This is a genomic window from Pseudoalteromonas sp. OF5H-5, assembly GCF_021530695.1.
In the GTDB taxonomy this organism is placed as follows: domain Bacteria; phylum Pseudomonadota; class Gammaproteobacteria; order Enterobacterales; family Alteromonadaceae; genus Pseudoalteromonas.
In genome coordinates, this window is sequence record NZ_JAKGBF010000001.1 from 288,358 (window position 1) to 346,028 (window position 57,671).

The 57,671-nt window shown below is 43.2% G+C and carries 43 protein-coding genes (1 of these 43 running past the window's edge); 20 read left to right on the forward strand and 23 right to left on the reverse strand.

The features are described from left to right. Positions 1-405 carry the final stretch of an AraC family transcriptional regulator gene (locus L1271_RS01345; RefSeq protein WP_235366600.1) on the forward strand. Its footprint begins 564 nt before the window's first position, so only the last 405 of its 969 coding nucleotides appear in the window; its start codon lies beyond the left edge, outside the window; its stop codon occupies positions 403-405. A 1,074-nt stretch (positions 406-1,479) separates the two neighbouring features. Here the strand turns inward: L1271_RS01345 and L1271_RS01350 are convergent. Further along, positions 1,480-2,307 (reverse strand): hypothetical protein, encoded by an 828-nt coding sequence (locus tag L1271_RS01350; protein ID WP_010606540.1) that lies wholly within the window; start codon positions 2,305-2,307, stop codon positions 1,480-1,482. Positions 2,308-2,640: 333 nt separating this feature from the next. Between L1271_RS01350 and L1271_RS01355 the strand changes: the two genes are divergently transcribed. Both L1271_RS01355 and L1271_RS01360 read left to right on the forward strand, forming a co-directional pair. Next, positions 2,641-4,089 (forward strand): RimK family protein, encoded by a 1,449-nt coding sequence (locus tag L1271_RS01355; RefSeq protein ID WP_010606541.1) that lies wholly within the window; start codon positions 2,641-2,643, stop codon positions 4,087-4,089. Then, a complete protein-coding gene (locus L1271_RS01360; protein WP_045988367.1) occupies positions 4,089-5,198 on the forward strand; it encodes a GNAT family N-acetyltransferase/peptidase C39 family protein in 1,110 nt (369 codons plus the stop codon). Before L1271_RS01355 ends, L1271_RS01360 begins: the two co-directional genes overlap by 1 nt. A 66-nt stretch (positions 5,199-5,264) precedes the next feature. Here the strand turns inward: L1271_RS01360 and L1271_RS01365 are convergent, their stop codons facing one another. Further along, positions 5,265-7,103: a di-heme-cytochrome C peroxidase gene (locus tag L1271_RS01365; protein WP_102057270.1), complete on the reverse strand. Its 1,839-nt coding sequence runs from the start codon at positions 7,101-7,103 to the stop codon at positions 5,265-5,267. Positions 7,104-7,287: 184 nt separating this feature from the next. Between L1271_RS01365 and L1271_RS01370 the strand changes: the two genes are divergently transcribed. The 4 genes from L1271_RS01370 to L1271_RS01385 all read left to right on the forward strand — a co-directional run bounded on the left by L1271_RS01370 (position 7,288) and on the right by L1271_RS01385 (position 13,421). Continuing rightward, a complete protein-coding gene (locus L1271_RS01370; RefSeq protein WP_235366601.1) occupies positions 7,288-8,790 on the forward strand; it encodes an ethylbenzene dehydrogenase-related protein in 1,503 nt (500 codons plus the stop codon). Next, positions 8,787-9,458 carry an Lcl C-terminal domain-containing protein gene (locus L1271_RS01375; RefSeq protein WP_235366602.1) on the forward strand — a complete coding sequence of 224 codons (672 nt, stop codon included), beginning with the start codon at positions 8,787-8,789 and terminating at the stop codon, positions 9,456-9,458. Before L1271_RS01370 ends, L1271_RS01375 begins: the two co-directional genes overlap by 4 nt. Before the next feature lie 11 nt (positions 9,459-9,469). Beyond that, positions 9,470-11,434, forward strand: coding sequence for a pre-peptidase C-terminal domain-containing protein (locus tag L1271_RS01380; RefSeq protein WP_235366603.1), 1,965 nt, complete (start codon positions 9,470-9,472; stop codon positions 11,432-11,434). 256 nt (positions 11,435-11,690) lie between these two features. Beyond that, the gene (locus L1271_RS01385) at positions 11,691-13,421 is read left to right on the forward strand and encodes a hypothetical protein (protein ID WP_102057266.1); all 1,731 of its coding nucleotides are present in this window, start codon (positions 11,691-11,693) and stop codon (positions 13,419-13,421) included. Between the two features lie 75 nt (positions 13,422-13,496). Here the strand turns inward: L1271_RS01385 and L1271_RS01390 are convergent, their stop codons facing one another. Next, positions 13,497-15,725: a TonB-dependent receptor domain-containing protein gene (locus L1271_RS01390; RefSeq protein ID WP_235366604.1), complete on the reverse strand. Its 2,229-nt coding sequence runs from the start codon at positions 15,723-15,725 to the stop codon at positions 13,497-13,499. Between the two features lie 138 nt (positions 15,726-15,863). On the opposite strand from L1271_RS01390, the gene L1271_RS01395 reads away from it, so the two are divergent. Continuing rightward, positions 15,864-16,334 carry a DUF4920 domain-containing protein gene (locus tag L1271_RS01395; protein ID WP_235366605.1) on the forward strand — a complete coding sequence of 157 codons (471 nt, stop codon included), beginning with the start codon at positions 15,864-15,866 and terminating at the stop codon, positions 16,332-16,334. Positions 16,335-16,337: 3 nt separating this feature from the next. On the opposite strand, the gene L1271_RS01400 is transcribed toward L1271_RS01395, so the two are convergent. From L1271_RS01400 to L1271_RS01420, 5 genes are all read right to left on the reverse strand, one after another. Then, complete coding sequence (locus L1271_RS01400; protein WP_029215865.1) at positions 16,338-16,826, reverse strand: hypothetical protein; 489 nt, start codon at positions 16,824-16,826, stop codon at positions 16,338-16,340. A gap of 113 nt (positions 16,827-16,939) precedes the next feature. After that, positions 16,940-17,620, reverse strand: a complete 681-nt coding sequence (locus tag L1271_RS01405) for a glycine-rich domain-containing protein (protein WP_102057264.1) — start codon at positions 17,618-17,620, stop codon at positions 16,940-16,942. A gap of 360 nt (positions 17,621-17,980) precedes the next feature. After that, positions 17,981-19,747 (reverse strand): class I poly(R)-hydroxyalkanoic acid synthase, encoded by a 1,767-nt coding sequence (gene phaC / locus L1271_RS01410; protein ID WP_102057263.1) that lies wholly within the window; start codon positions 19,745-19,747, stop codon positions 17,981-17,983. 62 nt (positions 19,748-19,809) lie between these two features. Beyond that, positions 19,810-20,157 carry a phasin family protein gene (locus L1271_RS01415; protein WP_102057262.1) on the reverse strand — a complete coding sequence of 116 codons (348 nt, stop codon included), beginning with the start codon at positions 20,155-20,157 and terminating at the stop codon, positions 19,810-19,812. 116 nt (positions 20,158-20,273) lie between these two features. Next, positions 20,274-21,023, reverse strand: coding sequence for an SDR family oxidoreductase (locus L1271_RS01420; protein ID WP_010606554.1), 750 nt, complete (start codon positions 21,021-21,023; stop codon positions 20,274-20,276). A 216-nt stretch (positions 21,024-21,239) separates the two neighbouring features. On the opposite strand from L1271_RS01420, the gene L1271_RS01425 reads away from it, so the two are divergent. Then, complete coding sequence (locus L1271_RS01425) at positions 21,240-21,782, forward strand: hypothetical protein (protein WP_010606555.1); 543 nt, start codon at positions 21,240-21,242, stop codon at positions 21,780-21,782. Positions 21,783-21,896: 114 nt separating this feature from the next. Beyond that, complete coding sequence (locus L1271_RS01430; RefSeq protein WP_102057261.1) at positions 21,897-22,742, forward strand: PD40 domain-containing protein; 846 nt, start codon at positions 21,897-21,899, stop codon at positions 22,740-22,742. A gap of 25 nt (positions 22,743-22,767) precedes the next feature. On the opposite strand, the gene L1271_RS01435 is transcribed toward L1271_RS01430, so the two are convergent. Continuing rightward, entirely contained in the window at positions 22,768-24,285 is a 1,518-nt protein-coding gene (locus L1271_RS01435; protein ID WP_235366606.1) for a winged helix-turn-helix domain-containing protein, read from the reverse strand. Positions 24,286-24,423: 138 nt separating this feature from the next. Between L1271_RS01435 and L1271_RS01440 the strand changes: the two genes are divergently transcribed. Further along, positions 24,424-25,851, forward strand: coding sequence for a serine hydrolase domain-containing protein (locus L1271_RS01440; RefSeq protein ID WP_235366607.1), 1,428 nt, complete (start codon positions 24,424-24,426; stop codon positions 25,849-25,851). 124 nt (positions 25,852-25,975) lie between these two features. On the opposite strand, the gene L1271_RS01445 is transcribed toward L1271_RS01440, so the two are convergent. Together L1271_RS01445 and L1271_RS01450 are read right to left on the reverse strand one after the other, a co-directional pair. Further along, positions 25,976-27,604: a methyl-accepting chemotaxis protein gene (locus L1271_RS01445; protein WP_235366608.1), complete on the reverse strand. Its 1,629-nt coding sequence runs from the start codon at positions 27,602-27,604 to the stop codon at positions 25,976-25,978. 414 nt (positions 27,605-28,018) lie between these two features. Continuing rightward, complete coding sequence (locus L1271_RS01450; protein WP_235366609.1) at positions 28,019-28,537, reverse strand: hypothetical protein; 519 nt, start codon at positions 28,535-28,537, stop codon at positions 28,019-28,021. Positions 28,538-28,650: 113 nt separating this feature from the next. On the opposite strand from L1271_RS01450, the gene L1271_RS01455 reads away from it, so the two are divergent. The 5 genes from L1271_RS01455 (at position 28,651) to map (ending at position 33,334) form a co-directional block, all read left to right on the forward strand. Further along, on the forward strand, positions 28,651-29,139 hold the full coding sequence (locus L1271_RS01455; protein ID WP_235366610.1) for a hypothetical protein: 489 nt from the start codon (positions 28,651-28,653) through the stop codon (positions 29,137-29,139). After that, entirely contained in the window at positions 29,136-29,510 is a 375-nt protein-coding gene (locus L1271_RS01460) for a rhodanese-like domain-containing protein (RefSeq protein WP_130125958.1), read from the forward strand. Before L1271_RS01455 ends, L1271_RS01460 begins: the two co-directional genes overlap by 4 nt. Positions 29,511-29,707: 197 nt before the next feature. Further along, the gene (locus tag L1271_RS01465; protein ID WP_102057256.1) at positions 29,708-31,981 is read left to right on the forward strand and encodes a TonB-dependent siderophore receptor; all 2,274 of its coding nucleotides are present in this window, start codon (positions 29,708-29,710) and stop codon (positions 31,979-31,981) included. Positions 31,982-32,361: 380 nt separating this feature from the next. Next, the gene (locus L1271_RS01470; RefSeq protein ID WP_010606564.1) at positions 32,362-32,562 is read left to right on the forward strand and encodes a ParD-like family protein; all 201 of its coding nucleotides are present in this window, start codon (positions 32,362-32,364) and stop codon (positions 32,560-32,562) included. A gap of 1 nt (position 32,563) precedes the next feature. After that, entirely contained in the window at positions 32,564-33,334 is a 771-nt protein-coding gene (gene map, locus L1271_RS01475) for a type I methionyl aminopeptidase (protein WP_017216249.1), read from the forward strand. A 12-nt stretch (positions 33,335-33,346) separates the two neighbouring features. Here the strand turns inward: map and L1271_RS01480 are convergent, their stop codons facing one another. From L1271_RS01480 to L1271_RS01495, 4 genes are all read right to left on the reverse strand, one after another. Beyond that, the gene (locus tag L1271_RS01480; protein WP_102057255.1) at positions 33,347-34,150 is read right to left on the reverse strand and encodes a methyltransferase domain-containing protein; all 804 of its coding nucleotides are present in this window, start codon (positions 34,148-34,150) and stop codon (positions 33,347-33,349) included. 21 nt (positions 34,151-34,171) lie between these two features. Beyond that, entirely contained in the window at positions 34,172-34,927 is a 756-nt protein-coding gene (locus L1271_RS01485; RefSeq protein ID WP_235366611.1) for a Nif3-like dinuclear metal center hexameric protein, read from the reverse strand. A 138-nt stretch (positions 34,928-35,065) separates the two neighbouring features. After that, entirely contained in the window at positions 35,066-36,139 is a 1,074-nt protein-coding gene (locus tag L1271_RS01490) for an efflux RND transporter periplasmic adaptor subunit (RefSeq protein WP_235366612.1), read from the reverse strand. A gap of 14 nt (positions 36,140-36,153) precedes the next feature. Further along, positions 36,154-39,264 (reverse strand): efflux RND transporter permease subunit, encoded by a 3,111-nt coding sequence (locus L1271_RS01495; RefSeq protein WP_235366613.1) that lies wholly within the window; start codon positions 39,262-39,264, stop codon positions 36,154-36,156. Positions 39,265-39,549: 285 nt separating this feature from the next. On the opposite strand from L1271_RS01495, the gene L1271_RS01500 reads away from it, so the two are divergent. Continuing rightward, positions 39,550-40,014 (forward strand): hypothetical protein, encoded by a 465-nt coding sequence (locus L1271_RS01500; protein WP_235366614.1) that lies wholly within the window; start codon positions 39,550-39,552, stop codon positions 40,012-40,014. 63 nt (positions 40,015-40,077) lie between these two features. Here the strand turns inward: L1271_RS01500 and L1271_RS01505 are convergent, their stop codons facing one another. From L1271_RS01505 to dinG, 7 genes are all read right to left on the reverse strand, one after another. Next, a complete protein-coding gene (locus L1271_RS01505; RefSeq protein ID WP_045989194.1) occupies positions 40,078-40,872 on the reverse strand; it encodes an NPP1 family protein in 795 nt (264 codons plus the stop codon). A 100-nt stretch (positions 40,873-40,972) separates the two neighbouring features. Further along, the gene (locus L1271_RS01510; protein ID WP_010375809.1) at positions 40,973-41,134 is read right to left on the reverse strand and encodes a DUF2496 domain-containing protein; all 162 of its coding nucleotides are present in this window, start codon (positions 41,132-41,134) and stop codon (positions 40,973-40,975) included. Beyond that, the gene (locus L1271_RS01515; RefSeq protein ID WP_010606573.1) at positions 41,131-41,403 is read right to left on the reverse strand and encodes a late competence development ComFB family protein; all 273 of its coding nucleotides are present in this window, start codon (positions 41,401-41,403) and stop codon (positions 41,131-41,133) included. Before L1271_RS01515 ends, L1271_RS01510 begins: the two co-directional genes overlap by 4 nt. A gap of 27 nt (positions 41,404-41,430) precedes the next feature. Further along, entirely contained in the window at positions 41,431-42,336 is a 906-nt protein-coding gene (locus L1271_RS01520; protein ID WP_235366615.1) for a histone deacetylase family protein, read from the reverse strand. Further along, positions 42,336-42,935, reverse strand: a complete 600-nt coding sequence (locus tag L1271_RS01525) for a primosomal replication protein (RefSeq protein WP_235366616.1) — start codon at positions 42,933-42,935, stop codon at positions 42,336-42,338. The genes L1271_RS01520 and L1271_RS01525 overlap by 1 nt, the downstream gene beginning before the upstream one ends. Further along, entirely contained in the window at positions 42,932-43,711 is a 780-nt protein-coding gene (locus L1271_RS01530; RefSeq protein ID WP_235366617.1) for a TSUP family transporter, read from the reverse strand. Before L1271_RS01530 ends, L1271_RS01525 begins: the two co-directional genes overlap by 4 nt. Before the next feature lie 2 nt (positions 43,712-43,713). Further along, on the reverse strand, positions 43,714-45,783 hold the full coding sequence (gene dinG / locus L1271_RS01535; RefSeq protein WP_235366618.1) for an ATP-dependent DNA helicase DinG: 2,070 nt from the start codon (positions 45,781-45,783) through the stop codon (positions 43,714-43,716). A 167-nt stretch (positions 45,784-45,950) separates the two neighbouring features. On the opposite strand from dinG, the gene L1271_RS01540 reads away from it, so the two are divergent. From L1271_RS01540 to L1271_RS01550, 3 genes are all read left to right on the forward strand, one after another. Beyond that, positions 45,951-48,287 carry a DNA polymerase II gene (locus L1271_RS01540; protein WP_235366619.1) on the forward strand — a complete coding sequence of 779 codons (2,337 nt, stop codon included), beginning with the start codon at positions 45,951-45,953 and terminating at the stop codon, positions 48,285-48,287. A gap of 381 nt (positions 48,288-48,668) precedes the next feature. Further along, positions 48,669-51,536, forward strand: a complete 2,868-nt coding sequence (locus tag L1271_RS01545; RefSeq protein WP_010606579.1) for a TonB-dependent receptor domain-containing protein — start codon at positions 48,669-48,671, stop codon at positions 51,534-51,536. Between the two features lie 493 nt (positions 51,537-52,029). Further along, positions 52,030-54,945 (forward strand): TonB-dependent receptor plug domain-containing protein, encoded by a 2,916-nt coding sequence (locus L1271_RS01550; RefSeq protein WP_235366620.1) that lies wholly within the window; start codon positions 52,030-52,032, stop codon positions 54,943-54,945. A 296-nt stretch (positions 54,946-55,241) separates the two neighbouring features. Here L1271_RS01550 and L1271_RS01555 read toward each other — a convergent pair whose 3' ends face one another. Further along, positions 55,242-57,578: a helicase-related protein gene (locus L1271_RS01555; RefSeq protein ID WP_235366621.1), complete on the reverse strand. Its 2,337-nt coding sequence runs from the start codon at positions 57,576-57,578 to the stop codon at positions 55,242-55,244. Between the last annotated feature and the right edge of the window lie 93 nt (positions 57,579-57,671).

Genomic DNA, 57,671 nt, shown 5'->3' on the forward strand with positions numbered 1-57,671 from the left:
TTTCCGTTAGATTTTCTTACCATGCCAGTCGCTACCGTCGACAGCCTAATGCACGAACATATTGAGCAAGCGGTTGCAAAATGCGTATCAGCGCTCTGTGATAATCATGATTTAAAAACGCGTGTTGCCAATTTACTGGCGGCAAAGCACTCACTGACTGGAGTCAACCAAGCAAGTATGGCTAAGGCATTAAACATGAGTGTGCGTTCGATGCAGCGTAAGCTAAAAGCACAACACACCAGCTTTAGAGCCTTACTCGACCAAGAGCGAAAGCATAGATTTGAACAACTCATCGGCAACGCAAGGTTACTCGATATTGTAGACGCACTCGGTTTTACAGAGCAAAGTGCGCTGAATAAAGTTTGTATAAAATGGTATGGGAAACCACCGTCAAAGCTAAAGTGAAGAACCGAAGGTAGGTAAGTTTTGGTTTGTTAGTCAAATTCCCAGCTTCGGTGCAAATATGTAGTGGGAATACTATAGTGGGCGTCATCGATTCCTCAATTCTTAATTATTTGAATAATAAATTAACAAATCCTATAAATAGCAATAGGTATATGGTGGTTATTATTAATAATGTTTTAGATCTAAATAAAGATGAGAGAAAAGAAAATCCAACTTGGTGTTGTGCTAAATTTTTAAAGAAATCTTTAGGGTTTGTTTTTTTCATTATATTTATCCTTCTCGTTTAGATTTAAGTTTTTTTAATCAGGCTTTTTCCTCTAATTAGTTGTATTAAAAAATAAAAGTTAAAACCTATAATTAGTAAAAATAAACTAATGGTTATCAAGTTTAAGGCTTTGTATGTGGCTGCTAAAGTTAAATATACTTTGTGATGGGAAAAGAAAAAACGGAATTAGTAGGGTTTTAATCATGTTTTTACTCGAAATTAAATGCCTAGTTTTTTAAAGTTTTTTTAGGTGTAGAGTTTTTACAAATACCTAAATCAACTAAAATTCAACATAAAAGCTTCAATGAAGAAATAATAGGTTTCACTAAAATGTCGCATAGTAAATATTTTTCTTCCGGGAGTATAGAGCTATTTACATTAATCTAGTCAATTCCAGTCGGGGACTCGCTGTATACGAGTCCTAAATGCGACTTGATAAAACTACCATAAAAATTCACAAGAACAAAAATCAATAAAATAAAATTTATCACATTATATCATAGTGTTAGTTGTGTTTGTTATAGAGCAATAGCAACTAGATTTGCCAATCATAATAATTATTTTCAGGTATGTAGCCGACAGGGTGGGATTCCACTTCAGTTTTCAGTTTGTGCTAGTTTGTGCTGACACCCACCTAAAGTTTGTGTATTCAAAAGATGACAGCTTCAACTTTGAAGTGCCTCCCCTGTATCGGTGAAAATATGGGATGGGTATTATCTGTTCGCTCTCTTTTTAAACCTAAATTTACCGGCAACGTTATGTTGAAAGTCGAATAGTAGTGATTATTCTTCTTTAATCATGTTAAACCGCTAGTCCTTTTTATGCTTTGCTTCTTCAGAGCAATATGATTCTTGATGCGTACTTTCTACGCAATGACAAAACCAGCTTTCAAAACGTTTGAGATAATAAGCTCCTCCGAATCCATCGTTCTTATCATAAACAATGTAATCAGTGCCGCCACCTCTAAGGTACTTCTCTCCGGTGCCAACATATTCCCAATAGGTTAAGGAAGTGAATAAATAATTGTCATTAACCAAAAAACCAAGAAAATTAGGAGTATGTTCATAAAGGTAAGTTTTGATCGTGACGTGTTTCATTCCCTCGGCTTGCAACCTTTGCTTGGTAAATTCTATTTCCTTTAATACTGATTGGACTACAGAATATCTTTCCGTACCACCATCGATTGAGCCGACTTGTTGCGGCGCTAATAAAGCTATCTCTATGACTATTTGCTTTTTACTCAACAGACACATCTCTGAGCTTGGATCTAAAAATCTGGCAATTACAGTACTCCAGCCATGTCTTCCTGCGACACCGATATATTTGATATTTATTTCTCGTTCAGATTCACATAGTCGACCAATGTCTCCTAACAAGTCATTGGATTTAATTATTTTTACTTCTCTACGATTGTGCAAAACAGCATCGTATATTTTGAACAAAAGCTCCAGCAAGATAAATGCAATAGGTAACATCAACCCTGTTTTGATGGTGTTGGCGACTTCAACTCTAAAAAATAATTCAGTTGGCAGCATGTCAACAACAACTGCAAGTAACAATAATAATATTAGTAGTTCTTTTTTAGTCGTTTCATATGCGATACGAAGTCGGGCCAGAAGATTTGCTTTCCTTTGCATGAGGAAGTCCTGTTATTTTATTTTTGATCAATTAAGTATTGTAAACTTTACTGATAATGCAATTTTTCTTCATCGTTAGCATTAATCTTATTTATCGAACCTTTAATTTGTTTAACCGATTGAAAATAAAGCTTTTTATTCCATACGCCGACAGCAAGAAAGATTTATCTTGAGAATCAAAATTACTCAATTGCCAAGTGCTATATTTAAGATTACAACTACTCCACTTTAATGTGGCCCTTGAATTTGCCCACTAACCCTATGTTAAATCGTGGGGTGCCTAAACCATCATGTACTGATGTGCTAACGCATCGCCACCTAAGGATTATTTAGATGCTATCTACTCTATTCGTTGTTGATCAAAATGCAGATGTACTGCCTTTGGCAAATAACGTAGTGACGTTTGAAACGTATTTGCAAGAGTACCCAAAGCTCGGTGAATCAAAACTTCGAGTGATTAATTTATGTGACTGTGACCGTTATTTAAGCCAAGGTTATTACTGCTCTTTACTTGCTGAAGCGCGTAATCACCAAGTGCTTCCGAGTCTAAAGGTTATTAATGGTTTACGTGATGGCGATAATGCGTTGTTTTTATCGCAGGCTTGGTTTGATAAGCGTGGGATCGCGATTACCGATGACGCTGAGCTGATCATTTGTATGGGCGAAACCCAACAGCCTGAATTTAGTAAGTTGGCGGCGTATTTATTTCAGCAATTTCCAGCGCCTTTACTAAAAGTGACATTACAGCAGCAAGATAAAGGCGTGCGAGTGCAGGTGCAGCGTCGCGACTTCTCGACTCTGCAGGTGGCGCAGCTTGAGTTTTGTACTCAAGTATTAGGTCATGTGCATGCCACTCAGTGGAACAAGCGTAAGAGTCATAAAAAGTATCGCTGGGATATCGCGATGCTGGTGGACCACGATGAAAAATTGCCGCCAAGTAATAAAGGGGCGATCAGCCGCTTTGTTAAAGCGGGTGAAAAGCTTGGCATTAAAGTACATCCATTAGAAGCGGCTGAGTTATACAACTTAGGCCAATACGATGGGCTATTTATTCGTGAAACCACAGCGATTGATCACCATACTTATCGCCTTGCACAAGAAGCAGAGCAAAAAGATTTAGTGGTAATTGATGACCCAAGCTCGATTCTACGCTGTTGTAATAAGGTGTTTTTACATGATGCTTTTAATTACAAGAAGGTGCCAAGTTTAGAAACGCGATTTGTGAGTCAGTGTAATGAACAAGTAATCGATAAACTCATTGCTGAGTTATCGTTACCTATGGTGCTTAAAATGCCTGAGAGTTCGTTCTCAAAAGGCGTATTTAAAGTAAAAACCAAAGAAGAGCTTGGCGAGCGTTTACAAGAGCTGATGAGCGTCTCTGCGATTGTGTTGGCGCAAGCTTACTTATACACGGACTACGATTGGCGTATTGGGGTATTAAATGGCCGTGCAATTTACGCATGCCGTTACCATATGGCACGTAACCATTGGCAAATCTATAACCATGAGTCAAAACGCAATTTCTCGGGTGGGTTTGACACGCTACCAACCTTTGAAGTGCCAAAAGCGGTGTTACGTGCGGCGTTAAAAGCGGCGGCAGTTGTGGGTAATGGTTTGTATGGTATTGATATTAAAGAGCACAACGGCAAAGCCTACGTGCTTGAAGTAAACGATAACCCGAATATTGACCAAGGGGTTGAAGACAAATATCTCGGTGACGAGCTGTACATGCAAGTGATGTCTGAATTTTCAAGACGCCTTGAAGCGAGAGGTAAAAAGTAATGTTGCAAGCCGCGTTGGTGCTTGAAAAGGCGACACTGCAGGATTTGAACTCACTGAATGCGCTGGAGCAAAGCTGCTTTAGTGCGGATAGACTGAGTCGTCGCCAACTCAAGCATTACATCAGTTTTGAACATAGCCTGCTGCTCACTGCAAAGTTAGCAGGGGAACTTGTGGGCTATGGATTGCTTTGGTTGCACCAAGGAACGCGGCTGGCAAGGCTTTATTCATTGGCGGTATCGCCTCATCATCAAGGTAAAGGGATCGCACGCCAACTGATGTCTGAGCTTGAAGTCAGAGCGGGTGAAATGGGCTGGTTATATATGCGTTTAGAAGTGGCTAAACGCAATGACGCGGCCATCGGCTTATATAAACGCATGGGTTATCGTGTATTTGGCGAGTATCAAAACTACTATGCGGATCATGATGACGCGCTAAGAATGCAAAAATGTGTGCGTAAGCTGTCGCAAAAGGCGGTGTTGCATCAGGCTCCTTGGTATCAACAAACAACAGACTTTACCTGCGGACCGGCGTCACTGATGATGGCAATGGCAAGCATAGATCCAGGCTGTATGGGCGATCAGGCCTTAGAGCTTGAGATATGGCGTGAAGCGACCACCATCTTTATGACCGCAGGTCACGGCGGCTGTCACCCATTTGGTTTGGCATTGGCTGCGGAGCGCCGTGGTTTTGCGGCAGAGGTGATGGTGAATACGGCAGGCCCGCTATTTTTAGATGGCGTGAGAAGCGCGCAGAAAAAGCAGGTGATGACCTTAGTTCATGAGCAATTCCGTCAAGAGTGTGAATATCGTGATATTGCTATTCACCAAGCCGATGTAAAGCTTGAACAGGTTGAACAATGGTTGTTACAGGGCAGTGCGGTATTGGCTTTGATCAGCACTTATCGGCTAAACGGTAAAAAAGCGCCGCATTGGGTGCTTATTACGGGGTTGGATGAGTTGTGCTTATATCTTAATGACCCTGATGTTGAGGACGACCAAAACCCTATCGACTGCCAGCAAGTACCAATCGCAAGGTCGGATTTTGAAAAAATGATGACGTTTGGCGCAAGCAAGTTAAGTGCGCTGGTGGTGTTGCACGAGTCATTTTAAATAACCTTTTCGGTTATAAGTCAAAGGGCCTGTATTCGGCCCTTTGTTTATAGCGCTAAACGGCGTTTATAGCGTTTTCAAAAACTCAACGATTTGCCATTTTTCATTGTCACTCAAGGTTGTGCCGTAAACGTGACCGCTATTATCATTGCCCGGCATCACTTCACCGCTGGCTTTGTTCACTTTGAACTCGTTCATGCCTTGATGAGTAATATAACCAACGTTGATAGGATCGAATTCACGACTGCCAACCCAGAAGGTATCTGGGCGCGACTCTGGTGATTGTAGTAGTGACCATAGGTTTGGCACAGAGCCATTATGTAAATAAGGCGCGGTTGCCCAAATTCCATTTAACGGCCTTGCTTTGTAGACACCCGCATCGTAAAAACCATCCACACAGTCTTCGTTAGTATTGGGGGTTAACTGTTGTCTATTTGCCAAATAGACTTTGAGGCGCTCTTCAATGGATTTTTTCACGGTGGTTTTCTTACCATCTGGCCCGGTGCGCTCTGCTATTAAGCCCGCTTCGATTGCTTTGATGGGATCTTTTAGCACTAGACCCACAACCCCGTTTACTGGGATATCGATAGCGCTATCCACCGCTTGGAATTTGTCTCCCGCGATAATGTCGGTTTTTGTGCCTTCCAAGAACAGTGTTTTTGCCATGTGGCAGCTGGCGTTATTAGACATAGTGGGATCGGTACCAATCTCTTTTACCGGTACTTTTACCGCTTCGTAATCTTTAAGTAGATTTTTTTGGTCAATTAATTGATGGCAGCTAGCACAATTTGCTTGGAATAGCATTTTTCCTTGTGCCGCCTTATTGGTGTCAATCCCTGGAAGGTATTGTTCAGGCCAAGCTGGTGGCAGAAGTGTTTTTACCCACGCTTCTAGTTGCCCTAACGCATGTAAGTCTACCGTTGAGCTATATCGAGCATGTTTCCCCCAAACGCGCTGCCAAACCGGTGCTTCTTCAATGGATAACGAACCAAACACACCCACAACTTCACCAATGTTGCGTACTAATGGGCCGACCACAGGAATATTGGGTGCGGAAGCATTCCACTGTACAACATTTGACTGGTGCGTCCCCCATAAAAATGGATAGGAGACGGGCGCGGTGGGCGCATTTTTATTGTTAAGGTCGTCAAGCGCAAATGCCGTACCGGCGTTTTGAATATTGCCAAACGCATCAAGTCGAGCATAGCTGGTAAAATCGTCTGGATAGTCTTCGGGTAAGTCATTAACGGTTTGTCGCTCGGCGGTTGCAAGCGCCACATGCTTGAGATCGTCTCGTAAATCATCAATCAATTCTTGCGATGCCCCTTCTTTTAATACGCGCATCGCGAAACGGCTAAACTTTTGATTATCGTTAAGGGTCGCTTCTAACGCGGCATTAAGGCGGCTAAAGAAGAGTACAAAGTTGGCGAGGGTGGGCGCACCTTCTACCAAGATTTTTGTGCCGTTATAGTCAATTTGGTTAGTGTGACATGCGGCACAGGTCATTCCGACCCAAGCTTGTCCCGTGGTTTGATTGTTATGCACGGCAAAACCGATGGGCAAGCCTGAAGGGTTATTGGCGGCGGTTTTACTGGGCAGATAGCGCAGCATTTCCATATGTTCGCTATCGCGAAAGAGCTTTTTACTGTTAGGTTGCTCTAACCAAGTAAACCAAGTATAGGGAATGATTTGTGACCCTTGGCCTGTGAACCAAAAGTCTTGCCGAAGTTTATCTGACCATCCTTGATTGAGCCAAACTCGCTCAGGCACTTGACCAGATTCTGCAACTGGGTCGAGCGTTTCTTTTGGCACTGAAGGTTTTTTACTTGGTGAGCTACAACTTGCGAGAAACAATGTGCAAGCCACTGCCGCACTTACATATTTTATTACTAGTCTATTGTTCATGTTGAACTGTCCGTGACGGTGGAAGTACCAACTACCTTAGTACAAACTAATTAACAATCAAGTTACACGACATTACACTTGCCGCTAATTCACAAGATGAGAAAGTCTCATCTTTCCAAATATGAAATATTTATGTAAATTTATTTGTTTACACTAAATTTACTTTATTTGTTTGGGAGCAGTTGTGCGTCGAAGTAGTTTTGCCATTTTTCATGTTATGGCGGTAATAGTTATCTTGGTTGGGTTACTGACAGGTCCTCGTTTAGGCATTATCAATCATGATTTTCTGGCGTTTCTTTCGCCTTTGCTTCCACAAGGCGCGTTGCTGTCAATGCATGTGTTATTTGGTTGCTTACTCACCTTGATTGCGATTGTTTTTACTTTGGCAACCATTCGCGCACCGTTTCGTGGTGCACCAAGCAAGTTTGATAAAGCCATTAACTACATTGGGTATCTTGTTATTGTGCTGAGTATAGCCACAGGATGGTTACTTTGGCTCAATCCAGAGAGTCTAAGTTTAGTCATTCATGGGTTATCAGCGACAGGCATTTTTTTGTATTTGGTGTTACATGGCATAAAGCACACGGTGTTTAAGGGCAAGCAAGTACTGAGCGTGTTATTGCCCCGAAATGCGCTTATTTTACTCAGTTGCAGTATTGCTCTGGTGTATTTTTGCGGCCTTGGCATAAAGCTTATTGTTGCAGATCAGCATTTACGGTTAGAAGTTGCGCCGCTATCAAGGCAAAGTCACCTTGAAATAGACGGTAAAGGAGACGAGCCTGAATGGTTGCGTGCTAAGCCTATTAAGTTAACTACATTTGGTGGTGCAAACTTCTTGGATGGGAGTAGTGAGGTCGAAATAAAAGCGTTGAGCAACCATGATGAAACTTTCTTTCTGATCCGCTGGCAAGATCCGACCGAAAGCCTAGAGCATCTGCCGCTGGAAAAAACCTCGGACGGTTGGCAAGTACAAGAAAATGGCTTTTATCGCTTTGACGAGCGCACTTATTACGAAGATAAGTTTGCCATCATGTTATCGACAACCTGTGAACTAGGAGGTGATGGCACCGTTCAATACGGCGATGCGCCGCTTGCAGGCAAGCCCCGTAACTGGCATGGCAAGGGCTATCACGCAAGTACGGACGGCCGCACGCGAGACTTATGGCACTGGAAAGCGCTGAGAACCAATGACATGTACTTGGCCGATGATAATTTTTTTGGGCCACCTCAAAGCGTTGCACTTGGGCAAAGGCGTTACACCGCAGGATATCAACCTGATGGCAAAGAAAGCGGTGCTTATGTGATGAACTGGCGCTGGTATTCACCAACTGAGGTTACGCCAAAGCGAATGCCAATTCCATCGCCGGATATCACTGAGCGCAAAGTCCTCGACTGGTTTGCCAGCGAAACCTACAACCCACAACGAGACATGGCGAAAATTGGCGAACAGCTCCCATCTGTGTTGTACCGTTCAAATCGTTTTGAGGGAGATAGAGCCGATGTTAGAGCTAGGGGAGAGTGGCACGATGGCTATTGGACGCTAGAGCTGGTACGTAAACACCAAACGCATTCTCCTCTTGATGTTGAACTGCGCTCTGGTGTTTGCATGTGGGTTTCGGCATTTGATCACGCACAAATCGCGCATACTCGTCACCACAGAGCGATTCAATTGAGGTATATGCTATGACCGTAGCCTCACGTTTAATACTTAGTTTAGCGGTTGCCGCTGTGGCGATTAGCTACTTGTTATTCAGCGCCCCTGAGCGAGAAATTCCAACTCATGCACGCTTTATTAAAGTCACTAATGACATGCAGTTTTTGTCTATATGGCAGGGCCCTTGGCATTGTGTCTATGACAAAAAGCTTAATCTGCTTTGGGAAGTAAAACGAGATGATGAGTCTATTCATGATGGTTATTGGAGTTACTCTTGGTATGACGGTCAATTTGGTCATGCTGATCAAGGTGATTGTTATTTCGAAGCATCCCACTGCGATAGCCAAGATCTGATCCGTAAAACCAACCAAGCTTCTTTATGTGGTAGTGCCGAGTGGCGCTTACCTACACCTGATGAGCTGCGCTCTTTAATTCAAACACCAAATAGTCCCGGAAAGCCCCATATCGCAAGTGACTTTTTCCCACACATTAAAAATGGTGACTATTGGAGTAGCGAGGCTGGCGTGCCGTTACCCAAGTCGTTTAAGCGTGAAAAGTTAGGGGCAACGGCTGTGAATTTTCAATCAGCAGAGACGCTTTCGCTCCCTTATGCAAACGCCGCATTTGTCATGTTGGTGGCTACGCCGTCAACACCACTCTCATTGGCTCAAAGTCGTGCTGAGCCTGTTACTCTAAACTAGGAACCAAGGAAATGAAATATACTCAAATGGCAACTTTTGTGGTTGCAGCTGGTCTATCTTGTAGCAGTTTTGCTGCGAGTGACTACCATCGTCTTGTGTGGGACACCAGTCCAAGCACTTCAGCAACAATAGGATTTACACCCACGTCAGGCACTAATCATATTGTTAAATATGGCAGCACAACGGATGAGCAGAGTTGGCAAAGTGCTGCGGTCAGCGCAACGCATACCTTTGACGGTGGCCTCTCAAGTTCATTTGTGAAATTAACCGGTTTAACCCCAGATAGTGCGGTTTATTATCGTGTTTGTGATTCACAAGGTTGCGGTCAGCGTTTGTGGTTCAGAACTGCGCCGCAAACGGCATCAGGGATCACTGCTGTAGCTGGTGGTGATACGCGCACGGGTTGGACAACACGCCGTAAAGGCAATGAGTTGATCGCTAAAATTCGACCGCTATTTATTATGCATGGTGGCGATTACACCAATGCAAACTCCGTTTCTGAAATGCGTGAATACTTAAAAGATTGGCAATTAACCTTTTCGGATGATTTGATTGATGGCCTTGCATACAAGCGAATTTATCCATTTGTAGCAACACATGGCAATCATGAAGACGATAACTACAAAACGCTATGCGAAGTATTTGGCGTAGATTATGACCTAGATGGTGCGTGTACAGCAAAAGATACCTATGGTGCTTTTAACGTGGCGGGGCTTTTAAGGGTTTATACTTTAAATAGCCAATTTAAAAATAGTGGCTGGTCGAGCTATGCCACAGCGATGAACAATTGGCTGAAAAGCGACTTACAGTCTCAGGGCAACAGCGCAACGTGGCGTATCGCTCAGTATCACAAGCCGATGTATCCTCACTATTCAGGTAAGTCAGACAACACCATATTACACACTTGGTGGGCACAAGACTTCTATAATAATGCGATGAACTTAGTGGTAGAGTCCGATACTCATATCAATAAACTAACTTACGCACTAACGCCAACTAGCAATGGCTTTACTGCAACGACTCAAGGCGGCACCGTTTATGTGGGTGAGGGAAGTTGGGGGGCACCGGCTAGAAGCGCCAATGATCCAAAAAGCTGGACTATCGACCTTGCGAGTATTCAACAGTTTAAAGTGTTGAGTGTGACAAACGATAAGCTTACTGTTCGAACTGCTGAGTTTTCAAGTAATGCAACCGCGTTATCTAAAGCGCAGCGAGATGCCGATCCGCTTGCGTTACCTATGAATATGACATGGTGGTATGCCGCCGAAATTGGTGATGAACTGAATCTGATCAAAGCAAGCAATAATCTATCTGTGATAGAAACTCCCATTGTTGAGCCGCCAGCTGCAATTGAACTTATTAGTGGTCAAACACAAGCGAATGTCACTGGTGCTAAGTCTTCTCAGGTACTTTATTACATTGATGTGCCAGCAGGAGCAACGCAGCTAAAAGTTGAAACGGCGGGCGGCAGTGGTGATGTAGATATGTATGTGCGCTTTAATGCGGAGCCAACGACACAAAACTACGATTGTCGACCCTATAAATCAGGTAATAATGAAGTCTGTACAATTACTCCAGTACAAACAGGTCGTTACTATGTCATGCTTGATGGCTATGAGCGTTATTCGGGCGTTGCGCTAACGGCTACGGTTTATACTGACACTCCTCCAGATCAAGGTAATAGCCAGCAATGGTTGGATCAATCCGCCAGTAAAGGTCAGTGGCAGTATTATACTTTTGACGTGGCACAGGGAACACAGAGCCTGCAAGTAAAGGCATCGGGTGGTACTGGAGATGCTGATTTATATCTGCGTTTTGGTCAACAACCAAATAGTAATACCTACGAGTGTCGGCCTTATGAAAATGGCAATAATGAAACGTGCACAATCACCAATCCAAATGCGGGAACTTGGTATATTGGACTCTATGGTTACGCTGCTTTTTCAGGGTTGACTTTACAAGCAGAAAGTCAATAACCCTGTAAATGAGAGCTTGGTGGTTATTGATGTACCAATCAAGCTCACTTTAAAACTGACCGAATATTGAGAGTAACTTGACTGCGCACAATTAATGGAATTGAGACAATAATCAAGGTACAATAGCGCTGCATTTTTGGACACTTAGGTGTTTTGATGCAACGACCTCTGACGCGCGCAATCGTTGCGGTTCGTAGGGAAGAATAAATTTACCACGTGTTTGGCTATGTTCCGTGGTGATAACAAGGATCACATTATGAATACAAAACTTCTCGTTGGCTTAGGTGCTGTGGCTATTGCCGTTGGTGCTTATGTAACCACTCAATCATCATCTTCTTCAAGCATCGCGATGGAACAACTGGAATATGTTCCGGCTGATACCGCGGTATTTTGGGGGCAATTAACGCCTTTTGAGCAACAAAAATATTTGTCTTTCATGCCTGAAGAGCTTCGACAGGTTCAAAATATCGAAGAGATAACTGGGTTGCTTAGAAAAGAAAATGATAAGCACTTGGACTTTGTAGCAACGCTACTAGAGCAATACAATCTAGCGATGACATCCCCTGAACAAATGAAAGCTATCTTAGGCATGGGTGATACGGTCAGAAGTGTATTCTACACAGTTGGTTTGCTGCCAACATTGCGCTATGAACTGGCGGATCCTGAGGCTTTTCAACGTACGATAAAAATGGCTGCAAAAGATGCCGAAATCACATACCAAGAAGATACGCTTGATGGTGTCGCATTAACGCGTTATCAGCTTGAGTTCGCGCCAGAAGCTAAAATTGAGCTTATCACATCCGTGCAAGGTCAATGGGTAACAACAACATTTAACACGCCAATTAATACTGAAGCGGATTTAAAAGTCGCTTTGGGTATTGCCAAACCAGCCCAGTCACTGGCGCAATCTGGCAAACTTGAGCAATACAATACGCAGTTTGGTTTTGATGGTTCGTCAATTGCGTTTCTGAACCATGTGGCTATCGTCGATGGTATTACTGCAAACAAGCAGTCTGATTTGACTCGTATGTTAAATAATCTATTGCAGCTAGGTGGTGGGACTGAGAAATTAGCGGCGGTACGTGCGCCTGAGTGTCAGGCGGACTACAGTGAAATCGCCAACCTGTGGCCTGCAACGGTATTGGGTACCAAGAACATTCAATTTACTAATTCCGCAATCGACTTTGAAGTTGATACTGTTGTGGTGGGTAAAGATGCTGAACTGATGAAAGCGCTTGGGTCGATCCGTGGCTTTATTCCTGCGCACGTCACCAACGGTGAAGAGAAAGTTCTAGGGTTTGGCTATGGTGTTGATGTTGCAAAAGTCGCACCGCTTGTAAACACCCTTTGGGGCCGCTTTACTAAAGCTGAATTCAAGTGCTCTGAACTCGTTGCACTACAGCAGCAAGCGAAACAAAACAGTCCAATGGCTATTGCGATGATGACAGGCATGGCGAACTCGGTTAAAGGCGTGAGTGCGTCCGTTTTTGATCTTGTTATGGAGCCAAACGACCAAGGCATGCCAGAACCTAAAACGTTTGATGCGCTAGTCACATTGTCTGCCGAAGATCCTTTAGTACTTGTTAATACGGTGAAAGGGCTTGCACCTATGCTGGGTCAAATTCAAATCCCAGAAGATGGTACTCCGGTTTCAATTAACCAGTACATTCCATCTCCGCAGCCATTGGGTATGGATATCAAGTTGGCGGTTAAAGGCGATCACTTAGTGCTGTTTACGGGTGAAAAGGCGACAATTATTGCTGAGAAAATGGCAAGCCAAGCACTAGAAACTAATGGCATGACGCATTTCAGTATGGATATGCAAGCGTTTTTAGCACCAATGTTAGAGGCGGCAAAAGCGACTGGTCAACCAATGCCCGAAGGTATTGATGCATTTTTACAGCAAAATATGGTGTTTGAGTTTAGTATGGATGTTGCAGATCATGGCCTTGTATTTGGCACTGATATGAAGCTGAAAAAACTATAACGAGCAAAAACCCAAATGATGTTAAAAATGCCGACTTTAAGTCGGCATTTTTGTTCTAAAATCACATTTACTTTATCAAAATTGGTAGCTTACTGTCGCTTTAATGTTTCTGCCAAGCTCTGCGGGGTCGTTCGCTTCACTTGCTGGCGCTCGCAAATAACGCTTATCCGTTAGGTTGTCTACACCCAGTCGGGCAGAAAAGCCTGATAATACTCCCTCACCTTGGTATTTTACGTTGAGGTTGTAGATAGTATAGGTCCCAGTACCGTATCCGCGTGTGATGAGATCTTCGCTAAGGCGCTGTTGAGCTCTGTAGTGTAACAATTGAAAACCCAGATTTAAATTACTGTTCAATTGATAATTGGTATTCCAAGTAAGCTTATCTGCTGGTGCTTCAGAATATGGCTGGCGTGTATGGTCAATAGTGCCTAAAAAGAAATTAGGTACACCGACGACATCCATATTCATAGAGGCGTATCCTAGGTAGATGTCTAATTTTTTAAATGAATACTGTGCCTCAATTTCAATACCGTGACTGAATAACTTGCCGATGTTTTTCGCACTATAATCACGGTGTGTGGCGACAGGGACCCCATTGCTGGGATTGGGACCGGGTGAGCCGAGCTGTTTATTGCCATTCTCATCGATGTAGTACATAAAAGGTACATTGTCGATGTAATTATCTACCTCACTATCAAAGTACATGACTTTTACACTGAAGTTATCAGCGAAGGATAAGTCTTGCCAACTCAAACCAAAACCAACTTCGTAGCTTTGAGAGTCTTCGGCTTTTAAATCTGGTTGCGGTTCGCTAAAGCAAATTTTTCCACCAATATGACATCTCCACTCATCTTTTTTATACAACTCTTGAAGCGAAGGTGCTCGAAATGCCTCCGCGGCTTTAGCGTAAAAATTAAGATAATCCGCGACTTTAAAAGTTACTCCTAGCTCGCTAGAGAGTTCAGAATCATCATTATCGGAATAGGCGACAAAATGGTTACTTGAGCGGGTGTATTTATCGAATCTCACACCTCCTGTAAGGAGTAATCTCTCATTTAAAAACTGACTTTGATCGATAACAGAAATTGACCAATTGGAGGCGTCGCTATCGCCATAGTAGGTTGACTTATCAGCAGGATTTTCGTCCCATTGCTGTTGGTCGAAGCTTTCGGATTCGTACTGCGCTTCAATGGCTAGCTTGTGCTTTATTTTCCCAGTGAATGTAGCCAAGTTAGCGACTCTCAAGCCTTTGCGCGTACTTTCTCCATTTTTCTCTCCATCATAGTTAATTTTGTTGCTGCCGCGTTCAATATAACCTTTGGTGATTTCATCATAGGTTTTTTGTGCAAAGAATGCTTGTATATCTAAGTCAAGCAACTCGCTAACACCTTGATACGTGTAGTTGAGCATTCCTTCCAGATAGTCATTTTTGTAATCTTCTGCAAGTGTCGGATAGGCCAACGCTAAGTCTATGCGCTGGGCATACGGCTGATCGATTGACTCGGTTTTACTGTAATCAATTTTACTGCTCAAAGTATGGTGTTCGTTGATGTACCAAGTATTTTTAAGCGCGAGGTTTTGACGTTTTGACTGATTCTTTATTTTACTTATCTGCTGAATACTATCGTCTTCTGCGGCTTTGGTGTCTGCCACGACATCAATATCGTTAAATTCCACTTGGCTAAGAGACAAGACCGTATCACTGTGATCATTCAGGTGAAATAGACTGACGTTAATATCATTGGCATCCGATACAGATAAATGTGTGACCGAAGCTTTGCTGCCAAATCCATGCTGGTCATTTAGGTAATCTGCAGCGTTTTTGGTTACGAGTCGTATACTCCCTCCGATGGCCCCAGAACCGACGGTTAAAGAATCGGCACCTCGCAATACTTGCACTTGCTTTAATTGATCTGGGTTTATTCCCAAGGAATTAATTTGCGCGATATTTTGGCTGCCATCCGAATCAATCTTACGTTTCACATTGTCTACAGAGATGTGTATTCGTTCACCGTACAACCCTCGAATGGCGGGTTGTCCAGAGAGCGGCGTCACGCTACCAAATAGTTCAACATTGGGGAGAGTCTTGAGTAATTGGTTTAAATCGGATGCTTGTTGCCGCGCTATTTGCTCTTCCGTTAGCGCTGAAACTGAAGCCGCTACATCATGGTTTAAGGTCGATAATTTGTGTCCCAACACCTCTATTTTTTCAATTTCGGAATTGGTTGGGGAAGACGGCTCAGCATATGCATTCCAGCCGCTGAAGGTTGCAAGAATGGATAAAGAGAGAGTAGAGAGTTTCATATTATTAATCCTTAATAAAAATAATTACCATTTGCAATTGCGGCGAAGATGTTAGTTGTTATAAGATCTAATTGCAATAAATAATTACTTATAGTTATATAGATAAAGGCGTTACTATTCTGACTTTTAAGGAAAAATATGAAGATAAACAATTTACTCTGTGGTTTAGTTATCACACTGCTAGTATCAACGGCTGATGCTAAAACAATTGAGTTTGGCGGCGGTGCGAACATGAACAAGCTTGTTGCGGCCGCAGATGTATTGAAAAACTCGGAGCAGTTTACGGGAAGTGAGATCACGCTGTCAGGTGAAGTGGTAAAAGTGTGCAAAAAGCGTGGCTGTTGGATGACACTGAAGGTAGATAATGGTGAGGAAATAAACGTAAAGGTACGGGATGGCGATATGGTTTTTCCAATGTCAGCCATTGGCAAGCGCGCTTATGCGACTGGTGTACTTGAACAGTTCGAGCTAGATATTGAGAAAACGAAGCGTTATTTGGCCCATAGAGCGCACCAAAACGGTGAAGCGTTTGATGCAAGCAAAGTCACTGAGGGGATGAGTCTAGTTAGGCTCAAACCGGATGCAGTAACGATTTTAGAAACGAAATAAAAGCTATTTCACAAGGACGGCGTACTCGAAGTTTGTACGCTGTGAATTTGGGCTGATCACCACTTGGTAAGTGTCAGCACCAAGCATCACATAATTCACCTTACCCACCTTTAGGGGTTTTGGTGTGCTATCTAAATCCATTATCCAGACACCAGTTTCGGTATCTGGTGCTAAATTTATTAAGGTTCTGCCGGCGTTATTTGGAATATATAAAGCGGCATTACTACTTTTACCCCAAATCGCTTTTAGTTTGTGGTTTTCCGACACCAATGTGTAATCCGCGGGGCCAGAAGGGCGCATATCGGACTGGCGCTTGACTTCACACTGTTCGCATTGAATTGAAGCAGCGGAAAGATGTGTTTGCAGCTGCCCGTCAAAGATAATGCCCTCAGAGGCTATTTTCCACAAAGGTTGGCCTTCACCCAACTGATGACACCCTGACACCAGTAAAGCTGAAAATACTAAGCTGTAATATTTGTTAACAATAGGCACCGGATCACCAAACGAAAACTAGTTAAACCGGTACAAATAGTAGCTAATCTTAAGCGTCAATATAAGGTCTTAACGTTAACGAATGTAAAAGGTTACTTCATCAATTATTAAGACTAACTGCTACAGCCGCTGCCACAACTTGAGCCACTATTACAACTTGAGTTTGAAGAACTCGACGAGGAGGTACTGCTGTCGCCACTGTCCATTGACGTACACCCGATGTGCCCCGCATAGGTTGTGCTGCTGGAGTCGCCTTTGGCAATGGGCTCTCGAAAATCAGTTGCCGAGTAGTAATAGCCATTTGGAATATTAAGTAAAGCGTCAACTGCGAATAATATAGGTAAAGTAGCCGGTCTGCGAGGAGATATTCCTTCGATGCTACAGCAGGCTCTCCATGTTTTACGCAGACTGAGTTGAGCTTTGTTTTTCCCTTTCATTGCCTCAGATGGACAATGATGTAAGAAACGGTCAAAGGCCTCATAGCAAAAGGAATGATACTCTTGTGTGTGTAAAATAAATTCATGCCACAGCGCATCGACAACCTGGGAGGGCATAGCTAAGGACTGATCTTCGAGCAATAAGTTCGCTTGGAAAAACTGCTTAAGGCCCAATTCAACCTGTGTAAGTTGCTCATTGGTAAGCTCAGGATAATGTTGACTGAGTTTGGGTCTTAAATGCGTGAGATCGTAATCTTGAATAAAACTACGTCTACGCGCCGTCGTTTTTACTTTTTGATATTGTAATACACCAACAAAGACCACAAATACCGCAACAAGTAGAAGAAATCCAATCATGTTATTTCCCTATATTTTTGCGTCCTAGACTGACCGAATGTGTAGCGTGTGTCAATAACGGGAAATATTAGAAGCAAGATAGCTTGCCTCTAATTGATTTGATTGTAAGTTTCTTAAATAACCTGAGGTTTGGATAAGGAATGTTCCAACTCATTGCTTCTAAAGAATAGCTTGGTTTTTTCCTTGTCTAGCCAGAGAGTTTTAGGGAAAACACCGCTTCCGCGTCCTGCTCTCGCTAAGGTACCTACATCCTGTAGGCAAGGCGAATTTACGCACCAATAGCTGGCTATTGGAAGTGAATTCAACGCAGTTAGCGCTAAAACTGGCTGCTAGAAAGGCATTAATTATCCGCAGCTCAGGTTAAATACTCTGTTTGACGTATTCTCCGGGGGCATCGTAAATCCCCGGTTGTTCATCACTTTGCGCGGCACGGGCTGGAACTTGCTCTGGGTTTATTTGATGTAACCACTGTGCCCAATGCGACCACCATGACCCGCTTTCATGCTTTGCCGAGGCAAGCCACTCAGCGGGGTTCTCGTGGTCTTGTCCATCAAACCAATAACCATATTTGTTTGCACTTGGCGGGTTGACCACTCCGGCAATATGACCTGACTCCCCAAGCACAAAAGTGAGCGGGCTGCTGAGTCTTTTGGCGCCCTCAAAAGTGCCTTGCCACAGCGCAATATGATCGTCACGGGTAGAGAGAAAGTAGACAGGTTGCTTTACTTTACTGAGGTCAATTTTAGTGCCACGAATACTGACAGACTTGTCTTCAATAAGCTGATTATTAAGATATAAGTCCCGCAAAATAAAGTTGTGGCAGGCCGCTGTTAGATTTGTACTATCACTATTCCAATAGAGTAAATCTAAGTCAGCGGGCGCTTTGCCTTTGAGGTAGTTATTAACGAAGTAATTCCAATACAAGCTGTTTTCTCTCAGCATACTAAAAGAAGTACCGAGCAGATGCCCAGACATCACGCCATTTTGATTATTATACTGTTCTAGCGCATTAATGGTGGGCTCATTTATAAATGCGCCAAGTTCACCTGGCTGTGAGAAATCTAAAATCGTGGTCAGCAAGGTTGCACTTTTTACTCTTTGTTTCATGCGCTTAGCAGCAATATAGGCCATACATGAGGTGAGTAGAGTACCGCCGATACAATAACCCACAGTATGGATTTGTGTTTCGCCTGTTTGTTTTTCAGTTTGCTCTAAAGCACATAACACACCGTCTACGACGTAGTCGTCAAACGCAATATTTGCCATGCTTGGATCTGGGTTTTTCCATGACATCATTAACACGGTATAGCCTTGTTCAAGTGCCCATTTAACCATGGAGTTATCTGCTCTCAAGTCCAAAATATAGTATTTATTAACAAATGGCGGCACGATAAGCAGGGGAGTCTTGTGTACTTGCTCCGTAGTCGGATGATATTGGATCAATTCAAACAAGTGGTTTTGAAATACCACTCTACCCGGTGTACAAGCTAGGTCTTCCCCGAGTGTATACGCATTTTCATTGGTCATGCTGACTCGGAGCATTTCAGTACTTTTGGCTAGATCTTTTTTTAAGCGCGCCAGTCCATCGAATAGATTTTGTCCGTTACTTTCTAACGTCAGCTTAAGTAATTCAGGGTTGGTTGAAACAAAGTTGCTCGGTGATACTGAATTAACGGACTGTCTTGCAAAAAACGCTAATCGCTCTTTAAGTTTTGGGTCGAGGCCTGGAGTATTTTCAATGGTGTTTTGTAGTGATTGTCCAAACCAAAGATAGCTTTGTTTAAGGTAGTTAAACCAAGGATTTTCTTGCCAATCAGGGTCTACAAAGCGTTTGTCTCCACGTTCTGGGCTAATAATGTCTTCTTTATCATCGGTAGTTTGTGGCATAAAACTGTTTTGAAAAATTGCAAACTGAGTCTGCCACCACGCATTTTGCTGTTTAATAAAGGTTTCCGGTTGTTGATTGAGTGCACTGAGCCAGCTTTGTAAGTCGGCTTGGTTTTGCTCATTTAATGCATTTTGTAATGGATTCTCTTTACCAAAATGTGTCGCTGCGAGCTGCCACAATTCTTGGTTATATTGCCACCACGCAGTTAACCCTTGCTCAATATTTTCTTGAGTGCCCATACAGGTAGATCCTTTGTGTTGTTTGAACGGGTAAGGCGACCTAAGTCGCCCAAAATTGCAGGTTATTGCGCTTTCGCGGTTTTTAGGGTTTCTTTGCCAAGAGATTCTAAGCTGTCTTTAAATTCTTGACCTAATTGAGAAAGCTTTTGACCATCTTGGATCATCTGTTGGCTTAGAGCGTTTAACGCGTTCAACTGACTTGCGTTAAAATCCACCATAGATTTTGCATCTTTGATTTCAGTCGCTTGCTTTAGCTGCTCAATGGATGTTTTAGTGATCTGTTCAGCCGAGTGCAGCTGAATTTTTGAGAGTGCTTCGATGTTTTTTGCTACGATTTGGTTAAACTGTACCGCTGGTGCAAAGAATTGCTCAGTTTGTTCGTTGAATGTTTTGAATAAATCGCTGTACATGGTCTTTTCCTTGTTATCGATTAAATTAACACAATGGATGATAGTGATCAGTTAGCACCACCGAACATCAGGGACAGCTCGCTCCCTCGGTGGTATTTAACCTGAGGTTATTTAGGTTATTGCATATATAAGCCGCCATTGAGCGACAGGGTTTCCCCAGTAATGTAACCGGCTGCATTTGATGCTAAGTAAGCAACTGCGGCTGCAACTTCGTCAGGCGTGGCTAAACGTTGCATCGGTACTTGTGCTTTTATGCTATTTAATACGTCTTCACGCATGGCGCTTACCATAGGCGTTTCCGTGTAGCCTGGAGCTACTGCATTGACGGTGACACCGCTTCTCGCACCTTCATAGGCTAGCGCTTTAGTAAACCCAATCATGCCCGCTTTCGCAGCGGAATAATTTGCCTGCCCAAATTGACCTTTTAGGCCATTAACGCTAGAGATATTAACGATACGACCTTGCTTATTAGCGCACATTGCCGCAAAGACAGGGTTGGTCATATTAAAAAGGGAATTTAGATTGGTGTTGATCACCTCGCTCCATTGCGCGTGGGTCATTTTTTTAAACGCTGAGTCGCGTGTGATCCCGGCGTTGTTTACGAGTAAATCGATATTACCAAATTCTTGTAGGACCTGAGTCATCGCTGCGTGGCATTGCTCAGCGTTAGTCACATCCAAGAATAAAGGTTTTACTGCAGCTGGATTTATTTGTAGCGTGTTAAGCCAGAGATCAAAGTCGGCCTCATTACGCCTTTCGCTTGCTATCGCTATAACAAAAAAATCTTTTTCAATGAGTGTTTTCGTAATAGCAGAACCAATCCCACCAAAGGCACCAGTTACCACTGCAATTTGCTTGTTTTCCATAACGCTCCCGCGAAAAAAAGAGGCTATACCAACATACTTCCTAGCCGAGTTAGCTTATCGAGTATTTTTGCTGGTATTTATGACAAATTGGTCGCGAGTTGATGTCAGTTTGAAGACAGCGGAAACGAAATTAGGAACGCACAACATAAATTTAATTAAGTTTTTTCCAGCTTTTCCGATATGTATAACAATCAGTGTCTATCCCAAGGAGTGAAAATGGATATTCAAATACATCAAGGTGGCTTATCACCGTTAAAGCAACTAGCTGAGTTGAAATCACAGGGCTCGGCTCAAGCTGCTTCCAACCAGTTAGAATCGCAATCCCAAAGCGATGTGGAGGAAAAGCAAGAGGTACCCGCGATGCTTTCCAAAGAACTCGATGACGAAGCGGCTGGTTATAAGGAAGATAACCCTGTATTTAAAGAGGATTATGAAAACTTAGAAAAGGCAATGGACCTCATTCAAGCGCAAATTCGTAAGCTCCAAGAGAGAATTAATAAGCTAATGCAGTCCCAAGAGCAGCGTTTTTTACGGGTCGAACAACTCCCAGACGCGACTAATGATGAGCAGCAAGCTTTAATCGAACATGTAGGCAGTAAAAAGTATCGTGACCAAACAAAAGTAGATGAAGTGAAAGTGCTTGAAGAGCAGCTCTCTGAATTTAAACAGCAAGAAGCGGAACTTCGCATCCAGATGTTAAAGATGATTTTAGCGGAGCGGGAGCGATTAGAGGAGCTTAAACGTAAAGGAAAACGGTAGAAATCAGATAAAGGTCATTAATAAATCATCAGAAATTCAAGAGAATTTTGCTGAAATTGTTACCTTACCCACTCTCATAAAATAATCTCTAACAGAAGAAAGTGAGTAATAAAAATGAAAATAAACATTGGTTTAGCGCTGTTGATGATATCAATGTCTGCTAAGAGTTATGCGCAGCTTACATCCGGTCCTTATCTTGGGCAAACACCACCTGGGGACACACCTCAAGTATTTGCGCTTGGCACGGTGTCAACAGAGCACAGAGATCACAATGCGTTTTTCTCTCCCGACATGAAAACTTTTTATTTTACGCGAAAGGACCTGAACGTGAACCGTTGGAGTTTAATTGCATACGAGCAGCGAGGTGAACAGTGGTATGAAACGGTTGTTGGTCCAAGGGTTGGCAGGCCATTACTAGCACCAGATGGCGTGACCATGCATATGGGGAAATATGTTATGACGCGTCGAGAGGGGAGCTGGTCTGAAGCCAAAAGTCTAGGCCCTATGTTTGATAAAGAAAGCTGGGGGATCATGCGGTTAAGTGCATCTGCGAGTGGTACGTATGTGTTTGACGATTATAAAAGTGGCGATGTTATTAGGATCTCTGAGGTGAAAGACGGTCAACGCCAAAGACCTGTTAAATTAGGTCCTGAAATTAACACTGGTCTATATAATGCGCATCCATTTATCGCGCCCGATGATTCTTACATTATATGGGACGGGGTTCGAGATTCAGGGTTTGGTAACTCAGATCTTTATATCAGTTTTCGTTTGAAAGACGGTAGTTGGGGCGAAGCGATTAATTTGGGAGACAAAGTAAACACGAGTGCTCGGGAGGCGTCAGCGAGTGTAACGCCCGATGGCAAATATCTGTTTTTTAACCGTACCACACCTTCAAGAGATGCTGATATTTTTTGGGTTGATGCTCAGGTCATCGAAACGCTAAGACCTGCCAATTAACTTATTGGCATACAGCGCACAGTGATTACTTCGGTGTGCGCTTTATTCTTTTCTTTAAGTTAGTCAGAGCAAGCTGCTCAACAATGTTATCTACAAAATGAGCTTGATCTTCTGTGATGTTGAAAGGTAATGCTTTAAACCTAAACTCGTCACTAAATCCCTGGTCAATAGCCTGTTTGAAATAGTCCTGAGCCTTGTCATTTTGCTGATGGTAAAGGCTGATGAGGCCGAGGCTAAAGACCAATTCAGGGTTTTGGTTGCCGGCCTTTATCTGGTTGGCAATATCATCGGTATATCTACTTATTGATTGATGCTTAGCAGTGAGAAATGACAAGTATAATTGACTGAATAATGCATATCTACCGTGCTTTTCAACAGTCAGCGCTAAAACATTGGTCGCTTTATCATGATGATTGTTACTTAGATAAGAAAGGGCTGCGAACCAGTTTAATGTCTGAGTATTTGGCGCGGCTTTGGCTAATAAGTTAAGGTGTTGGATGGCTTTTTTATGCTGCGTTTGTTGCTGTAAAAACTGGACGTGTTCTAGTTGTATCCAAGGAGATCCCTTTACTTCAGGGCTGGCGTTGATAAGTACCTTGTTAAACCAGTTGGCCATATGCATTTTGCGCAGGCAGTGGAGGTAGCTAGCAACTACCTTAGGCTCGCTGGGAGAAGCCTCATAAGCTTGGCGTGCTAGTGGGTATGCTTCAATGGGGTTGCCTTGCAAGAGATAGGTCTCGGCTAGGTGTGACTTTAACAAAGGCCAATTAGGTGTATTCGCTATGGTGTCATTTAGAAGTTGTTGTGCTTGATGGTAATGCCCTTGAAGCGTATGTGCTTGAGCCAAAAGCAGATTTGCCGATGGACTATCGGGTGTTAAATCCAGCGCTTTTTCTGTATTGATCCGGCTTTTCGTCAGCGCGTCTGCAACCTGATTATATAAGCTATAGTCACTCAATAATGCTCGACTCAAGCCCTTATAACTCTCATCTACGTCTTGTGATGTTGTGATGCTTTGCTGATACAGCGCTATCGCCCGTAAATTATCTTCTAAAGTTTGTCGGGTAAAGTGCTGCTGGGCGATGCTCAATGTTGCGTCAGAGCTTGTTGAAGAAAATGGTGAGGTAAAAGGGGAGTGATATATACCGATTATACACGCCAGAGCTAGGCCGATACTTCCGCCGGCTAGAGTAGTAAATCGCTTTACTGCTGGCGCTTGCGGTTCATGATTTATCTTATTAACGGTTGCGCTAAAGCGGTATCCGAAGCTGCGTTCAGACACGATATATTCTGGTTTATTGGCATCATCTTCAAGGAGCTTTCGTAGCCTTGCTATTTGTTTTTTAATCGCATCATGAGTCACGACTCGACCAAGCCAAACTTGTTGTTCTAATTGCTGGTGGCTCACAAGGTGAGGTGCATGCTCAATCAGGTTCAGCAACAATCTATGTGCGAGCGGTGTCAGTACATGAGATACATCGCGATGACTGATGGTGCGAGAAGATACATCAAAATCCCATTTTTGATTCAACTGATACTGCAAGTTATAAATCCTGTATTTTTTATTTTATTGATTTAAATGCTTTTAATTGTTCTGTCACGCAATGTCACCAAAGCACACTGGCAAGCCAGCATTAGACACGTAGAGTAAGACTCGTCATAACAATAAACAAGGATTTACATGAAAGCATTACCCCATTTACTGTTATTTTTATGCCTGTTTTCTATGCCCGCTCAGGCGACGACTCAACTGCAAAAACAACTAGATGACTATATCGCGCAGTATCACCAAATTAAAGAGTTTGATGGTGCCGCTTTGGTTGCTCGAGGAGCTGAGGTGTTACTGCAGCAAGGTTATGGATTTGCCAATGTAGAGTGGCAAATAGCAAATCAACCCAACACTAAATTTAAGCTAGCATCAGTGACCAAGCAGTTTACGGCACTTTTGGTATTACAACAGGTTGAGAAAGGAAAGATTGAGCTTGATGCCAACATTTCCAGCTATTTACCCACATACCGAAAGGATACGGGAGGCCAAATTACCATAAGGCAGTTACTTAATCACACGTCAGGCTTACCAGATGTGTTTCAACACCCCGAATTTCGTCAGGTGCAAAGTCACAACCCTTATAATCGCGATGAGTTTATCGACCATTTTTGCTCAGGAGACTTGTTGTTTGAGCCGGGCTCTGCGTTTCGTTACAGCAATGCCGGCTACACTATACTTGGACGTATCCTTGAGCTTGTGAGTGGAAACAGCTACTGGCAACTACTTGAAAAGCAAATATTAGCACCGCTAGATATGAAAGAAACTGGATTTGCCGATCATAAGCAGGTAATTAAAGGCCTAGCGAATGGTTACGATACCACGTTAAAGGGGTTCAAACATGCCGATTTTATTGACATGACAGTGCCTTTTTCCGCGGGCGCAATGTATTCAACGGTGCAAGATATGTATAAGTGGGAGCGTGCATTATACACAGATAAACTATTAACGCCTGAGACCAAGAGATTGTTATTTACCCCTTCCAAACACAGAAATTACGGATTTGGCTGGGAAATCACCAACAAAGGAGATGACAGTCAAATTAAAACGCTGGTTCACCATGGCGGTGGAATCCCAGGGTTTGGGGCTAAGATTGCAAGAGTATTGGAGGACAAAACGGTTATTATTTTACTGGATAATACAGGCGGCGCACCATTGACACAGATGGTTGATGGCATACTTGAAATCCTTGCAGGTAAAGCTGCAGCATCGCCCAAGTTAAGTCCATATCGGCTGCTTTTTGCAACGATTTTATCTGACGGTGTTGAAGTTGCGATTAAAAGTTATCAGCACCAAGCTCGTGCGGGGAAGGGATTAAGTGAGCGCCAACTAAATCGCTTTGGGTATCAATTATTGGAAGTCGGTTATTACGACGCCGCAATTGAATTTTTCAAATTGAATGTTGCGGCACACCCAAAAAGCGCGAATACCTATGACAGTCTCGCTGAGGCGTATCTTATTAAAGGAGATAAAACCAATGCACGTGTTACTTACCTGCAGCTATTGCAATTAGATAGTAACCATGAGGCGGCTAAGAGGTTTGTAGAATCCGTCCTAAAGTGAGCGCTGCAATCAACTTTTGCTATGTCTGTTACCGAGCATTGTTTTTTTGATGATAGAGTGCCTCAATTATATAGCGCCTAGCCGTACCTAGGCTTAGGCGCTATTTATCCATTATGGCGGTATTTTAGAGCGTAAACTTGTCGACTTGCGACTTTAAGTCGTGGGCAAGTTTACTCATTTCATTACACGCCGTCGCGGTTTGGTTGGCGCCTTCGGTCATTTCAACAGCCGAGTAATTGATAGTCTCGATATTTTTGTTCAGCTCCTCTGAAACCACAGATTGCTGATGACAAGCTGACGCGATCTGTGTACTCATGGCTGCGATGCTATCAATTTGAGATTCAATTTGATGGATCATATTGCCGGCGACTTCTGATTGCTCAACGCAAAGTGCAATACCCTGCTCACAGCTCTTGGTTGCCACGCCGGTTTCCTTCGACTTGGTTTGTAGGTCGTTGACGATTTCAACAATTTGCGTGGTTGAATCTTGGGTGCGTTGGGCCAGTGAGCGGACTTCATCCGCAACAACAGCAAAACCACGTCCCTGAGCACCTGCACGAGCAGCTTCAATAGCAGCATTTAATGCTAATAGATTCGTTTGCTCCGCGATTTCTCTGATTACGTCAACAACCACATTAATGTTGTGTGAGTTTTTTTCGAGATTATTGGCAAGTTCACCTGCAGATGTGACTGTTTGTGCAACGTCTGAAATATGATTGATATTTGATTTAAGTGCGTCGCTGCCTTCTCTGGCTTTTTCACTTGCCTGATTTGCTGATTCAGCGCCCATTTCTGTACTTTTAGCCACTTCACTAATCGCCGCTTGCATCTGTGTCATCGCGGATGCGACGGATTGCAGCTCATTTTGCTGTACATTCATACCTTGTGCATTCTGGTAAGAAATGGCATTTACTTCTTCTACTGCCGCAGTTAATTGAATGGCTGAGTCATTGATCATGGTGATTAAGGCGTGTAACTGTGAACGCATTTTATCTAAAGATTGGGTCAATAAACCGAGCTCGTTCTTACCTGTATCTTCAAGTGCAATTGCGTGATTTAGCTCGCCACGGGCTATCTTACTCGCAAGATCCACGGATAAAGCAAGCGGTGTCTTAATCGCTTTACTCAAAAGTATGCAGATAATGACTATGGTTACTGCAACGAGTAATCCAGAAATCGCTAAAGTAAATAGGGTGCTATTAACTGCTGATATAGCCGAGCGCTCAGAATTTTCAACACTGCTATCATTTAATGCTTCCAGTTCACTAAGCTCAGACATGGCGTTGGCAAACAGAGGGTAGCTATCTAAAATGATTCGATTTGCTTCTTTTGCGTTGCCACTTAGGATAAGGCTTTCGTAATGATAAGTCGCATTGACGTATCGCTGCCAAGCGGTAATAAACGCATTGAACAGTGCCTTTTCTTCTTTGCTGACTGGCAATGATTGATAAAATGCTATCTTGTCATTCAATGACTTCTTCAGATCTCTTAAAATAGCAAGCCAGTTGTGCACCTCTGGGTCTTCAGGGTTTAATGCAGTACTAAACTCATCTTTACGTATAGTTGCTAAGTCAATTTTAATGTCTTTAATGGTTTCCATAGATGGAATGCTGGTTCTGACTATGTCGTTCAGATTGGCGTTCACTTCTTTCATTCCTTGGTAGCTCATCAAGCCAACTCCAATGAAAATGACAAAAAGTAAGGTGAAACTTAACGTTATTTGGTTAGAAATAGATAGTTTTTTTAACTGCATTATTGAAGCTCAATGAATCCATGGATGATGATTGATATTTAAAGGGGCAGTATTGTATTTGAAAAGCAGGTGATATTAATAATTAAATGTTTTTTGCTAATGTTTGCAGTTTGTATTATTTGTTGATTATATTTTGTGTTTTAGATTTGTGATTTTTTAGCTGAAAGTAAGTGTGGTTTTTTATCCTTTTTATGTGGTTTTATTTTCTAAAAAATGTCCGGTTTTTAACTTTGCCACATCACTTGTTTTTTTGTTTTAAATCTTTGTTTTATGGAGCTTTATAGATAGCGTTGAACGATGAGATTGGGGTATGTAGCCTAGGTGAATTAAAATTCACCAAAATTTTAGTTGTAGAAATCTGCATAATATTGATTTAGTTCAGTTGTTATGAAGTAATAGAAGCGCTAGGACTATTTAGACTTCATACCTTTTATCTCGTTGCCTAGTCATTTCATCAAGTACCATTTGGATCATCTGTTGCTTTACATCAGCATGCTGTGATTTAAGTTCATCAAGTTGTTGGGTTAAAATCTCAATTTCTTTTTCTGTTTCATTATCGCGATACTGTTTTGCGCCGGTATGCTCATATCTCAGGGTATCTTCTTGTGTTGTTGGGATATCAGCATCGCTTACTGTGGATACCTTTATAGCTCGTTGCAGAGGTGTTTTTTTTAACTCGCTAATAAGCTGTTGTAAATGTTGGATTTGCTCTTTCATTAGGGCTTCTGACTGTTCTAACATTTCATATTGTTGCTTAAAATTAGGGTTGTTACCTTTGTATTTCTTTGCCTTTTTGTCCATAAACTCAGTCAGTATGGTTTCATTTGCTGGTTTTTCTTCCGTTTCCTCTGTGGAGTTACTTGTGGCAGTGGGTGTTTCGTTGTTTGCGTTTAGTGCGTCGGCAAAGTGATGTGGCTTCATTTGAATTTCCATAACGTTATCCTTGTTATCTCTATTTCTAACTGTATCGGAGTATTTTCTGATTTCTTTAGCTGTTTGGTTAATCCCCGCTAAGCTAACAAGGTTGGATATAAGGAGTCAGTGAAATGAAGGTATGGTTGGTTATTAGTATTTTGTTTTTTAGCTGTAATAGCTTTGCTAAATGTGAAGATCAAGGATTTAGACAGTTTGATTTTTGGCTTGGAGATTGGTTGGTAACGAGCGTAGGAGGTCTTGAGTCTGGGCGTAATCGCATTACCCGTGCGTATGATGGCTGTGTTATTAAAGAAAGTTATACCAATGAACTTGGGTATCGTGGTGAGAGTATAAATATTTATGATGCATCCACTCATCGTTGGCATCAAACTTGGGTGGATAATAGCGGACTGTTGTTACGGTTGGATGGTGAGCTTCATGAAGGGAAAATGGTATTACAAGGGGATAGGAAAAATGCAGCAGGTATTAAGGTGACGGATAAGATAACATGGACTGCGAACCCAGATGGTACGGTACGTCAGGTTTGGCTGAGTAAGCAAGGGGCTGAAAAGTGGCAAATAGTATTTGATGGATTGTACAAAAAGGAGACTGAAAAATGAGAAAACTGATTATTAGCTTTATGTGGTTTGTTAGCAGTATTTGCTATGCCCAATCGGAAACGATCACACAGCAAGCACTGATGGTAAATCAAATGTCAGCAGACGCTTACACCATAGTGGACGTACGAAGCCCTGAAGAGTTTGCCGCAGGACATATCAAAGGGGCAATAAACATTCCTTTTAACGAGATTGAGACGCATCAGGAAGAACTGACTAAATTGACTGATACACCACTCGTTGTGTACTGCCGCTCTGGGCGTAGGGCTGGCATCTTTATTGAGGCACTAGCGCCAAAAGGCTACACCTTAAAACACCTAGAAGGTGATATGAATAAGTGGCTGGCGGAGTCTTTACCTGTGGTGAAGAAATAGGGGCTCCCTACTTTTTGAGTAAATAGTAGCGGGTAAAAACAAAAGGTAAACGGCAAAGCTTAATAAGTTTTGGTCACTGCCACACTTGAATTGCGCTTCAAATAACGGCATATAACTAAAAAAGGAACTTGAAAGAGTTGGTAATATAAATGATAATCACTATCGTTTTCATAATGAAGTTAATTTAGGGAAAAACGATGTGCTCTTCATCTTCACGTACAATAAATAATTCTTTAAAACTCTCTCTTTGCGCCACTTTTGTGCTGTTCTCACTACACGGCAATGCACATGCCGCTGAAGTTGCTGATGATACGTTAGCTGCTGATGCCGCGGGTGATGGTAGGGCTCAAGAACTAGAGCATATTTATGTGACTGGTACGAGTGTAAAAAATTACACCGAGTCTTCGAACAAAGCGGCATTAAAAATGATTTTATCACAGCGTGAGACGCCTCAAGCGGTGACCGTTATCACAAATCAAATGATGCAAGATTGGCAGACGGTTAACATTGATGAGATCTTGGAACATGCAACGGGCTTTTATGCAAAGCGGGGAGCCAGTCTTGATAGGACACGTTTTTCTGTACGTGGCGGTGATGTCAATTTAATCCAAATAGACGGTGTGCAACAGTTCCCAGGTGGCCGAAGACCAAATGTAAATGGTGATGCGGTTGCTTATGAGCGTGTTGAGATTGTACGTGGTGCAAATGGTTTATTAACTGGCGTTGGTGACCCAACCGCGACCGTAAACTTAGTAAGAAAACGTGCAACAAGCGATGAGTTTAAGGGCAGTGTGGCGGTTTCGGCTGGTAGTTGGGATAATTACCGCGCAGAGGTGGATGTGGCGAGTGGGTTAAACCAAGAGGGCAGTATTCGCGGCCGCTTTGTTGCTGCACATTATGAAAGAGATTCCTACATTGAGCGTTATAGCCAGGAGAAAACGTCTATATATTCTACCGTTGAGGCTGATCTGACCGATTACACCTTATTGCGACTCGGTGTGGAATATGCTGATACTGCTTCAAAAGGGGCGATAAATAGCCACTCTCAACCTTACTTTTACGCTGATGGTAGTCGCTATCAGGGACGCCGTGGTGACACCGGGATGACGGCAAAATGGAGTAGCTGGCCAATCGAAGAATACACCTATTTTGTTGGGCTTGATCACGCGTTTGAAAACGATTGGCAACTCCATGCCATCGCGACATACAATACCATTGAGATGCAAGGTGGGCAGCTCTTTTTCGTTTATCCTGATGGGCCTATTAACCCAGATGGTAGCAGCGATAATGGATTCGGTTACAGTGCTGTAATAAGTAGCTCCGAAGATGAACAAAAGACAATAGACTTGTCACTCCAAGGCCCGGTTGAGTTATTTGGTCGTACGCATGATGTCATTTTCAGCTATAACCAATTCAAGCGGGAGCGTACGTCATTTGGTAATGAAGCCGACCAGACTACTATTTCATTAGAAGGGTTAAATTTTCACGATTGGACAGGTGACGTGCCGCGCTATCCATTTAAAGATTTAGGCCGTGATAGTTTGACGGTAACAGACTCTAATGGTGGATTTGTGGCCGTGCGTGTTAACCCGCATGATGATGTTAAACTTATTGTTGGCGCTAGGATCACCAATTGGGAGTACGATATTGACCTTTATGATCCTAATAACGGTAAGTTTCTTCGTAACCGCTATCATGAAAAGGTGGATACAGAAGTCACCCCTTATGCCGGGCTCGTGGTTGATATTAATGAGCAATATAGTGTTTACGCGAGCTACACAGAGGCATTTCAGCCGCAAGCCTACTTTGATATCAATGATAAAATGCTCGACCCAAGCACCGGCGAAAGCTATGAGCTCGGGGTAAAAGGTGAGTTACTTGATGACACCTTGAACTTTACGGCGGCGGTGTATCGTAATGTTGAAAATGGGCTTGCGATTGTCGATCCAAACTACCCAGACAGCTATCTAACTCCGCAGGGCAATAGGCCATATATTCAGCGCGGTGAAGGCGATACGACAGAAGGCTTTGAAGTTGAATTTACAGGCTCTATCAATGAGCAGTGGAATATCAGCTTAGGGCTATCAAAACACAAAACTGAATCAAAAGATGGCAAAGAGCTGTTAACGGATCAGCCCAAAGAGCTCATAAACCTGTATACCACCTATGACTTTAGCGAGTTTGTTGACGGCTTGACTGCGGGGCTTGGAATTAATTGGCAAGGTAGCTTTTATGCAATACCACAAAGGCCATTGCCGGGCGGCGGTAGCGAGGCGTATAAGATCACACAATCTTCCGGAGCGTTACTTAATTTAATGGCAAGATATGAAGTGAGTGAACAGCTTAGTGTGTCGCTTAACTTCAACAACCTACTGGATGAAAGTTACTACAACAGTATTTCATCTTGGGACGGCTATGTAATGCACGGCGAACCGTTCAATTGGCAATTAGGGATGCGCTATAGCTTTTAGTGAGTCAACCTAAGCTTGGGTGACTTAAGCTTAAAATACGGAGTGCACCGCCGAGGCGGTGCATTTTTTGCCTTAAATTTTTTTGCTTCAACATAATAAACCTGAGCTGCGGATAATTAATGCCTTTCTAGCAGCCAGTTTTAGCGCTAACTGCGTTGAATTCACTTCCAATAGCCAGCTATTGGTGCGTAAATTCGCCTTGTTTTCCCTAAAACTTGCTGGCTAGACAAGGAAAAAACTAAGTTGTACTTTAGCAACAATGAGTTGGAACATTCCTTATCCAAACCTCAGGTTAATAAGCAAACTGGCATTAGATTTTGCATTGTTCCGCAACTCCGTTATTATATGAATTATATATGATATGTGTATGGTTTATATAAATGGGTATCGTAAAAATTTCAGATGAACTACACGATGAGATCCGTGAAGCAAGCACTGTGATGTCGCGCTCAATCAATTCACAGGCTGAGTTTTGGATTAAAATTGGGCGACTTGCCGAGCGCAATCCAACGCTTACGTTTACAGAGATCATTACGGCAGAAATGACGCGAGTGAAGTCACAACAGCCAAAAGGAAATTGAGATGCAAGAGGTTACCTTCAAAACCGCTGATGAGATCCAATTGATGCGCGAAAGCGGGCGATTGCTTACGCAAGTGTTTGACTATATTGATAGTTGGATTGAACCCGGAATTTCTACGCTAGAGATTAATGACAAAGTGCACAACTTTATTGTTGATGAGCTTAAAGCGCGTCCTGCCAGCCTTGGTCAATATGGTTATCAGTTCGTCCTTAATAGCTCTGTGAACGAGGTCGTGTGCCATGGTGTGCCGAGTAAATCACAAATCTTAAAGTCTTCTGATATTGTAAACATCGATATTACGCTTGAGAAAAATGGCTTTATCAGCGACTCCAGCAAAATGTATGTGATGCCAGACGCATTACTCCCAGCCAAAAAATTAGTGGCAACGACTTACCAAGCGATGTGGGCTGGAATAAAAATGGTTAAACCTGGAGCAAAGCTTGGGGACATCGGTGCGGCTGTACAGCAAGTGGCTGAAAAAGCCGGTTACACTGTGGTACGCGAGTATTGTGGTCATGGGATCGGTAGAGAGATGCATGAAGCGCCAAATGTATTGCACTATGGCAAAGCAAATACCGGGATGACGCTCAAGCCTGGGATGACCTTTACCATTGAGCCGATGATCAATCAGGGTAGCGCAAAAATTAAAACCAAAAAAGATGGCTGGACTGTGGTAACCCGAGATAAAAAGCTATCGGCGCAGTGGGAGCATACTGTGTTGGTAACAGATGACGGCGTTGAAGTGTTAACCCTAAGAGCGGAAGAAGCGTAAGCAGTGCTGTACTTACGCTTGTTTTAGCATCAAGTGGGTATAACGACCTAGAGATGCATAGGGCTCTTGGCGATTGTATTTAAGCTCTAAGGCGAGCAAAGCGTCAAAATCTTCATCCGCCTTACTCAACTCCCTTAAATAGTCATGAAAACAGCGAACACCGGTTTTTTGCATAACGCTGAGTTTTGCCTTATCAAGCCAAGTTGCCATGTCAGTTTGGCTAATTGGTTTATTGGGACTGAGACCTACTTTTTGCTTTACTTTAAGGCCTTTTTGCACATAGTCGAAGTTACCGTACACCATATTGGCCATCAGGTGCGCCTCATGGTTGAAATACATTAGCGAAAGCAAGCCAGTTTCGCTTAGTTGCGACTTTAGCAGCATAAGCGCACTTTGTTGCTCAACCAGCCATTCAAGCACCGCATGGCACAATACTAAGTCGAATTGTCCTAAGTTCAGCGTATCGAGTGCTTGCAGGGGCGCGTGGATAAAATGCAGCAGGTCATTTAGTCCGGCTTCATGCGCGCGCGTTTTGGCAAGTTCAAGCATCTCTTCTGAAATATCAATCACAGTGACATGGTGGCCAAGCGATGCTAGAAAGAGCGCCAATTGCCCTTGTCCGCCGCCAACATCTAATATGCGTTTGCCACTTGATTGCGTTAACCAGTCAACTTGTGCGCTCAAGTCACGCTTGAGCACAGCTTCTCTGATTTTGCCTTTATTGGTGCCATAGATATTGTTTTTAAACTTGTGCGTCAGTTCAGCAAAGTTTCTATCTGTCGGTGCCGGTTTTTGCTGCTGCTTTTTTCTAGCCATATGCGAGATCACACCAAACGGTTAAACCGGGTTGTCGATATCAATAAATTCAACATCCAAACCATATTGCGCTGCCAAATATTCACCAAGTGCCTTCGCGCCGTAACGCTCTGTGGCATGATGTCCCGCCGCGATAAAGTGGATCTGTTGCTCGTTAGATGAATGAATGGTTTGCTCTGATGCTTCACCCGTTAAGTAGGCATCAATGCCTTGGTTTGCTGCGAGATCGATAAAGCTTTGCCCACCACCTGTACACCAAGCAATAGTGCTAATTGGATGATCGCCTGCAACATTTAAGAGCGGCTTTCTACCGAGTTTTTCTTCAACTAAAGCGGCAAAATCAACAGCAGTCATTGGCGTCGTTAATTTACCTTTTACCGCTACGCTATTTTTATTCCAAGGTTCAAGCGGTCTTTCATATTCAAGCCCAAGTAGCTTACCGAGCTGTGCGTTATTCCCGAGTTCAGGATGAACATCCAGTGGAAGGTGGTAAGCGATTAAGTTGATATCATTGGCAAGCAGGGCTTGTAGTCGGCGCTTTTTCATGCCAGTGACACACTGATCTTCCCCTTTCCAAAAATAGCCGTGGTGAACCAAAATGGCATCTGCACCGCGTTCAATAGCGGCATCAATTAAAGCTTGGCTTGCGGTAACACCCGTGACGATTTTTTGGATTTCGTCTTTTCCTTCTACTTGCAGACCATTTGGACAGTAATCGTTAATTTGAAATGGCTTCAGTAATTCCGTTAATTGATTCACTAATTTGGTTCGTTTCATAACACCCCCTAACTCTTAGATAGCGCTAGTTTAACTGGTTTTACGATAGATCAAAAAGGGAGAATATCGTGGGGGTGGAAAAGAAAAATGAGCCGCTCGTCCATGAGTGAGCTCATTGGGCTAGTAACTGGTTTGTTATTAAGGGTTTGTCACCTCGACGTCTTGTCCTGTTTGCAGGCGCTCAGCACCGCGAACGGCGACTCTATCACCGGCATGTAAGATATCGCTGGTGCGGGGAGTAATTTCCACCCATTGGCCTTTGCCATTGCCGACGGTGACAGGAATTTGTTCGGCTTTATTTTGCTCATCTATTTTGACGATATGGGTGCCTTGTTTACGTAATATTAAGGCGTCCCGGTCAACCAGCAATACGGCTTGTTTGCTGGTGAGCGGCACCGCTACATCAACTAATTGACCAATTGCCCACCTATGGGTTTGATCTGCTGCGAGTGTTGCACGCACTTCAACGGTTTGTGAGCGCGGATCGGTTGAGGGGATCACCGCTGTGACTTTTGCTGACGTGTTATCTGGCTGCGATAAATCACCAGAACGGATTGGCAGCGCTATGCCTTTTTGCAAAAACTTTAAGTATTTAACGGGCACATATAGGCGAACTTCTAGATGATGGATATCTAATATGGTGAGCAGTTCGTCGGCGCGGTTTATTTCTCGACCCGCGCGCTTAAAACGTTCACTGATAACGCCATCAAATGGTGCACGGACCGTTGCGCGAGTCAACTTATCGTCAATAACCTTAAGTTCGACTTCTGCTAAGGCGATATCCGACAGCGCTAGGTCATGTTTATTTTGCATTTCATCGACTTGACTCTCTGCCGCACTGCTGGTTTTTGCGAGCTTCTTTAATCGAGTCAATTCTTGTTGATATAAGCGTAAATTGATCTTGGCTCGATTTAATAATTCGGCTTGGCGGGCCTTATCGAGTTCCAGCGGAAGTGTGTCCATACGTACTAAGATTTCGTCTTTTGCGACACTGGTACCGGGTTCTGCTACGTACAACAAACGGCCACTAACTCCGGCGGTCAGCGTCACGTCGTCTTTCCCATACAGTGTGCCACTAACTTCAATTTCGCTCGTGAGAGGGGCTTTTGTCACTTCTGCGACGGTGACTGGCACCACGGCGATGGCTTGTGGCGCAACGATCCCAGCACATAGTGCTAGGGCCTGAAGTGTCTGTTTTATCGGGTTTTTCATTCTGTTCTCACTACTTACTGATTGGCAACTAGGCTGAGCGGGGCTTTGGCCGTTGATTTGTTTGTTTCGGATGGCGGAGTTTGCCGCCCAAGTTGCAATAAACTCGGCATCAACACTAAGGTAAATAAAGCACTGATAGCCATACCACCGACGATGACAGTCGCAAGGCCGCGGTAGATTTCTGAGCCTACGCCTGGCACGAGCATTAGTGGCAGCATGCCAAACAGACTGGTTAAGGTGCTCAAGTAAACGGGCCTTGCTCTTAGTAACACCGCTTGTCTGACCGATGCTTCACGGCTCATACCTGATGCCATCGCAACGCGAGTCTGATCCACCAGCAAAATGGCATTATTTACGACCAGCCCAAGCAAGATGATAAAACCTATCATGGTCAGTAAATCCAAGGACTGGAAGGTAAAGAGGTTTAAAATATACAGAGCCAGCACGCCACCTGCGATAGCCAGTGGCATCACTAACAATACCAAGGCGCTGTCTTTGGCAGACTTAAATAGCGCGGTCATTAACAAGAACAAAATGAACAACGCGAGGACAAAATTCAGTGCCATTTCTTCCATTGCGGAATTCATCTTTTGTGCATTTCCCGCCAAAATAGCACCCGCACTGGCCGGTAGGCTTGCGCGCACTTTTGGCATCACCTGTTCACTCAAGATGGTTTGCACTTGCTGCAGGCTCATATCAGCCGGAGGCGTGACAACAATGCTGACTGTGCGACGACCATTAACACGCCGCAGTTGCGTCGGGCCAACTGTACGTTCTATATTTGCCAACTCGCCGAGAGTTTGAATTCCTGACTGAGGGGTTACGATAGGCAAGGCTTTTAGTTCCTCAGGGCTTTGCCAAGGGATACCACGAAGAATAACGTTCATACGCTCGTTACCATCAAAATACTCATTGACGAATAATCCACCGGTATAAGCTTGTACCGCTTGAGATACATCTCGACGCGTTAATCCCGCTTGGGTGATCCTGCGATCGTTAGGCGTTAATCTAAGCTCTGGCTCTGCCATATCCAATCGCGGCTGAGGTCTGGCCGTTGCCTCAGGGAGTGCGGTTTGCACAGCTTGTAGAGCCACTTGAGCAGCTGAGATTAAGTCGTCCATATTGGGACCTGTAAGGTCAATATTGATATCGCGACCATCGCCGCCATTGGCGACTTGGATCATGGAGCCGCGAAAGAAAAATACTTGAGTATCGGGAAGGTCAACGAAGATTTCTTCTCTGGCCACTTTCATCAGTTCTTCAACACGTTGAGGGTCGGCTGAATAGATAAAACCGCCAGCATTAGAGCCAAACGCATAGAAATTAAAGTCTTTAATACCAGGTTCTTTTTCGCCTTGGTAATAGGGCATTAAGCGTTTTTTCACGCGCAGCAGCAATTCTTCTTCCATAAACTGTACGTTGCCACCAGGTGGTGTCACTAGGTTAAAGAAAAAGCCATCGGTGGGGGCTCTTGGCATAAAGTCAGTTTTTGGCAGCATGGTCATGGTTGCAACCACCGAGCCACCCAGTAATACGCCAATCCAAGTAAGTTGCTTTACTCTGTTATTGGTCAACTTCATGATGAAGTTGGTGAGCTTTTGCCAGTATTGATGATAAGGATCTGGTTTTAGTTCAGAGTCTGGCCACAAATGGTTTGCCAGTGGAATAAGGGTAATAGCACACAACATTGACGCAATAACGGCAATCGAGAGTGTCAGTGCTAAATCAGAGAATAGCTGTCCCTCAATACCCGCCATAAAGAGAATTGGTAAAAAGATGGCGACGCTGGTGGTTGTCGAAGCAAATAATGCTCCTGTCACTTGGGCAGCTCCTTTTAAGGCGGCTTTTTTGTTATCGAATCCTTCAGCTCTTAAGCGTGAGATATTCTCTTGGACTATGATAGCGGCGTCTAGTACAAGGCCCACTGCAAATGCCAATCCCGCCAACGAGATCACATTTAGACTACGGTCAAAGATATTAAGTGCGAGAAAGGCGACCATCAATGAAATGGGGATTGTAGCTGCAATCACCAAGGTTGCTTTTAAGCCTCTAAAAAATAGCCACAGAATTAAACAAGATAAGAGTACCCCAAGGCCTAAGTTACTTTTTACTAAAGAAAGTGCATTACGAATGTGGACGGAGGCATCAAAGCTGAGCTCAATCGATAAGCCATTTTCAGCCAGCGGCCCTTGGTTTAATTCATCAATTGCAAGGTTGATTTCATCAAGCAAGGCAACGGTATTTGCTTCGTTGGCCCGAGAGAGCCGAATATAATAGGCCGGTTTACCATTGCGGCCACTCATGCCCAAACGGTCTGAAAAGGTGCGCTCAACACTTGCAATATCACCTAAGTAGATTGGCCTGTCCCCAGAGTAGCCGACACGCATTTGAGCCATACTGGAAAGGTCATATTGGCCAGTGAATCGCACGGTATATTGACGACGCCCAACGTTGGCAAGACCTCCAGAGGTATCGCGAGAGCTTGCAAGTACATTACTGATTTGATCTAAACTAATACCAAGCGCGGCGGCTTTGTGCGGATCAAAGGTAACACGCAGCTCTTTTGGCCGCTTACTCGCTAGATCGACACGTGCCACGCCGGGAATTCGTGCAAGTCTTGGTTCAATAAACTCGTCGATTTGCTTTTGAAACTGCGCCATATCAAAATCGAGACTATTTGCCTGATAGTCTTTGGGCGTGACCAACAAAGTGGCTGCTGCTTCACCGTTATTACCGCCGGCGAATACGACTGGGTCTAGCGCATCAAGTGGCAACGGCGGAGCCTGATTTAAGCTTGTTAGCACATCAAGCATCGCTTGTTGCATATTTGCACCCACCGCAAATGTTAGCGTAATAGAGCCATTACCACGATTGATGTTGGTATTAACTTCAAGTGCGCCAGGTGTGTTTTTTACCGCATTTTCTAGCGGTTCGATGATCACCGATTCTATTTCTTCTGGAGCGGCTTGGCGCCATCCCGAGAAAATCGTGATCTGTGGTTGCTCAATATCTGGCGTCAACTGAATGGGCAGTTTAAATATACTTAACAGCCCAAATAAAATAATCAACACCAAGATGACAATTACACTCGCTGGATTTTTTAGCGAACCGCGTGTCACGTTCATTAGGTATATTCCAATCTTGCTTTTTCTGCATTGTAGTGGGATGTAAAAAAAGTGCCAGTAAGGTGAAATTCACGTTTGCTAAAGTTAGCGCTAAATCGGCGAAAATAAGCGATAAAGCGCATTTCTGTAATACCTTGTAACGCTTTTTTATAGTTTGAAAAACTTTTTGATCTGAATTAAAGGCAAATGAACTTGTACTAGTAAGATCAATAGAAGTGGCTAAACTTAGTCGAGCATGATCAGTTCTTTGCAATAATTGATAAATGATGTTCATAAGGAGGTTATATGTACGTTGCGTTAAAATGGGACCACGTTATCGGAGCACATTTTGTCCAGTGGATCGTCGTAAAATGCAGTGGCGTAACGGATAAATTTGGATTACCGCAAGCCTTACCCCCTCGGCGTGATATTGCCTATTTCACCAATCCTCAATCTGCAGAGCAAGATGCTAAACAATTTGCGGATTACAAAAATACTGGGCAAATGGCGCATATTGAAAAAAAATACTCTCCCAACTTGGGGGAGCACCATGGTTTTTGTCACTATGCGTGGGATCACACCTATCTGAGTGAATTAGTAAAACACGCTGTGCTCTATTGGGAAGATGGCAAACACTTCTCACCTGAGCCATATAGAAGCGATATTGCCTATTTTATCGATCCGCAAACAAGTGAAATGGATAGTATTTTCTTTGCACAATATAAATTAGAGCGAGCAAGGCTGCTGAGGCAAAAGCAAGATGCAGGTTAATACCTATTGGTATAAGCATATCGACTCACCTCACCGACGGGTGAGGTGAGTTTGTGATAGCAATTACTGAGCGTTATCTACATCACTTTGTGAGTACACTGGGTAGTCACTGGGTTTAAAGCGATTAAGGTTATTGAGGAAGCGACTGTCTTTAACGGGCAAGGTGGCAGAGCCATAATCATATTGATTGAGCTTTTCTCGTAACTCCGTGTTCGAAATTCCATCTCCAGCCATTTTGTACCAACTGATGATAGCGGGTGTGACAAAGCGGTAATAGTGGTTTTCAGCGATTTCGTTTGATTTGGCGAAGCGCAGTGCATGGGTCAAAATGCCGTCTTTATGATAGACAATTTTTAAATGGCCGTTCTCGAATGGTAGCTCATTAGCAGGTTTAGTGAATAAGTCGCCATGTGCGCTATAGCTACCGTGTGTAACTATCCCATCTCGAGTCCATACCGCTGCATACTCCCAATCATGGCGGTGACCACCACCAAAGTAATCAAACACTTGATCTTTTTTGAAGTAAAGTGCATAGAAGTGTCCACAATACTCGCCGCTAGTCGTTGTTTTACAGGCGTAGCGATGCACAGTATTAGAAGTATTTAAAAATTGATTATCTCGGCAATCACCTGTGATGCGCCCCGATGTTTTTAGCCCTGAATTTTGCACGCCAGTTCTACTGATCCCTGCGCTAGGCAGGCAACCATCACCGTCAAAATCGAACACAGGTTCAGTACCATTGATAATGTAGGGGGCTGGTAGGGCTTCGTCTAATGCCGCAAAGTCATTGGCGTAAGCGTATTGTGTACACGCTGCAACAATTGCGAGAGACAATAAAGGGAGTTGTGTTGTTGTCATACTGCTTTCCTTAATAAATGCGGTTGTGCCGTTTTGCACAACCGCTATCGATTAGAATCTAAGGTTAAAAAAGAAGTATGACTTAAATGTATATTTAATGTTAAGTTTTTTGTTGGTTGTTTAGCTTTTTTTGAAAGTCAGATCTGACAATTTCAAGTGCAGCCATGACTTCTTCTGCAGGAAGATCATGCTCTTCTAACAACATAATAAGGTCGACGGCAAGTTTTACATGAGTTGGCGCTTGTTCTAAAGGGGTACTCATACTTGAAATTGTTCCTTTTTAGCGATTTGTGAAATGGCAAAATCAATCGCACGCTCTACCGCCTGTTCCATTTTTACACGCTCGGGCTGAGGCAGGTAAAACTCCATGTCGACATCGTAGCGAATATAACGCGATGGTAGTTGGTTCAATACAGTACAACAAAAGTCAGCCATTACGTCTTCATCATAAATTTTATCTAACTTACGACGGACGATATGTTCGACGACCAGCTTCTCATAATAATTATGAATATCATCATGTAACTTCATACAGCCTCCTGCACATTCCTTTTAAGTTTATATCATAATAGCGGGGTTATCGAACAAAGCCAAAAAGGTTTGTTGATGTATATCTACAAGATGATCAACGTCGCGCTGGTAGCCCCCACCAAGAGCAAAAGCTAATGGGATATTGAGGTGATGAGCATACTCAAAAACAATCGAATCTCGAGCTCTAACACCTTGCTTTGAAACACTAAAGTGTCCTAGTTCATCGCCTTGATAGACGTCTGCACCAGCGTTATAGAGGATGATGTCTGGCTGGTATAATCGAACCGCCAGTTGTAAGGCTTCGCGGACGGTTGCCACATATTGCGCATCCTGTGTATTCACAGGTAAGGCAAAGTCCAAATCGGATTGCGGTTTAATGCGAGGAAAGTTACTTTCACAGTGGATGGAGCAGGTAATGATATCGTCTCTATCTGCAACGATCGTTGCTGTGCCATCGCCTTGATGTACGTCACAGTCAAAGATCAGCACTCGCTCAACCCGTTGATGTGCAATGAGCGTTGCCGCGACCACCGCCCAATCATTAAATATGCAAAAGCCGCTGCCAAAATCGCGATGTGCGTGATGATAGCCGCCGCTTAAGTTTGCTCCAAATCCATATTCGAGCGCATACTTTGCTGCCGCTAAACCGCCACCTAGAGAAATCAAAGTGCGTTCAACTAGTTGCTCACTCCAAGGAAAGCCCATTTTCTTAATTGCTTTTTCGCTCAACGTGCCGTTTAGAAAGCCATCAACGTAATTACCGTCGTGGCAAAGTTGCAGTGCATCAGCTGTGATTTTTTGCTCGGGTTCTTTGATAAATTTAGCAAATTTACTGGCGTTTATTCGTTGGTATAATTTTTTATACTTGCTGATAGGGAAGCGATGCTTTTCAGGCAGGCTCAACTCGCTATAAATAGGGTGGTAGTACAGCATTAACGGCTCTGACTTTTCTCAACTTCTTGAATTTTTTGCTCGGTGGCGGAAATGGCTTTTCTACAGCGGCCAAGGCGGGCATGAAGGGCTAATATTTCGGCATTGAGCTTGGCAGCTTGAGTGGGATCTGCTTTGTCCATCTGTAGTCTTCTGAGATCAATCATTTCTTGCAGTCGACGCTCAAATTCATGATTTTGTGACAGCTCCTGATATAACTCATGGGACGACTGCATAATCTTCTGCACTGCCTTCTTATACACTTTGGCTTTTTTTGGTGTATTCAGTTTGTTTTCTTTCGCCCAGACCGGGGTTGATTTTAACACCTTCAACACGGCTTCCATTTGTGAACCTATCCGCTCGATGGCAAATGTAAAGGCGTGGCGCTGCGCACTTGGCGGTAGGTGGGACATTGCTTCTGCTATTTCTTCAACATAGTCGCTGAGCTTTAAGCTTTTAGTTCGAAATACACGGGCATCAAATAAGCTGGGCTGTGACTGCATATAACGATTCTTATCAAACCATTTCGCGGAGTCAAATTGCGCTGCTTGTTGCTTTAAGCGGCTGACTTGTTGCTCAAGCTTGATAAGCCCTGTGCTCACGAGAAATAAGCCTCAAAAATGAGCTTGCCAGCAAGTACAATAACCACAGTGTTAAAGAGTGGTTTGATTAGTTTGTTGCCAAACTTAATCGCAGAATGCGCACCAAGCCAAGCTCCAAACATTAAAAAGGCGCCCATGGTGATACCCAGCATAAAGTTTACATGACCCAAGGCTACAAAGGTGATAAGCGAGATAAAGTTGGAAACAAAGTTCATTGAACGAGCAAGACCACAGTTTAAAAGTAAGCTCATTTTATAGAGCATACTGTTAGACGCAGTCCAAAACGTGCCAGTACCAGGCCCTGCCATACCATCAAAAAATCCCAATGATAAACCTTGCGTCCATTGCTTGATTTTGAGTGCTCGATTCGCTTCTGGCAAAGTATGGGAGTCTGTTGGGCTTAGCCTACCGATTAAGCTATAAATTGCGACAGCGATGATAATAACGGGAATAAGTTTATTTAAAAACTCGATACTTAAAAAGTCGACAAGTAATGTGCCCAATACGGCACCTATCGCAGTGGCAATAATAGAGCCAATCCAAAAGCTAGGTTTGAATAACTGCTTTTTGTAGTAGGTAAAGCTCGCGGTTAAGGAGCCAAAACTCGCGGCGAGCTTGTTGGTACCTAAGGTTAAATGCGGAGGAAGGCCAGCAGTAAGCAAAGCTGGTACGGTTAGCAGCCCACCACCACCTGCAATTGCATCAATAAATCCAGCAGCCAGTGCGACTAAGCAAAGTAACCCCCAAGTTGTGGGATCTAAAGCGAGTTCAAACATTATTAATCAATTTGCCTTTTGTATGGTGGCAGAGTATCAAGCATGGCTTTGCCATAACGTTTTGTAACTAAACGTCTATCTAAGATGGTGATACGGCCGGAGTCTGATTCCTTACGCAGCAGTCTACCACAGCTTTGTACTAATTTCTTTGCAGCATCGGGTACAGTGATAGATAAAAATGGATTCCCCCCTTTACTTTGCACGAATTCCGCTTGGGCTTCCTCAATAGGGGACGTTGGCACGGCAAAAGGGATCTTAGTCACCACGAGGTTCTCTAAGTATTTTCCGGGTAAATCTAGTCCCTCGGATAAGCTTTGTGTACCAAATAAGATACTGCCACGACCTAAGTCGATATTTGCTTTATGACGAGTGAGTAGGGCGTCACGGGAAAGCTCACCCTGTACCAAAATATTGAGATTTTTACTTCTTAATTTTTCTACCACATGATTCATTTGCCAATAAGAAGCAAACAGTACAAGGTTAGCCTTACTGGTGTCTAAATAGGTTGGCAGGGCATCCGCTAAATAATCGCTAAAGGCTTTATCCGTTGGATCTGTTTGGGTTTTTGGCAAATGCAATGTCGCTTGATTGGGATAATCAAACGGAGAATCAGCCTTGATATATTTAACACCAGGCTCTTTTGCCAACCCACTTTCGTGGGCGAAATGATCGAATGTGCCCAAAGCACTGAGGGTTGCGGAGCAGAGCACCGCGCCTGCACACTCTCGCCAGAGGTGATCCTTCAAATAATAGCCGACTTCAATCGGACAATCGCAAAGTAAATGGTCGTGATGGTGTTTGTATTCTAAGCGTTTTATCCACCTTGCATGTGGCACGCTGTCGCCTTTTCGAGCATAGCTAAACCAGAGTTTGTTGAGTTGCTCAAGTCGGTTGATATATTGACCGCTTTCAACCAATAATGGGTCGGCTAAAAAAGCTTGTACATCGCCGTCTGAAACATCGCCCGACAGAGCATCATGCATTTTGGTAAGGCAACGCAGTGCATCTTGCGTGGCATCCGCAATATCTTTTGCTTTTACGGTGAGCGCTTCAGGTACTTCGCCATGACTAAAGCGGTAGGTATCGTCATCGTTATAAGTAAAGTCGCTCTGATCGAGTATATCCCTTACCGCTCTAAGGTACTTCGCAGCGTCATTGGCTGCATCATTCAGTTTGAAATTCTGCCCAATGGCTTTTTGCGAAACCACGGTGTTTGCCATCTTTCCGCTAAACTTAAGTAGCTTTTCAAGCCACTCGATAGTGCCTTTAATCGTTGCCGCTGCAGAAGAAAAATCTCTGGTAATATGAGGCAGGTGGTGCGCCTCATCAATTACGTAAAATGTTTCTTCTGGTTCCGGTAATATCGTTCCGCCACCTAGTTCTAAGTCGGCCAGTAACAAAGCGTGATTAATCACCAACACATCCATTTGTGCAATCTTTTGTCGAGCTAAATGAAAAGGGCATAAGTGATGAGATTTTAGTTGCCGTTGGCAGGCGTGTTTATCACAAGCGATAACATTCCAAACTTTATCTGGAATTGTGTCTTCCCAGCTATCTCTATCACCTTGCCAGCGCTTTTCTTGGTAAGCAAGTGCCAACTCTCTTAAACACCTTTGCTCCATTTGAGAAAGCGGACTGCTGGTTGTCGGCATCATCGACATTTGCATCTCATCATCGCTGACGGCGGCCATCAGTTTTTGTACACAGATGTAGCGTTGACGGCCTTTTACGAGGTCAAATTTAAAGTCTATGCCTGAATGTTCTTTTAAAAATGGCAACTCTTTGTTGATCAGCTGTTCTTGTAAAGCGACGGTTGCAGTCGAGATGACGAGTTTCTTTTTACTTGAGAGTGCAACAGGAAGCGCGCCGAGTAGATAGGCTAAAGATTTTCCAGTACCTGTTCCTGCTTCAATCACGCAAATACGTTGAGTGCGGTGATAATCACCAGAGAGTGTTTTTGCGATTTCGGCGACCAGATAATTTTGACTCGGACGAGGACGAAAGCCATCTAAAGCGGAGGCGACATTTTGATGTGCTTGGCGGATGGTTTTTTTTAGTTTGTCTGAGAGCATAATCTATTTAGCCTAGAGTTCTGATATGAAGCAAGCCTACCACTTGAGTCTCGATTTTTAGTTAATCACTGCGTTAACGGATAGGTTTTATTCTGTTTGTGACTTTATGTTCAATAAACAGGTGGATATAATTACAGTGATTCGTCTATTTTAGGGTGGTATTGGAGTTGGCACAAGCGATATATCAGGGCTTTATTTTATCGAGACAGCAGATGCAGGTAAATGGCCAACTGCGCTTGTGTTATTGGCTCAAATCGCAACATCAGTTACTCAAGGTGTGGGTAGAGGATGAGCAGCCACTCTTTTTCATTAAACAAGATAAAAAAACGGAAGTAGAGCTGCTGCTAAGTCGCGCTCAGTTGCAGTTTAGCATCTCGCCAAGTCAACTAAAGCACTTCGATCAAGCTCCTGTTTGTGTTGTGAAATTTCGCACCTTGAATCACTTCTATGAAGCAAAACAGCTACTTGAAAATAAAATCGCGTTATATGAAGAGGATATTCGCCATTCCGACCGCTATTTAATGGAGCGCTTTATTCGCGGAGCTGCTTGGGTCAAAGGTAAAGCCACGCAAAAACCGGGCTATATCGAAATTACTCAGGCGCAATTTAAGGCTTGCGATGATTATAGGCCACACCTTGAAATGCTTTCTATCGATATAGAATGTAACGGCGAGGGGGTCTTATTTTCGGTGGGTTTAGTGACCGATACCAAAAAGCTGGTGATCATGATAGGTGAGGCGCAACATGCTGCCGTCGATGTCGTTTGGGTTGAAGATGAAATTGCGTTACTAGAAGAGCTGGTCAAGCAAGTGAATCGTTTAGACCCAGATGTGTTAATCGGGTGGAACGTGATTGAGTTCGATGCCGCAATACTTGTGGAGCGCGCGCAGGCTAACGGCGTCGTACTTGCGATAGGGCGAGATGGCGGAGCGATGTCAACCTTCAAAGGTAACTATACCCGGGTGTTTATTCCGGGGAGAGTGATGCTAGATGGCATCGATATGATGAAAAATGCGACCTATCACTTTGAAACATTTAAACTGAGCTTTGTGGCTGAGAAGATTTTGGGTGCTACCAAGCTTATCGCACAGGACGACAGGCTTGAGGAAATCATCAGGCAGTTTCATCATGATAAACCGGCGCTCGCAGCGTATAACTTACAAGATTGTCAGTTGGTGCTCGACATTTTTAGTAAACTAAACTTACTTGAATTTGCCCTCGCTCGAACTCAGTTGACGGGTTTGGAACTCGAGAAAATGGGCGGCTCAGTCGCTGCGTTTACCAACTTGTATTTACCGTTACTGCACCGTAGCGGTTACATTGCACCAAATTTATCTGAGCATGGTATTAACTTTGACAGTCCTGGCGGTTATGTCATGGACTCAAAGCCAGGCCTCTACCAAAATATTTTGGTACTCGATTTCAAAAGCCTTTACCCCTCAATTATCCGCACTTTTTGCATTGACCCTATGGGGTTAATTGAAGGATTACAGCATCCTGAACGTGCCATAGAGGGCTTTAATGAAGGTAAATTTAGCCGCACAGAACATCATTTACCGGGTTTAGTCGCCGCGCTCTCCAGCGCACGTGAACAAGCTAAATTAGACAAAGACATGATGCTCTCACAGGCGATTAAAATCATCATGAATAGCTTGTATGGCGTACTTGGTTCAAAAGGCTGTCGCTTTTACGATCCTCGTCTTGCGAGTTCAATAACGATGCGCGGTCATCAAATAATGCAACAAACGCGAACCTGGATTGAACAGCTTGGATATGAGGTGATCTACGGCGATACCGACTCAACTTTCGTCTGTTTACCCGAGTCTTTGCGTAGCGAAGCGTGCCAAGCAATAGGCAAGCAGCTGATGGTAGAAATTAATGAGCGCTGGCGCGCTTTACTTACGGAAAGCTTTGGTCTTCACAGTTATTTAGAAATAGAGTTTGAAACACATTATAGCCCATTCTTTATGCCCACCATTCGTGGTCAAGAAGTCGGCTCTAAAAAGCGATATGTTGGGCAGATCACAGATCTTGGCGAGCAAAAGCTGGTTTTTAAAGGAATGGAGACCGTGCGTAGTGATTGGACGGAAATTGCAAAGGAATATCAACAAGCAATTATTCGCGCGCTGTTTGACGGGCTCGACACCGTTGAGATCACTCATCAATACATAAATGAGATTTTCGCTGGAAAAGTAGACGAAAAACTCATTTATAAAAAGAAGCTTGGTAAGTCTGTTGAGTTATATACAAAAAATATCCCTCCTCAGGTAAAAGCGGCGAAACAAGCTATCGAAGATGGATTGTTGCAAACTGCTAAAAAGGGGGCGCAAATACCGTATTATTTAAGTACCGATGGACCCAAGTTCGCGCAGCAAGGCAAGCTCGTAGATATTGATTATTATCAATACATTGAAAAACAAATTCTTCCTATATATCAGATGCTTCCAAATGCATCTAAGCTATCAATTCGTTCCGATGGGCAACAAAGTTTCGATTTGATTTAATAGGGATCGTGCTTTCAAATTGCAGCCACCTTCAAGCCTCAAAATTAATTGATCAGCAAAAACACACTAAAATGAAGTTCCTTTTTTGTTAACTAAAATGGTGTGTTTCACCTTGTTTTCATAGTTAGTCCCGTTTTTGTGGATTTTTATTTTTATCAAGCTCACGGTTGTTTTGTTTTGTTGTTTTAATTCAATGTCTTATGTTGTGGTTTTTTTGTGCCTGCAATTGGTAATTGCAAAAAATGGTATAATTAACCTTGATCATTACTCGGGTGTTTGTTTAATATCTTGCCCCTAATGTTGCCAATTTAGAAATTAACAAGGCGGCAAAATAATAATTAATACAAGCTGTTTACAATAAAACAATCCAGGGTGATTCACATGCTAAACAATAAGTTAACTAAGGCGATTCGCTTAGCGATCGCGTTTGGTGGCGCTAGCGCTGCCGTGTTTGCAACCAATGTAGTTGCAGAAGAAGAAGGCGCGAAAAGCGTTGAGCGTATTGAAGTTACAGGTTCTCGCTTAAAGCGCACCGACCTTGAATCTACTGCCCCAATTACTGTTATCGGCGGCGAAGCGCTTGGCGATATGGGTATCAGTAACGTTGGTGAATTTGTTCAATCAAACCCAGTTATGTCTGGATCACCAGCAACAACAACGCGTAACAACGGCGGTAGTGGTGGTGTATTTGTAGAACTACGTGGTTTAGGTTCAGAGCGTACGCTAGTACTTATCAATGGTCGTAAGCCTGTAAGTGCAGACTTCCAGAATATTCCTGCTGCAATGATCGACCGTATCGAAATTCTAAAAGATGGTGCTTCGGTTGCGTATGGCTCGTCAGCAATGGCTGGTGTTGTAAACATCATCACCAAAAAAGAACTTACTGGTGTTGAAGTTAAAGCAACAACGTCTTGGTATGACATGTTTAGTGGTGGTAAAGAGCAAAGCTTCCAACTAGTTGGTGGTAAAGAGTTCGATGCAGGTCATATCACAGTAGGTTTCGATTATACCAAGCAGGATCCAATCTATCAGGGTGATGTGAAAGATGTTAACTTCTTCCAATACCCTTGGCAGGTGCTCTCAGAAGAAGGTGCTAAGAGCTTTTACGAGAACGGTTTAATTCCAGATGGTGACAATGCGAACGTATTCATTTTAGGGTCTGGTTCGACTCCTTGTGGTAATTTCTACGTTGAAGGTAAAGGTAACTTTACCAACGACAAATGCCCAAGTGGTGGTGACGGTAAGCCTTCTCTAAGCGACATGCGTCCATTTGTCGGCGGTGGAGAGGTAAACGATACTTACAATTACAACCCAGTAAACTTAATGCAAACACCTTTTGAAGTCGTTAACTTCTTTGTTGATACTTCATTTGAGTTAAACGATGACCTTGTTGTATATACAGAAACACGCATCAATAAGCGTACCTCAAAACAGGAACTTGCGGCTGTACCTTTCGACACAGCCTATGACCCAGGCTATGTAGTTACACTGTCAAATGGTTCGACGGCTAACGGTGTGTCAGCTGATAACTACTATAACCCATTCGGTGAAGATGTTTATCGCTCTCGTCGTCGTATGCTAGAGGGTGGTCGTTACTTTGAACAAGATTATGTTCGTTTCCAACAAGTTGCAGGTCTAAAGGGCGCAATTAACGATAACTGGCAGTTCGATGCTTACTACAACTATGGTGCAAATAGCCTTCAAGATACTGACTTTGGTCAGCTATACGGTCCACACCTAGCAAAAGCTTTAGGCCCATCATTCAAAGATGACGCTGGCAATGTGGTATGTGGTACGCCTGACGCACCTATTTCTGATTGTGTATCGTTAAATGTATTTGGTGGCCCAGGAACTGTGACGCAAGAGATGCTTGACTACATTACTGCTCCACTAGGCGATCACTATAATGATTCATTCCACCAAGTTCGTGTTGACGTGTTTGGTGAGCTATTTGAAGTCCCAGCAGGTTATGTTTCAAGTGCATTTGGCCTTGAGTATTACACCACTGAGTTTGAACAAGTAAATGATTCTGGTAAGTTCTTTGATTCAGTGACTGGTAACACCAGTAAGCCACTAACAGGTCTATCTAAGAACTACACAGCTGCATCGGCAGAGTTCTTGATCCCACTAGTTCGTGATTTAGGTGTTGAATCTGCAGATTTAACGCTAGGTGCACGTTATGACGACTTTAGCACAACTGGTTCAAACTTCTCTTGGATGGCTAAAATTGAGTCAAACATTTTTGATGGCTTAAAGTTCCGTGCAAACTATTCCGAAGTATACCGTGAACCAACGCTAAGCGATTTGTATTCGCCAGAGCTTGATTCATTTGAAAGCGCTTCAGATCCGTGTTCTGCGGCAAACATTGGTGGTTTATCTGCAGCCGGTCAGGCTAAATGTCTTGAAATGGGGGCTCCAGCAGGCGGTCACAACAGTGCTGACGCGCAAGTTCGTACACGTTTAGGTGGCAACACAGGTGTTCAATCTGAAGAAGGCGAAACATTCACTATTGGTTTTGTGTGGGCTCCTGATTTTGTTGAAAACTTAGGTGTCACTATTGATTACTGGGATATCAACATTGAGGGTAAAATTGGTTCTCTAGCAACTGATGATATTCTGCAGGGTTGTTATGCTGGTCTTATCGAAGATATGTGTGCAAAAATCTCACGTGGCTTTGATGGTTCAGTTGACCGTGTAGACAGTCGCACTACAAACTTACAAAGTATGACTGCTCGCGGTATCGACCTTGATGTGAATTATTCATTTGACACAGACTTCGGTGCATTTGTTGCTAGCGTATCATGGACTCACTTCTTAGAGCGTGGAGAAGAAAACTTTGATGGTGAAACAGGTACATTTATCGTTGAAGATCTAGTTGGCAGATTTGAAGATGACACGTCTTACTTTGAAGACAAAATCTTATTCAATCTACGTTATGACCTAGACAACCTACGTGTTGTGTGGGCTGCAAACTATCAGTCTGGTCTTGAGTACGGTGATCTAACTTACATTAAGCGTGATAATTACGATTCACTAGCAGGTTTAGTTGCTAAAGTTGATTCATATGTGTATCACGATTTAACAGCACAATACTCATTTGACACGAACACAACGGTGCAAGCCGGTATTCGTAACCTAACGGACGAGCTACCTCCTTATATTGAAACAGCGTTCAATGCGAACACTGATGAAAGTAACTTCAAGCTATTCGGCCGTCAGTTCTTCTTGGGTGTAACTCAAAAGTTCTAAACAAAGTTTAGCATTTCGACTCAAGTCGGCCTCAAATCGAGGCCGACTTTTTGTCTCAAAAATAAGTCCGAGTCCGATCTCACTAAACACTTTTCCTTAACAACTCCAACAGCGTATTGATTGCTTTTACACAGTGATGCTTACAATGAACAACTGATACATAGCAACACTTGATGGTCTAGTGCGATTTTTGTCCCCATATTGTTGCGCAAAGAAGGAAAGTTTGCGATGAATAACAAAATGGGTAAAAAAAGTGAACTTATTTTTAATTTTATAACTTCATGAGTTGTAAGGAGAAATTTGATATTTTATGTTAAAGTAGTGGTGTTTTACGTTTATTTTATGAAATGATTGTTGACCCTATGTTGGTACTAAAAGTAGTATAACCTTCGATACGATAAATCGACCAACTTTGGAAACAGGATTTGATTAATATTAAATTATTGTTTTCATATGGTTTTTGTATATATAAAAATAAAATCAGGGATCAATCATGTTTAATAATAAAGTAAGCAAAGCTGTTCGCTTAGCATTAGCTTTCGGAGCTGCATCAACAGCAGCATTCGCCAGTACAGCTGTTTCAGCTGAAGAACAGCAAGCCGAAGAAGGCGAGAGCGTTGAGCGCATCCAAGTAACTGGTTCGCGTATCAAGCGTTTTTCAGAAGTTGCACCTACTCCAGTTACTTCTATTACAGGTGTTGAGTTAGTAAACGCAGGTATTACTAACGTTGCAGACCTTCTTCAAAAACTTCCAGCTTCAGGTGTTGGTTCATCTCCAACAACTACTACAAACTCTATCTTCGGTGCTGGTATTAATACCACTGACTTACGCCAATTGGGCGAGGGTCGCACACTTGTACTTGTAAATGGTCGTCGTTATGTTGGTGCTTCTGTAGATAACCCTGCTGTAGACTTAAATGGTATCCCAACAGAAATGATCGAACGTATGGATGTTGTACACGGCGGTGCATCAGCAGTATACGGTTCTGATGCGGTTGCAGGTGTTGTAAACATCATTTTGAAGAAGTCTCAAGATACAATCGATTTTAACTATAAAAAATCTACTCCAGAACAAAGTGGCGGTGGTTCAGAATTCTTCTCATTCACTTTTGGTGATGAGGGTGAGAAAACAAGCTTTATTACAAGCTTGTCATACTCAGAAACAGAGCAATTGTCAGCAGAACAGCGTGACTTCTTACGTAACCCAGTAACAACTTTACGTAACCCAGACAACACAAGTGACGAAGATGGCTTGCCAGAGCGTGTACTTGCCGATGGTAAATGGGCGCAATACGGTGGACTTCAAACTTTAGGTATTTATGACCGTGCTGGTGATGCTTTTCTACCTGATGGTCACTTTGTATTTGGTGACAACGGGGAGCTAACTCCATTTGCGACAGGTGGAGGTCCACAGCCAGCTCCTAACGATCAACACCGTTATTTCGGTGATGAATTTGCTAATGGTTATAAATTTATTGAACACCAATATTTGGCAACGCCACTTAGACGTTTCAACGTATTTTCAAATGTTGTAAATAACTACCATGAAGACCACTCAATGAACTTCGAGATCTCATTCTCTAAGGCGAGTGCGTATTCTGAAAGTAGCCCAATTTTCTTATATAGTACCCTACGTGCGGATAACGCATTTTGGCACCCAGATGCAAAAGCACAGTTCGCAGAGGCAGGCTACGAAGATGACGACACAATCGGAGTCTATAAACTAGCTCAGGGCTTTGGTAACCGTACTTATGAAGATGATCGTACTTCATTAAACACGACGCTTTCTTTCCAAGGTGTTTTGCTAGATGACTATGATTATGAAGTCTATTTCAGCTATGGTCGTAATAAAAACGACACAGTTTGGAATGGTGAATTCCTAGAAGAAAATTACAATAACGCGATCGATGCTGTGTTGATTGATGGTGTTGTTCGTTGTGCTAACCGTAATGAAGAAGGTGAACTTTTAGGTGCGTTGGATGGCTGTCAACCGCTTAGTCTGTTTGGCTTAAACGGTGCTTCTCAAGAAGCGATGGATTATGTGACTACATCGGCTTCAATCTCGAAAGTGAAACAACAGCAAATTATCGGTGGTGTACTATCTGGCTATGCGTTCGAAATGCCAGCCGGTGGCGTATCGTTTGCACTTAGTGCAGAGCACAGGAAAGAAACTGGTTCTAACAAACCAGGAGCAGCGATGCAAAATAACCTAGTATTTGGTAACTTTGTATATGGCTGGGAAGGATCTTTCACGGTTGATGAGATTGGTCTAGAGACTTCAATCCCTCTACTAGCAGACGCGCCATTTGTTGAGTCGTTGAGCCTAGAGCTTGCAGCTCGTTACATGGACTACTCGTCTGTTGGTGATAATGTTGCTTGGAAGGTTGGTTTCAACTATGCGGTAAATGACCAGTTACGTTTCCGTGCGACTAAATCGCAGTCAGTTCGTGCTCCTTCATTATCACAAATTCATGCAGCGGGTACTCAGTCATTTGCTCCGTATAGAGATCCATGTGACCAAGTTGAAATTGCAACCGCTGATGCTGAAAAGAAATCGAATATTATTGCAAACTGTAAAGCCGCGGGTATCCCTAACCCAGGTCCTTTAGAGTCAAATTGGAGACCATCTGTTGATTGGCGTGGTGTTACACCTCCAAGTGTGAATTCTGGTAATCCAAATCTAAAAGAAGAGACTTCTGACGATACATTGTTTGGTTTTATCTATACACCGACAGAAGACTTAACGTTAATTGTTGATTACTGGAGCTTCGATGTAGAAGACGCTATTGCATCTCTAGGTGCGCAGCGTGTGGTAAACGATTGTTACGAGGCATCGAGCCTTGATAATACATCTTGCGAGTTAGTAGACCGTGACCCAGCGACCAAAGAGATCTCAATTGTACGTAATGCACCATATAACTTAGCGTCTTATGCACTTAAAGGTGTTGATATCGAGTCAACATATAAGTATGAGACTGAGTTTGGTTCATTTGATTTCCGTCTACTTGCTACATACTTAGAGCACCGTGAGTTTAATACTGACGTTGCGAACGAAGAATATGAATTTAACCCAACAGTTGGCGAAATTAGATACCCTCGCTGGCAAGGTAACTTGACGATTGGCTACACATACGATGATTTGTATGTTGGTCTAATTGGTAAGTATCGTCATTCGACAGTAAACGATAGAAAGTGGACTGCTGAAGTCAATAACTACAATGACGTTCCTTCATATACTGAGTGGACATTGAATGCTCGCTATACAGTTAATGAAATGATTGAGGTCCGTGCTGGTGTAGCTAACCTATTTGATATTACACCACCGAGAAATCCAGGAACATATGATGAAGGTGAGTTCTTTGATGTTTACGGCCGTCGTCTAAACGTTGGTCTTAATATCCGATTCTAAAAATGAATTAACATACAAAAAGGGCTAACTTCGGTTAGCCCTTTTTTATTTCAGTATCCCAACCATAATATTGTGGAGGTTGGACAAAAATAAGTTAACCTGAACTTGGGATAAGAAGTTAGTTATTAAACTAAAATACCTAAGGTCAAAAGCGTAATATCACTCTAGCCAGAAGTTATTTCTTAATACAAGGCAAATTTGTGCGTCAATAGCTGGCCTATTGCAAGCAAATTTAACGCAGTAGTAAGGGATAACAGCTGCTAGAGAACAAGTTACTATCCCGAGTTCAGGTTAAGTTAAGTCACATCGACTACTTTACTCGCTTTACGATAGCGTATTTTAAAACCACTCCAGGCTGGCAATTCCCACCTCTTTGGTGCGCCTTTCCTTGTACCGTTGATATGAGTAAGCTCGATTCTTTTTCCTTTAAAGTTATAGCTTACCGCCATAGTCAGCTCTGGAATTGACCAGGTTAGCGGAAACTTTTCAATAAACGGTGTTAGTTCCCACGCTTCAATTTCTTTGAATAACAAGTCTTGTTCGCTGATTAGTTCTATATCGTCATAGCTTTCTATACCAAGGGCCGTTAGCTTGTCACTTAAAAAGGAGTTGAGTGTGGGCACAAGTTCATCGCGCTCATGAAATTGGTAGAACAATGCAGTTTGCTCAATACTGGCTTCTATTTGCTTGGCCAAACCTGAAAAGAGCGTATTATTATGGATAAGAAATACTAAGGCATAAACAACATCCTTAGGCTTTTCAAGGCGCTTAGTTTGTTGGCCTAAAACCTCGTCACTGTAATGTGTAATAAACTCACCCCAAAGCTCACCATTATCAATATGGGCAGAGCGCAATGTTTGGTTGCCGAGGCCCATTTCAAGTAATTGCTTTTTCGTTAGTAGCGCATTACACATCGCGAGCGTCTTGGCTTGTTTGGTACCTTTACCTGCGAGAGAAAAAGTATCTAATACCAGTAATGCTTCAGCCTGTCCCGAGACGCGAGTATGGTTTGAAGGCATGACTTCAGCTAGGCCATTGTTAAAGCCGTTGCGACGGTTTTGCTTATTAATATAAACCCAGTGTGGCATTAGCTTAGCTAACTCAATGACCAGTTTGTCATGGTCAAAACTAGCTGCCTTATCTAAAGGCGGTAGTGCAAATGCTTCACGCAATTGCGTGCTAAATTGCTGTGCTTCTGTGAGCGCCTCAGGCGTAATATCAATTAATTCTTCAGTTTGTCCTCTCACCACCGCGATAGCGATTTCTATATCTGAGCCTCGAGTAAATCGGCTATTTAATCTTGTTAAACGCTCTACATCATTAGGTAACTGGTAAACTCGGGCTGGTACAGACAATAGCGAAATAAGGTCAATAGCCGCTTGGCGTAGCGTGTTTGAGGCCAATTTATGGATCACATAACCAAACTCAAAATCGACGGGCAGCGGGTACAGCAGCTTGCCAAGCGGAGTTGCTATATTTTGTTCATCAATGGCTTCTAATGTAATTAGCTGTTGTTTAGCTTTATTTAGTGAGCTTTCTGGGAGTGGGTCGATAAAATCAATAGACGAAATGCCCGTTGTTGCGCAGCCCGCCGCAAGTACAAGCTCTGCCAATGATTCTCTTTGGATCTCAGGCGGGGTGCTGTCTATCAATGGCGCGTATTGGCCATATAACCGGATACATAGTCCCGGTTGCGTGCGTCCTGCGCGTCCTAGACGTTGCTTTGCCGAATCTCTTGCAATCGCATCTAAGCCTAATACGGTTTTTCCAAGGCGCAAATGAGTACGACGCTCAAGCCCTGAGTCAATCACGCAAGTGACATTGGGAATAGTGAGCGAGGTTTCGGCAACATTGGTTGCGAGAATAATTCGACGTGTACTTTGTGCGGTTAATGCAATGCGCTGAGCTTCTGGGCTGCAGCCACTATATAAACCAACGATAGTCGCTGGCAGCGCTTTTACTTTAGCTAAGCTTGCTTGGATCTCGGCCTTGCCAGGTAAAAAGACCAAAATATCGCCCTGGCAATGTTCCAATGCGTATTGGCAAGCTGCAAAAACTCGAGTATCGAGTTGCTCTTTTTGGGGCATAGTTCTTGGATCGGGCCCGTGAAAACACTCTTCAACGGGGTAAATGAATCCTTCTGACTCTAAGATAGGGGCGCCTAAATAAGAGGCTAACTTTTGGCTGTTTAACGTTGCCGAGGTAACAATTAGCTTGTGCGATTGAGCCTGTTTTAAGAGCGCTAATAATAAGTCCATGTCCCAGCGTCTTTCATGAAACTCATCCAACATAACGACGCTGAATTCTGCAAGTTTGCTCTCAAAAGACCACCTTAATGCCACACCAGGCGTTGCATAAACTACCTGAGTGTCTGGTGAAAACTTCCCCTCAAACCGAATAGCAAAGCCCACCTTTTCGCCAAGCGGTGAGCCACTTTGAGCCGCGACATATTCAGCTAAAGAGGTACAAGCAATACGCCGAGGCTCAATGACTAATACTCTGCCATGTTGTGAGGCCCAGAGCGGAAGTTGGGTTGATTTGCCAGAACCTGTTGTGGCACATACAACAATCGCATTTTGTTCGCTTAGTGTTTGAGTAAACTGAGGCTGTAAAGATTCAATGGGTAAAGACATAGCAGTTCATTTGCATTTTTTCGCCATAGTAACAAAGTTTGCTTGAAAAAGTCGGAGTCAGTACCAATTAATATTTGAAGGATTATTCAACCT

Bases quoted from the DNA above. Each gene is read 5' to 3' on its own strand.
- L1271_RS01495 (WP_235366613.1), bottom strand. From the start codon at position 39,264: ATGAACGTGACACGCGGTTCGCTAAAAAATCCAGCGAGTGTAATTGTC.
- L1271_RS01390 (WP_235366604.1), bottom strand. From the start codon at position 15,725: ATGAAACTCTCTACTCTCTCTTTATCCATTCTTGCAACCTTCAGCGGC.
- L1271_RS01380 (WP_235366603.1), top strand. From the start codon at position 9,470: ATGAAATATACTCAAATGGCAACTTTTGTGGTTGCAGCTGGTCTATCT.
- L1271_RS01405 (WP_102057264.1), bottom strand. From the start codon at position 17,620: ATGATTGGATTTCTTCTACTTGTTGCGGTATTTGTGGTCTTTGTTGGT.
- L1271_RS01350 (WP_010606540.1), bottom strand. From the start codon at position 2,307: ATGCAAAGGAAAGCAAATCTTCTGGCCCGACTTCGTATCGCATATGAA.
- L1271_RS01520 (WP_235366615.1), bottom strand. From the start codon at position 42,336: ATGCTGTACTACCACCCTATTTATAGCGAGTTGAGCCTGCCTGAAAAG.
- L1271_RS01430 (WP_102057261.1), top strand. From the start codon at position 21,897: ATGAAAATAAACATTGGTTTAGCGCTGTTGATGATATCAATGTCTGCT.
- L1271_RS01490 (WP_235366612.1), bottom strand. From the start codon at position 36,139: ATGAAAAACCCGATAAAACAGACACTTCAGGCCCTAGCACTATGTGCT.
- L1271_RS01485 (WP_235366611.1), bottom strand. From the start codon at position 34,927: ATGAAACGAACCAAATTAGTGAATCAATTAACGGAATTACTGAAGCCA.
- L1271_RS01505 (WP_045989194.1), bottom strand. From the start codon at position 40,872: ATGACAACAACACAACTCCCTTTATTGTCTCTCGCAATTGTTGCAGCG.
- L1271_RS01415 (WP_102057262.1), bottom strand. From the start codon at position 20,157: ATGTACAGCGATTTATTCAAAACATTCAACGAACAAACTGAGCAATTC.
- L1271_RS01445 (WP_235366608.1), bottom strand. From the start codon at position 27,604: ATGCAGTTAAAAAAACTATCTATTTCTAACCAAATAACGTTAAGTTTC.
- L1271_RS01420 (WP_010606554.1), bottom strand. From the start codon at position 21,023: ATGGAAAACAAGCAAATTGCAGTGGTAACTGGTGCCTTTGGTGGGATT.
- L1271_RS01550 (WP_235366620.1), top strand. From the start codon at position 52,030: ATGTTTAATAATAAAGTAAGCAAAGCTGTTCGCTTAGCATTAGCTTTC.
- L1271_RS01555 (WP_235366621.1), bottom strand. From the start codon at position 57,578: ATGTCTTTACCCATTGAATCTTTACAGCCTCAGTTTACTCAAACACTA.
- L1271_RS01465 (WP_102057256.1), top strand. From the start codon at position 29,708: ATGTGCTCTTCATCTTCACGTACAATAAATAATTCTTTAAAACTCTCT.
- L1271_RS01440 (WP_235366607.1), top strand. From the start codon at position 24,424: ATGAAAGCATTACCCCATTTACTGTTATTTTTATGCCTGTTTTCTATG.
- L1271_RS01385 (WP_102057266.1), top strand. From the start codon at position 11,691: ATGAATACAAAACTTCTCGTTGGCTTAGGTGCTGTGGCTATTGCCGTT.
- L1271_RS01460 (WP_130125958.1), top strand. From the start codon at position 29,136: ATGAGAAAACTGATTATTAGCTTTATGTGGTTTGTTAGCAGTATTTGC.
- L1271_RS01480 (WP_102057255.1), bottom strand. From the start codon at position 34,150: ATGGCTAGAAAAAAGCAGCAGCAAAAACCGGCACCGACAGATAGAAAC.
- L1271_RS01455 (WP_235366610.1), top strand. From the start codon at position 28,651: ATGAAGGTATGGTTGGTTATTAGTATTTTGTTTTTTAGCTGTAATAGC.
- dinG (WP_235366618.1), bottom strand. From the start codon at position 45,783: ATGCTCTCAGACAAACTAAAAAAAACCATCCGCCAAGCACATCAAAAT.
- L1271_RS01450 (WP_235366609.1), bottom strand. From the start codon at position 28,537: ATGGAAATTCAAATGAAGCCACATCACTTTGCCGACGCACTAAACGCA.
- phaC (WP_102057263.1), bottom strand. From the start codon at position 19,747: ATGGGCACTCAAGAAAATATTGAGCAAGGGTTAACTGCGTGGTGGCAA.
- L1271_RS01510 (WP_010375809.1), bottom strand. From the start codon at position 41,134: ATGAGTACCCCTTTAGAACAAGCGCCAACTCATGTAAAACTTGCCGTC.
- L1271_RS01425 (WP_010606555.1), top strand. From the start codon at position 21,240: ATGGATATTCAAATACATCAAGGTGGCTTATCACCGTTAAAGCAACTA.
- L1271_RS01395 (WP_235366605.1), top strand. From the start codon at position 15,864: ATGAAGATAAACAATTTACTCTGTGGTTTAGTTATCACACTGCTAGTA.
- L1271_RS01500 (WP_235366614.1), top strand. From the start codon at position 39,550: ATGTACGTTGCGTTAAAATGGGACCACGTTATCGGAGCACATTTTGTC.
- L1271_RS01470 (WP_010606564.1), top strand. From the start codon at position 32,362: ATGGGTATCGTAAAAATTTCAGATGAACTACACGATGAGATCCGTGAA.
- L1271_RS01545 (WP_010606579.1), top strand. From the start codon at position 48,669: ATGCTAAACAATAAGTTAACTAAGGCGATTCGCTTAGCGATCGCGTTT.
- L1271_RS01530 (WP_235366617.1), bottom strand. From the start codon at position 43,711: ATGTTTGAACTCGCTTTAGATCCCACAACTTGGGGGTTACTTTGCTTA.
- map (WP_017216249.1), top strand. From the start codon at position 32,564: ATGCAAGAGGTTACCTTCAAAACCGCTGATGAGATCCAATTGATGCGC.
- L1271_RS01515 (WP_010606573.1), bottom strand. From the start codon at position 41,403: ATGAAGTTACATGATGATATTCATAATTATTATGAGAAGCTGGTCGTC.
- L1271_RS01365 (WP_102057270.1), bottom strand. From the start codon at position 7,103: ATGAACAATAGACTAGTAATAAAATATGTAAGTGCGGCAGTGGCTTGC.
- L1271_RS01355 (WP_010606541.1), top strand. From the start codon at position 2,641: ATGCTATCTACTCTATTCGTTGTTGATCAAAATGCAGATGTACTGCCT.
- L1271_RS01360 (WP_045988367.1), top strand. From the start codon at position 4,089: ATGTTGCAAGCCGCGTTGGTGCTTGAAAAGGCGACACTGCAGGATTTG.
- L1271_RS01375 (WP_235366602.1), top strand. From the start codon at position 8,787: ATGACCGTAGCCTCACGTTTAATACTTAGTTTAGCGGTTGCCGCTGTG.